41 protein-coding genes and 5 pseudogenes (1 of these 46 running past the window's edge) are annotated in these 56,659 nt (G+C 58.1%); 30 read left to right on the top strand and 16 right to left on the bottom strand.

Annotation, left to right across the window (positions count from 1 at the left end):
• Positions 1 to 26: 26 nt before the first annotated feature.
• A complete protein-coding gene (locus AO277_RS10405) occupies positions 27 to 359 on the bottom strand; it encodes a helix-turn-helix domain-containing protein (RefSeq protein WP_099258956.1) in 333 nt (110 codons plus the stop codon).
• Positions 360 to 440: 81 nt separating this feature from the next.
• On the opposite strand from AO277_RS10405, the gene AO277_RS10400 reads away from it, so the two are divergent.
• From AO277_RS10400 to AO277_RS10370, 7 genes and pseudogenes are all read left to right on the top strand, one after another.
• Positions 441 to 677, top strand: coding sequence for a DNA-binding protein (locus AO277_RS10400; protein WP_002553342.1), 237 nt, complete (start codon positions 441 to 443; stop codon positions 675 to 677).
• 702 nt (positions 678 to 1,379) lie between these two features.
• On the top strand, positions 1,380 to 2,462 hold the full coding sequence (locus AO277_RS10395) for a 3-deoxy-7-phosphoheptulonate synthase (RefSeq protein ID WP_002553341.1): 1,083 nt from the start codon (positions 1,380 to 1,382) through the stop codon (positions 2,460 to 2,462).
• An 81-nt stretch (positions 2,463 to 2,543) separates the two neighbouring features.
• A complete protein-coding gene (locus tag AO277_RS10390) occupies positions 2,544 to 2,825 on the top strand; it encodes a peptidylprolyl isomerase (protein ID WP_002553340.1) in 282 nt (93 codons plus the stop codon).
• A gap of 224 nt (positions 2,826 to 3,049) precedes the next feature.
• Positions 3,050 to 4,919, top strand: a pseudogene (locus AO277_RS10385) (extracellular solute-binding protein).
• A complete protein-coding gene (locus tag AO277_RS10380) occupies positions 4,920 to 5,984 on the top strand; it encodes a microcin C ABC transporter permease YejB (RefSeq protein ID WP_002553338.1) in 1,065 nt (354 codons plus the stop codon).
• Positions 5,984 to 7,006, top strand: a complete 1,023-nt coding sequence (locus AO277_RS10375; RefSeq protein ID WP_044317371.1) for an ABC transporter permease — start codon at positions 5,984 to 5,986, stop codon at positions 7,004 to 7,006. Before AO277_RS10380 ends, AO277_RS10375 begins: the two co-directional genes overlap by 1 nt.
• Position 7,007: 1 nt before the next feature.
• Complete coding sequence (locus tag AO277_RS10370; protein WP_044317372.1) at positions 7,008 to 8,582, top strand: ABC transporter ATP-binding protein; 1,575 nt, start codon at positions 7,008 to 7,010, stop codon at positions 8,580 to 8,582.
• 50 nt (positions 8,583 to 8,632) lie between these two features.
• Here the strand turns inward: AO277_RS10370 and AO277_RS10365 are convergent, their stop codons facing one another.
• Positions 8,633 to 9,802, bottom strand: a complete 1,170-nt coding sequence (locus AO277_RS10365; protein WP_044317373.1) for a PilT/PilU family type 4a pilus ATPase — start codon at positions 9,800 to 9,802, stop codon at positions 8,633 to 8,635.
• Between the two features lie 123 nt (positions 9,803 to 9,925).
• Here AO277_RS10365 and AO277_RS10360 point away from each other — a divergent pair, with 123 nt between their 5' ends.
• Complete coding sequence (locus AO277_RS10360; protein WP_002553334.1) at positions 9,926 to 10,201, top strand: peptidylprolyl isomerase; 276 nt, start codon at positions 9,926 to 9,928, stop codon at positions 10,199 to 10,201.
• Positions 10,202 to 10,275: 74 nt separating this feature from the next.
• Here AO277_RS10360 and pgm read toward each other — a convergent pair.
• From pgm to AO277_RS10335, 5 genes and pseudogenes are all read right to left on the bottom strand, one after another.
• A pseudogene (gene pgm / locus AO277_RS10355) lies at positions 10,276 to 11,921 on the bottom strand (phosphoglucomutase (alpha-D-glucose-1,6-bisphosphate-dependent)).
• Between the two features lie 115 nt (positions 11,922 to 12,036).
• Positions 12,037 to 14,364: an ATP-dependent DNA helicase gene (locus tag AO277_RS10350; protein ID WP_044317374.1), complete on the bottom strand. Its 2,328-nt coding sequence runs from the start codon at positions 14,362 to 14,364 to the stop codon at positions 12,037 to 12,039.
• A gap of 105 nt (positions 14,365 to 14,469) precedes the next feature.
• Positions 14,470 to 15,876, bottom strand: coding sequence for an aminotransferase-like domain-containing protein (locus AO277_RS10345; RefSeq protein WP_044317375.1), 1,407 nt, complete (start codon positions 15,874 to 15,876; stop codon positions 14,470 to 14,472).
• Positions 15,877 to 15,967: 91 nt separating this feature from the next.
• The gene (locus tag AO277_RS10340; RefSeq protein WP_010197391.1) at positions 15,968 to 17,470 is read right to left on the bottom strand and encodes a hypothetical protein; all 1,503 of its coding nucleotides are present in this window, start codon (positions 17,468 to 17,470) and stop codon (positions 15,968 to 15,970) included.
• Between the two features lie 600 nt (positions 17,471 to 18,070).
• Positions 18,071 to 19,093 carry a zinc-dependent alcohol dehydrogenase family protein gene (locus tag AO277_RS10335; RefSeq protein WP_044317376.1) on the bottom strand — a complete coding sequence of 341 codons (1,023 nt, stop codon included), beginning with the start codon at positions 19,091 to 19,093 and terminating at the stop codon, positions 18,071 to 18,073.
• 309 nt (positions 19,094 to 19,402) lie between these two features.
• Between AO277_RS10335 and AO277_RS10330 the strand changes: the two genes are divergently transcribed.
• On the top strand, positions 19,403 to 20,317 hold the full coding sequence (locus tag AO277_RS10330) for a LysR family transcriptional regulator (RefSeq protein WP_002553328.1): 915 nt from the start codon (positions 19,403 to 19,405) through the stop codon (positions 20,315 to 20,317).
• Between the two features lie 226 nt (positions 20,318 to 20,543).
• Here the strand turns inward: AO277_RS10330 and AO277_RS10325 are convergent, their stop codons facing one another.
• On the bottom strand, positions 20,544 to 22,163 hold the full coding sequence (locus AO277_RS10325; protein ID WP_044317377.1) for a methyl-accepting chemotaxis protein: 1,620 nt from the start codon (positions 22,161 to 22,163) through the stop codon (positions 20,544 to 20,546).
• 131 nt (positions 22,164 to 22,294) lie between these two features.
• Positions 22,295 to 23,872: a sensor domain-containing diguanylate cyclase gene (locus AO277_RS10320; protein WP_044317413.1), complete on the bottom strand. Its 1,578-nt coding sequence runs from the start codon at positions 23,870 to 23,872 to the stop codon at positions 22,295 to 22,297.
• A 238-nt stretch (positions 23,873 to 24,110) separates the two neighbouring features.
• Between AO277_RS10320 and AO277_RS10315 the strand changes: the two genes are divergently transcribed.
• Entirely contained in the window at positions 24,111 to 24,803 is a 693-nt protein-coding gene (locus tag AO277_RS10315; protein WP_044317378.1) for a hypothetical protein, read from the top strand.
• 106 nt (positions 24,804 to 24,909) lie between these two features.
• On the opposite strand, the gene AO277_RS10310 is transcribed toward AO277_RS10315, so the two are convergent.
• The gene (locus tag AO277_RS10310) at positions 24,910 to 26,097 is read right to left on the bottom strand and encodes an MFS transporter (protein WP_044317379.1); all 1,188 of its coding nucleotides are present in this window, start codon (positions 26,095 to 26,097) and stop codon (positions 24,910 to 24,912) included.
• 110 nt (positions 26,098 to 26,207) lie between these two features.
• Between AO277_RS10310 and AO277_RS10305 the strand changes: the two genes are divergently transcribed.
• The 3 genes from AO277_RS10305 to AO277_RS10295 all read left to right on the top strand — a co-directional run bounded on the left by AO277_RS10305 (position 26,208) and on the right by AO277_RS10295 (position 29,789).
• Complete coding sequence (locus AO277_RS10305) at positions 26,208 to 26,834, top strand: TetR/AcrR family transcriptional regulator (protein WP_044317380.1); 627 nt, start codon at positions 26,208 to 26,210, stop codon at positions 26,832 to 26,834.
• A gap of 101 nt (positions 26,835 to 26,935) precedes the next feature.
• On the top strand, positions 26,936 to 28,789 hold the full coding sequence (locus AO277_RS10300; RefSeq protein ID WP_044317381.1) for an ABC transporter ATP-binding protein: 1,854 nt from the start codon (positions 26,936 to 26,938) through the stop codon (positions 28,787 to 28,789).
• A gap of 124 nt (positions 28,790 to 28,913) precedes the next feature.
• On the top strand, positions 28,914 to 29,789 hold the full coding sequence (locus AO277_RS10295) for a LysR family transcriptional regulator (protein WP_044317382.1): 876 nt from the start codon (positions 28,914 to 28,916) through the stop codon (positions 29,787 to 29,789).
• A gap of 58 nt (positions 29,790 to 29,847) precedes the next feature.
• Here the strand turns inward: AO277_RS10295 and AO277_RS10290 are convergent, their stop codons facing one another.
• Positions 29,848 to 30,273, bottom strand: coding sequence for a VOC family protein (locus tag AO277_RS10290; RefSeq protein WP_002553320.1), 426 nt, complete (start codon positions 30,271 to 30,273; stop codon positions 29,848 to 29,850).
• Positions 30,274 to 30,774: 501 nt separating this feature from the next.
• Here AO277_RS10290 and AO277_RS10285 point away from each other — a divergent pair.
• Positions 30,775 to 31,848, top strand: a complete 1,074-nt coding sequence (locus tag AO277_RS10285; protein ID WP_005734249.1) for an acyltransferase family protein — start codon at positions 30,775 to 30,777, stop codon at positions 31,846 to 31,848.
• Positions 31,849 to 31,929: 81 nt separating this feature from the next.
• Positions 31,930 to 32,586, top strand: a complete 657-nt coding sequence (locus AO277_RS10280; RefSeq protein WP_044317383.1) for an NAD(P)H-binding protein — start codon at positions 31,930 to 31,932, stop codon at positions 32,584 to 32,586.
• Between the two features lie 16 nt (positions 32,587 to 32,602).
• Here the strand turns inward: AO277_RS10280 and AO277_RS10275 are convergent, their stop codons facing one another.
• Positions 32,603 to 33,700, bottom strand: a complete 1,098-nt coding sequence (locus tag AO277_RS10275) for an NADH:flavin oxidoreductase (RefSeq protein ID WP_002553317.1) — start codon at positions 33,698 to 33,700, stop codon at positions 32,603 to 32,605.
• Between the two features lie 139 nt (positions 33,701 to 33,839).
• Between AO277_RS10275 and AO277_RS10270 the strand changes: the two genes are divergently transcribed.
• From AO277_RS10270 to AO277_RS10230, 9 genes and pseudogenes are all read left to right on the top strand, one after another.
• Positions 33,840 to 34,742: a LysR family transcriptional regulator gene (locus tag AO277_RS10270; protein WP_044317384.1), complete on the top strand. Its 903-nt coding sequence runs from the start codon at positions 33,840 to 33,842 to the stop codon at positions 34,740 to 34,742.
• A gap of 447 nt (positions 34,743 to 35,189) precedes the next feature.
• Complete coding sequence (locus AO277_RS10265) at positions 35,190 to 36,821, top strand: ABC transporter substrate-binding protein (RefSeq protein ID WP_044317385.1); 1,632 nt, start codon at positions 35,190 to 35,192, stop codon at positions 36,819 to 36,821.
• Positions 36,818 to 37,768, top strand: a complete 951-nt coding sequence (locus AO277_RS10260) for an ABC transporter permease (RefSeq protein WP_044317386.1) — start codon at positions 36,818 to 36,820, stop codon at positions 37,766 to 37,768. The genes AO277_RS10265 and AO277_RS10260 overlap by 4 nt, the downstream gene beginning before the upstream one ends.
• A 4-nt stretch (positions 37,769 to 37,772) precedes the next feature.
• Complete coding sequence (locus AO277_RS10255; protein ID WP_080899129.1) at positions 37,773 to 38,705, top strand: ABC transporter permease; 933 nt, start codon at positions 37,773 to 37,775, stop codon at positions 38,703 to 38,705.
• Positions 38,702 to 40,346 (top strand): annotated as a pseudogene (locus tag AO277_RS10250) (dipeptide ABC transporter ATP-binding protein). The gene AO277_RS10255 and the pseudogene AO277_RS10250 overlap by 4 nt, the downstream one beginning before the upstream one ends.
• Before the next feature lie 243 nt (positions 40,347 to 40,589).
• The gene (gene ehuB / locus AO277_RS10245) at positions 40,590 to 41,462 is read left to right on the top strand and encodes an ectoine/hydroxyectoine ABC transporter substrate-binding protein EhuB (RefSeq protein ID WP_044317387.1); all 873 of its coding nucleotides are present in this window, start codon (positions 40,590 to 40,592) and stop codon (positions 41,460 to 41,462) included.
• A gap of 57 nt (positions 41,463 to 41,519) precedes the next feature.
• Complete coding sequence (ehuC, locus tag AO277_RS10240; RefSeq protein ID WP_044317388.1) at positions 41,520 to 42,197, top strand: ectoine/hydroxyectoine ABC transporter permease subunit EhuC; 678 nt, start codon at positions 41,520 to 41,522, stop codon at positions 42,195 to 42,197.
• 3 nt (positions 42,198 to 42,200) lie between these two features.
• Complete coding sequence (gene ehuD / locus AO277_RS10235; protein ID WP_004664960.1) at positions 42,201 to 42,851, top strand: ectoine/hydroxyectoine ABC transporter permease subunit EhuD; 651 nt, start codon at positions 42,201 to 42,203, stop codon at positions 42,849 to 42,851.
• On the top strand, positions 42,844 to 43,641 hold the full coding sequence (locus AO277_RS10230; RefSeq protein WP_044317389.1) for an amino acid ABC transporter ATP-binding protein: 798 nt from the start codon (positions 42,844 to 42,846) through the stop codon (positions 43,639 to 43,641). Before ehuD ends, AO277_RS10230 begins: the two co-directional genes overlap by 8 nt.
• Before the next feature lie 67 nt (positions 43,642 to 43,708).
• Here AO277_RS10230 and AO277_RS29670 read toward each other — a convergent pair.
• Both AO277_RS29670 and AO277_RS29665 read right to left on the bottom strand, forming a co-directional pair.
• A pseudogene (locus AO277_RS29670) lies at positions 43,709 to 44,305 on the bottom strand (methyl-accepting chemotaxis protein); the annotation flags it as partial.
• Between the two features lie 309 nt (positions 44,306 to 44,614).
• Positions 44,615 to 45,637, bottom strand: a pseudogene (locus AO277_RS29665) (methyl-accepting chemotaxis protein); the annotation flags it as partial.
• A gap of 315 nt (positions 45,638 to 45,952) precedes the next feature.
• Here AO277_RS29665 and mexE point away from each other — a divergent pair.
• The 5 genes from mexE (at position 45,953) to AO277_RS10195 (ending at position 53,881) form a co-directional block, all read left to right on the top strand.
• Positions 45,953 to 47,194, top strand: coding sequence for a multidrug efflux RND transporter periplasmic adaptor subunit MexE (gene mexE, locus AO277_RS10215; protein ID WP_044317391.1), 1,242 nt, complete (start codon positions 45,953 to 45,955; stop codon positions 47,192 to 47,194).
• A gap of 12 nt (positions 47,195 to 47,206) precedes the next feature.
• Entirely contained in the window at positions 47,207 to 50,398 is a 3,192-nt protein-coding gene (locus tag AO277_RS10210) for an efflux RND transporter permease subunit (protein ID WP_044317392.1), read from the top strand.
• Positions 50,398 to 51,795 carry an efflux transporter outer membrane subunit gene (locus tag AO277_RS10205; protein ID WP_044317393.1) on the top strand — a complete coding sequence of 466 codons (1,398 nt, stop codon included), beginning with the start codon at positions 50,398 to 50,400 and terminating at the stop codon, positions 51,793 to 51,795. Before AO277_RS10210 ends, AO277_RS10205 begins: the two co-directional genes overlap by 1 nt.
• A gap of 143 nt (positions 51,796 to 51,938) precedes the next feature.
• Positions 51,939 to 53,033, top strand: coding sequence for a tetratricopeptide repeat protein (locus AO277_RS10200; RefSeq protein WP_044317394.1), 1,095 nt, complete (start codon positions 51,939 to 51,941; stop codon positions 53,031 to 53,033).
• A 485-nt stretch (positions 53,034 to 53,518) separates the two neighbouring features.
• Positions 53,519 to 53,881 (top strand): histone-like nucleoid-structuring protein, MvaT/MvaU family, encoded by a 363-nt coding sequence (locus tag AO277_RS10195; RefSeq protein ID WP_002553302.1) that lies wholly within the window; start codon positions 53,519 to 53,521, stop codon positions 53,879 to 53,881.
• Positions 53,882 to 54,365: 484 nt separating this feature from the next.
• Here the strand turns inward: AO277_RS10195 and AO277_RS10190 are convergent, their stop codons facing one another.
• Complete coding sequence (locus AO277_RS10190; RefSeq protein ID WP_044317395.1) at positions 54,366 to 54,974, bottom strand: DUF4946 domain-containing protein; 609 nt, start codon at positions 54,972 to 54,974, stop codon at positions 54,366 to 54,368.
• A 101-nt stretch (positions 54,975 to 55,075) separates the two neighbouring features.
• On the opposite strand from AO277_RS10190, the gene gloA reads away from it, so the two are divergent.
• A complete protein-coding gene (gene gloA / locus AO277_RS10185; protein WP_005734227.1) occupies positions 55,076 to 55,597 on the top strand; it encodes a lactoylglutathione lyase in 522 nt (173 codons plus the stop codon).
• A 102-nt stretch (positions 55,598 to 55,699) separates the two neighbouring features.
• On the opposite strand, the gene ahpF is transcribed toward gloA, so the two are convergent.
• Positions 55,700 to 56,659, bottom strand: partial view of an alkyl hydroperoxide reductase subunit F gene (gene ahpF, locus AO277_RS10180; protein ID WP_002553299.1) — the 3' portion only. It continues 603 nt past the right edge of the window; the window shows 960 of its 1,563 coding nt (coding positions 604-1,563); its start codon lies beyond the right edge, outside the window; its stop codon occupies positions 55,700 to 55,702.

Raw genomic sequence — 56,659 nt, 5'->3', positions numbered from 1 at the left:
TTTGGTCGGCATACATGCACCTCTAGCTACATGTTATGCCCGAACACAAAATTTCTGACAGTCTCACGCCTGATCGCATCCTGATCATCTTTGCCCAACACCCGGTAATTACCCAGAATCTTTTCTTCGATCACACTGAGGTTGTCAATCGGCACCGGCGTGCGCGCTCCCGTCAGCACATAGAGCACATCCACACCTTTGGCCGCCACCGCAGCCAGGTAATCGGCCTTGGGCGCGCGATCACCATTTTCATACTTTCCCTGGGCGTTAGCCTCAACTCCCCCTATTTCACCTAAGGTACGCTGAGACATGCTCAGACGCTCTCGTTCTTTTCTCAGCCGACAACCGATTCCACTCATTTGAATCTATTATCCTGTTAAAGCCATTCTAACGAATGTTAGAATCCCGCAAAATTGAATAGATTTGAACGGTTTTGAACTATGCCCGGAATACGCACCGCCGCACAAGCCAAGGCCTGGCTCGAACAACAGGGAAAATCTGTTCAGGAATTCGCTCGGGAAAACAGCATTGATCCGGCGACAACTTACCAGGTGCTGGCGGGCCGCAAGAAAGGCAGGCGAGGTGAAGCGCATAAGGTAGCCGTATTGCTGGGCATGAAGATCGGGACCATCCCGAACATGCAAACCCCGCAGGAAGAAGTAATGGGTGAAGAGTAGCTGATCCTGCCGGAGACTGCAGGCGCAATATGTAGAAGCCTGGCCGCACCATAGCCTGCCGCCAGGTAACTGTCATCAGCCGTTGAGCGGTTTACCCCTCGCCCTCTGGACCACCACGTCAATGCTCGTAGCCATCGATAATCCTGGTGATTGAATTTTCCAATTGAATGCGCCGCCGCTCCTGAAGTAAGCTTCGGAGCAATCAACGGAGACCCACCATGCTGCAATCCACTTCATCACTGCTTCAAGCGGCTACCGGCATTTTCTGCCGTGCATGCGCTGTGGCTGTGCGGGTTGCCTCGGTGAATGCTCCTTTTCAGCTCAACTCTTATTATGGGTATTGGTTTAGCCACTGGCGCGCCTGATACCTATCCGGCGCCCACTTCAAGGGGACGCCAACCAGAGAATTCTCTACCCCCGGTCGGCTTCCCGACCGGGGGTTTTGTTTTTTCAGGGCCAGGTATTTTCAACCCTTCATAAATATCACGCTGCACATTGAGGACTAAGACATGAACTACGCCACTTATTACCGCAACGACATCGACTTCGCCTGGCGATTTAGCCATCTCCGTTCGGGACAGCCTGCCGCCTCCGTTCGGTCACTGCCAGGTGGCAACCACAAACGCCCGGCCAATACGGCCCTTTGTCGAACACCCCAGTAGGTCTGCGCGGTACTGCACCGCCAGCCCAGGAAGCCAGAATATGAATTCGTCCGTTGCCGTAAAACCGTCCGACCTGTCCAGCCATGCCGTTGCTCTGGCAGACAACAGCCCCGCCTCGAAACGCCTGCCCGGCACGCTTGAACTGAAAATGCGCCTGCCACTGAATGCAGCGCTGACCGAACAGGTTGCTGCCCATCGCCGCGCCGTACGCGCCATCCTTGAAGGTGAAGACTCGCGACTGCTCGTTATCGTGGGCCCCTGCTCGATCCATGACCCGCAATCTGCTCGTGAATATGCCGAGCGACTGGCCGGCCTTGCGGCGCAAGTCAGTGATCAGATGCTGCTGGTGATGCGCGCCTACGTCGAAAAACCGCGCACGACAGTGGGCTGGAAAGGCCTGGCGTACGATCCCCATCTGGACGGCAGTGACGATATGGCTGAAGGCCTGGCGCTGTCGCGACAATTGATGCGTGACATGCTGGAAATGGGCCTGCCGATTGCCACCGAGATACTGCAACCCATGGCCGCGGGCTATTTCGATGACCTGCTCAGTTGGGTCGCGATCGGCGCACGTACCACCGAGTCGCAAATCCATCGGGAAATGGCCAGCGGGCTGCCCATGGCAGTCGGCTTCAAGAATGGCACTGACGGTGGCGTCGCGGTGGCCAGCGATGCAATGCGTTCAGCGGCGCATCCGCATCGCCACTTCGGCATGGACGGTCACGGTCATCCGGCAATCATCCAGACGCAGGGCAATCCGGACACTCACATTGTGCTGCGCGGCGGCCACAGCGGCCCCAACTACGATGGCCAGAGTGTCGCTCGGGTGCAGGCCAGCCTGACCAAAAACAATATCCCATCGCGAATCATGGTCGATTGCAGCCACGCCAACAGTGGCAAGGACCCGTCACGCCAGCCCCACGTCTTTAACGATGTTCTTGAACAGCGCCTGGCCGGCAATACCTCACTGATCGGCATGATGATCGAGAGCCACTTGTTCGACGGCTGCCAGGCATTGGGCGGGACGCTGCAGTACGGCGTTTCGGTCACCGATGGCTGCCTTGGTTGGGAAGGCACCGAACAGCTATTGCGTCGCGCGGTTGACCGTCTGCGTTACAGATAAACAGAGCGAAGGAACTTTGTCGGGAAATACCGTACTGAATCCGGTAGGCTGTTTCTTTTTTTTCACAGGAGATTATTCCCCATGGCTAAAGCCACTGCCCGCCACATCCTTGTTTCGAGCGAAGAAAAATGCAACGAACTCAAGGCTCAGATCGAAGGCGGCGCTGATTTCGCTGAAATCGCCAAGGCCAATTCCAGCTGCCCATCCAGCCGTCAGGGCGGTGATCTGGGTTCGTTCGGTCCAGGCCAGATGGTCAAGGAATTCGACACCGTCGTGTTCAGTGCACCAGTGAACACCGTTCAGGGTCCGGTAAAGACCCAGTTCGGTTACCACCTGCTGGAAGTGACCAGCCGCCAGGACTGATCCTGCTGCGCTGAGTACCAGACGGCTCATCTTCGGATGGGCCGTTTTTGCAGGTGGCCGTTAATACCGTTGCCTGCTCGCAGCGGCTTGGCGAAGCGACCATTTGTCTGTAGAAGATACCGCGACGCAGATGCCTGAGCGCTGCCGGGATTTTCGTCATACCTTGACAGTCAGTTGCCTTTAACCCTGACATTCGCTTGCGAACGTCAGTCAGGATTCGAGTCATGCGTTTTGTTTTTTCATCGTTGCTCGCCTTCACGCTGACCTTCGTTGGCGTTGTTCAATCGCTGTCTGCAGCACCACAACACGCACTGACCGTTTACGGCGAGGCCCCGCGCTACCTTGCCGACTTCAAACATTTCGATTATGTGAACCCGGACGCCCCGAAAGGCGGCAGCATGCGCCGCTCGGCCATTGAAATAGGTCAGTTCGATCACTTGATGCCGTTTACCGACAAAGGTATGGGGGTTTCGCAGATCAATGGCCTGCTCTATGCCCCGCTGGCCATACGCTCTATGGATGAGCCTTATACGGTCTACGGACTTGTCGCCGAGAAAATGGAGCGTGGTGCAGGCGGCCTTTCCTTGCGCTTTTACCTCAACCCGAAGGCGCGTTTCGCGGATGGCACCCCGATTACCGCCGACGACGTCAAGTACACCTACGAACTGCTGATGACCCAAGGCAACATGCAATACCGGACCCAGTTTGAGGCGGTCAAAGGCCTGGAAGTCGAATCCCCCTTGCAGATCCGTTTCGACTTCAAGCACAGCGACAGCCGCACCCTGCCCCTGGACCTCGCTTCACTGCCGGTATTCCCCGAACACTGGTGGAAATCCCGCGACTTCGCCAGTGGCGCGGGGTTTGAAGTTCCTCCGGGCAGCGGGCCTTACACCATCAGCCATGTCGACCCGGGGCGCACCATCACGTTTCAACGCGACCCAGGCTGGTGGGGCAAAGACCTGCCGGTCAGCAAAGGCCTGTACAACTTCGACACCTTCAGCATCGAGTATTTCGGCGACATTGACGTGGCACGCACGGTTCTCAAGGGCGGGGCCTACGACTACAACCGCGAGTTTTCAGCGACCGGCTATTCAATTCGCTATGACGGCCCGGCACTCAGTGACGGTCGCTTGCAGAAGGCCCAACTGGCCAAGGGCGCGGTGCAAAGCTCACAGGGCTTCGTATTCGACCTGAGCCGACCGATGTTTCAGGACCGCCGCGTGCGCCAGGCGCTGTCGTTGCTCTGGGACTTCGAATGGACCAACCGGCAGATGATGCGCAACATGTACATTCGCCAGGACAGCTTCTTCTCCAACTCGGAGCTGGCTGCCAGCGAATTGCCTACTACCGCCGAACTGAAAATCCTTGAGCCGCTGCGTGGCAGGGTCCCTGACCAGGTGTTCGACAGCGTGTTCAAGGCACCAAAAACCGATGGCACAGGCTTCATTCGCGACAAGCAACTGCAAGCACTGGCGCTGATGAAAGAGGCTGGCTGGACGCCGCAGGGCGACCAACTGGTTAACGCACAGGGCGAACCCTTCAGCTTTACGTTTCTCAACGCACAGAATGGTTTCGAGCGGATGCTGCTGCCGTATAAACGCACGCTGGCGCAGATCGGCATTCATTTTGATATTCGTCGCATCGATTCCGCGCAATACCTCAACCGGGTAATGGCCCGCGATTACGACATGATTGTCACCGGCTACCCGGTATCTACCTCGCCCGGGGCCGAGCTGTACAACAGCTTTGGTTCGAAAGTAGCGATGGACCCAGGCTCCAGCAATTACATGGCGCTTCAGGACCCCGCCGTCGACACCTTGATTGCAGGCCTGCTCAAGGCCGACAACAAGCAGGCCATGACCGACTATGCACATTGCCTGGACCGGGTACTACAGTGGAACTACTACTGGATTCCCAACTATTTACCCGCCAGGCTCCTCCACCGTCTGGTGGAACCGTTTCGGCATTCCGAAAATCCAGGCCAGCAACAATGAAGCCATCGAAACATGGTGGGAAATCAGCCCGACGCCATTGACCAATGAGCAGTTCGCTGAAAAACGCGGTGCCTCAGCCATCGTTTCGGAGATGCACTGAATGCTCGGCTATATTTTGCGTCGCCTGCTGCTGATCATCCCTACTCTGCTGTGCATTTTGCTGGTCAACTTTTTCATCGTGCAGGCCGCGCCGGGCGGCCCTGTCGAACAGGCTATTGCGCGCTTGCAGGGAATTGGCGGTGCGACCGTGGGCGCCGGTGCGAGCGAATCGGCCGGTGCCGGACACTCCCGAGCGTCCCGAGGACTGGACCCGGTACTGATCAAACAGATCGAACATCAATACGGTTTCGACAAGCCCTTGCATGAGCGGCTCTGGCTGATGCTGAAGAGTTACGCCCGACTGGATTTCGGCAACAGCTTCTTTCGCGGTGCCACGGTCACCGACCTTATTCTGCAAAAAATGCCGGTCTCCATATCATTGGGCCTCTGGGCGACGTTGCTGACATACCTGGTATCCATCCCGCTGGGTATTCGCAAAGCGGTCAAACATGGCAGTCAGTTCGATATCTGGAGCAGCACCGCGATCATCATCGGTTACGCCACGCCAGCCTTCCTTTTCGCCATGCTGCTGGTGGTGGTGTTCTGCGGTGGCACGTCACTGAACTGGTTTCCGGTGCGCGGGCTGGTCTCGGACAACTTCGAGCAACTGACCACCGTCGGCAAGATCGCTGACTATTTCTGGCATTTGGTGCTGCCTGTTTCAGCGCTGGTGATCGGCGGTTTTGCCACACTGACCCTGCTGACCAAACATTCCTTTCTCAACGAAATAACCCGTCAGTATGTGACTACCGCCCGCGCCAAGGGTATGAGCGAGCGGCGCGTGCTCTATGGCCATGTGTTTCGCAATGCAATGCTGCTGGTTGTGTCGGGTATTCCGCAGGCGTTCATCAGCGTGTTCTTTGCCGGTTCGCTGCTGATCGAGGTGATCTTCTCGCTGGATGGCCTGGGCCGCATGAGCTATGAAGCGGCCGTTTCGCGGGATTATCCGGTGGTGTTCGGCTCGCTGTTCATCTTTACCGTCTTCGGCCTGCTGATAAAACTGATTGGCGATGTCTGCTACACGCTGGTTGACCCCCGAATCGACTTCAGCGCGAGGAATGCATGATGCGTAGCCTCTCGCCGCTGGCCCGTCGCCGTCTGGAGCGCTTTCGCAGCAATCGCCGGGGCTGGTGGTCGCTGTGGCTGTTCTGCGCACTGTTTGCACTGACTCTGGGCGGTGAGCTGATCGCCAATGACAAACCACTGATGGTCAGTTACCAGCACTCGCTCTACTTTCCGGTGTTCAAGCGCTACACCGAGCAACAATTTGGCGGCGAACTGCCCTTCCAGCCGGATTACCGCAGTGACTACGTGCGCCAGTTGATCACCAAGGGCGACGGCTGGATGCTGTTTCCGCCAGTCCCGTTCAGTGACGACACGCCCAACTATGAATTGACTACCCCGTCCCCCAGCCCGCCCTCAGCGAACAACTGGCTCGGCACCGATGATCAGGCGCGCGATGTACTGGCGCGGGTCATTTTCGGCGCTCGGGTGTCGATCCTGTTTGCGCTGGTCCTGACCTTCATCAGCGCGCTGATTGGCATCACCGCTGGCGCGCTGCAAGGCTATTACGGCGGCTGGGTAGACTTGCTCGGTCAACGTCTGCTGGAGGTCTGGTCCGGCTTGCCGGTGCTGTACCTGCTGATCATCCTGTCAGGCTTCGTCGAACCCGATTTCTGGTGGCTGCTGGGCATCATGGCGCTGTTTTCCTGGCTGACGCTGGTTGATGTCGTGCGCGCCGAGTTCCTCCGTGGGCGCAACCTGGAGTACGTCAAGGCAGCGCGTGCACTGGGCCTGGGGGACCGGAAGATAATCATGCGTCATATCCTGCCCAACGCGATGACTGCGACGCTGAGCTATCTGCCGTTCATCCTCACCGGTGCCATTTCGACCCTGACCGCTCTGGATTTCCTGGGCTTCGGCATGCCAGCGGGCAGCGCTTCACTGGGCGAACTGATCGCCCAGGGCAAGCAGAACCTGCAAGCGCCCTGGCTGGGCCTGACAGCGTTCTTTGCCCTCGCGTTGATCCTGACGCTGCTGGTATTCATAGGCGAGGCGCTGCGTGATGCCTTTGACCCGAGGTCCTGATATGCCGGAAAACCTGATCGAAATTCGCGACCTGAGCGTTGCGTTCAGCGGGCAAAAGGTCGTCAGCAACCTGAGCCTGGACGTACGCCGCGGTGAATGCCTGGCGCTGGTGGGTGAATCCGGCTCCGGCAAGTCCGTCACTGCGCACTCGATCCTGCAACTGCTGCCGCACAACGGTACGCTGACCACTGGCAGCATCACCTACCGGGGTCAACAACTGGTGGGTGCCGACCAGCGCACCCTGCGCGAGCTGCGTGGCAACCGCATTGCCATGATTTTCCAGGAACCGATGACCTCGCTGAACCCGCTGCACAGCGTGGCCCGACAGATAGGCGAGACGCTGCTGCATCGTGGCATCAGTGGCCGTGAAGCGCAGAAGCGCATTGTCGAACTGTTGGAAATGGTCGGCATTCAGCAGCCGGAAAAACGCCTGAAAGCCTACCCGCACGAACTGTCCGGAGGCCAACGCCAGCGGGTGATGATTGCCATGGCGCTGGCATGCGAGCCGGAACTGCTGGTTGCCGACGAACCGACCACTGCACTGGACGTCACCGTGCAACGCAAAATCCTCTTGCTGCTCAAGGAGCTGCAGCAGCGCCTGGACATGTCGCTGCTGTTGATCAGTCATGATCTCAATCTGGTTCATAGCGTGGCGCAGCGCGTCTGCGTCATGCGTGCCGGCGAGATTGTCGAGCAGTCCGATTGCAAGTCGTTGTTCAAATCGCCGCAGCATCCTTACAGCCGCCTGCTGCTGGATGCCGAACCTGCGGGCGAGCCGCTGCCACGCGACACGCGGGAAACGGTTCTGCAGGTCGATAACCTGAAAGTCTGGTTCTCCCTGACCGGCGGCATTCTGCGGCGGCACAAGGAGTACCTCAAGGCGGTGGATGACATCAGCCTGAGTATCGAGCGCGGCAAGACCCTCGGCATCGTCGGCGAATCGGGTTCCGGCAAGTCGACACTGGGCCAGGCGATCCTGCGCCTGCTGGAATCACGCGGCGGTATCCGCTTCCGCGGGCAGGCGCTGGACGGCTTGAGCCAGAAACAGATGCGCCCGTGGCGCAAAGAGATGCAAGTGGTCTTTCAAGACCCTTATGGCAGCCTCAGCCCGCGCATGTCAGTGGCGCAGATCATCAGTGAGGGCCTGGAGGTACACAGCCAGAACAACCCGACGAAATGCGATGCAGAGGTCATTCGGGCACTGGAAGAAGTCGGCATCGATCCGCAGAGCCGGCATCGCTACCCCCATGAGTTTTCCGGCGGTCAACGTCAGCGTATCGCCATTGCGCGGGCGCTGGTGCTGAAACCAGCGCTGATTCTGCTCGACGAGCCTACCTCGGCGCTGGACCGCACCGTGCAGAAACAAATCGTCGCACTGCTGCGCGAGCTTCAGGAAAAGCACGGCCTGACGTACCTGTTCATCAGTCATGACCTGGCGGTGGTCAAGGCGCTCGCCCATGATGTCATCGTGGTAAAGGACGGCAAGGTTGTCGAGCGCGGTGCCAGCCACGATGTGTTCGAATCACCGCAGCACCCCTATACACAGGAATTGCTGGCTGCTGCGCGCCCTGAATAATCTGGTCCACAACGAAGCTTCTGCCCGGAGGGCGCAGGAGCTTCACCGATTTACGCCTGCGGCCCCGGCGCGTCGTCATCGACCAGCCCCCACTCGGCGGTACTTGCCGTGCTGCTGCCGATCGGGGCCGGGGGCGGCGGCGTCAGGCTGGCGACTCCGCCTTCACTGTGCAGTTTGAGGCGCAGACGAACGTTGTTCTGCGAGTCGGCATTCTTCAGCGCTTCCTCCTCGCTGATCGCCCCCTCGACGGCCAGATTGAACAACGCCGTGTCGAAGGTCTGCATACCGAGGCTGCCGGATTTCTCCATGATGCCCTTGAGTTCGGTCAGTTCATTGCGCTGAATCAGGTCGCGAATGGTCGGCGTGCCCATCATCACCTCCACCGCTGCGCGACGTTTGCCGTCCGGGGTTCTAACCAGCCGCTGGGACACGAACGCCTTGAGGTTATTGCCCAGGTCATGCAGCAACTGCGCACGACGCTCTTCCGGGAAGAAGTTGATGATCCGGTCCAGCGCCTGATTGGCGTTGTTGGCATGCAGGGTCGAGATCGCCAGGTGGCCAGTGTCGGCAAACGCCAGCGCATGCTCCATGGTCTCGCGGTCACGAATTTCGCCGATCAGAATCACATCCGGAGCCTGACGCAACGTGTTCTTCAGCGCCGCGCGGAAACTGCGGGTATCGACCCCCACCTCGCGCTGGTTGACGATGGACTTCTTGTGCCGATGGATGAATTCGACCGGGTCTTCAATGGTGATGATATGGCCGCTGGCGTTGCGGTTGCGGTAATCGATCAGCGCTGCCAACGAGGTCGATTTGCCCGAGCCGGTGGCACCGACGAACAACACCAGGCCGTGCTTTTCCATGATCACATCGAGCAGTACGGGCGGCAGGAACAGGTCCTCGAAACGCGGAATATCCAGCTTGATATTCCGCGCGACGATGGACACCTCGTTACGCTGCATGAAGATATTGATCCGGAACCGGCCGATGCCCGCCAGCGAAACAGCAAGGTTCATCTCCAGTTCGCGCAGGAATTCGAGCTTCTGCTCCTCGTCCATCAGCCCCTGGGCAATCACCGCCACCTCGCCCGGTTTGAGGGTTTCACTGCCCAGCGGCTTGAGCACGCCGTTGAACTTGGCGCACGGAGGCGCTCCGGTGGAAAGATACAGGTCCGATCCGTCCTGACTGGCCAGAATCTTCAACAGCGCCGGAAAATCCATAATCAATACCGTACAAAATGAAGTAAAAAGACGACGACCATCATGACGGCACGCGTGACGCGCGGGCGTCGCTCAGCAAGAGCAGGCATAATGGCAGCCTTTTGCAGCAGGTGATATTGCGACATGAAAGCCCAAGCCCGCCATATTCTGGTGAAAACCGCCGAAGAGGCCGAACAGCTCAAGCTGCGCATTGCCAAGGGTGAGGCGTTTGACGTGCTGGCTAAAAAGCATTCTAGCTGCCCATCCGGCAAACGTGGCGGTGATCTGGGCGAAGTCCGGCCTGGGCAAATGGTCGGTGCCATCGATCAGGTGATCTTCAAGAAGCCGCTACGCGTGGTGCACGGCCCGATCAAAAGCAAATTCGGTTATCACCTGGTGCAGGTCTTCTATCGCGACTGAGCCACAGGTCAAAAGCTGAAAAACCCCGAACCGGTTGAGGTTCGAGGTTTTTCGGGCCTTGACGAAAGCAGTGATTATTTCGGCGAAATCGCCCCGTCCACCAGCACTTGAGCTTCTGCCACCAGGCGCTTGAGGTGATCTTCGCTGACAAAACTCTCGGCGTAGATCTTGTAGATGTCCTCGGTGCCTGAAGGGCGTGCGGCAAACTAGCCGTTTTCGGTCATGACTTTCACGCCACCGAACGCCTGATCATTTCCCGGTGCGTTGCTGAGTACCTTCTGAATCGGCTCACCCGCCAGCTCGGTGGAAGTCACCTGCTCTGGCGACAGCTTGCTCAGCAGCGCCTTCTGCTGCGGGTTGGCCTTGGCGTCGACGCGGGTCGAGAACGGCTCGCCCAGCTCGTCGGTCATGTTCTTGTACGTTTCGCTTGGGTCACGACCGGTACGGGCAGTGATTTCCGCAGCCAGCAAGGCCGGAATCAGACCGTCCTTGTCGGTGGTCCAGACAGTACCGTCGCGGCGCAGGAACGAGGCGCCGGCGCTTTCTTCACCGCCAAAGCCCAACGAACCCTCGAACAGGCCCTGCGCGAAATACTTGAAGCCGACCGGCACTTCGTACAGGCGTCGACCCAGGCGCGCAGCCACACGATCAATCATGCCGCTGCTGACCACAGTCTTGCCGACTGCCGCATCGGCGCGCCACTCAGGACGGTTCTGGAACAGGTAGTCGATGGATACCGCCAAGTAGCTGTTGGGCGTCATCAGGCCACCGCTCGGGGTCACGATGCCGTGGCGGTCGTGATCCGGGTACAGGCAAATGCCACTTGATAACGGTCCTTGAGACCGATCAGGCTCTGCATGGCATGGCTGGAAGACGGGTCCATACGAATCTGGCCGTCCCAGTCAACGGTCATGAAACGGAACGTAGGATCGACAAACTTATTGACCACATCCAGGTTCAGGCCGTAATGCTCGCCAATCGCCGACCAGTAGTTCACCCCGGCCCCACCCAGCGGGTCGACACCGAGACGCAGACCCGAATCGCGAATAGCGTCCAGATCAATGACGTTCTTCAGGTCGGCTACGTAAGTGTTGACGTAGTCATGGCGGTGAGTGGTGTCGGCACGCAGTGCTTTTTCATGGCTGATGCGTGAAACGCCAGTGACTTTCTCGGCCAGCAGTTCGTTGGCCTTGTTCTCGATCCACTTGGTGATATCACTGTCAGCCGGGCCGCCATTGGGCGGGTTGTACTTGAAGCCACCGCTTTGCGGCGGGTTGTGCGACGGCGTGATGACGATGCCATCAGCCAGCCCCGAAGTACGGCCACGGTTGTAACAGATAATGGCGTGAGACACCGCAGGGGTTGGCGTGTATTCATCGCCTTGCGAGATCATCACCTCAACGCCGTTGGCGGCCAGCACTTCAAGAGCGGTGGCAGCGGCTGGCGTGGACAACGCATGAGTATCAGCCCCAAGGAACAAAGGGCCGTCGATACCATTTGCCTTTCGGTACAGACAGATCGCCTGGCTGATAGCCAACACGTGCCATTCGTTGAAGCCCAGATCGAACGACGTGCCACGGTGTCCGGAAGTGCCGAACGCAACGCGTTGAGTAGGTACCGATGCATCAGGTTGACCGGTGTAGTAAGCCGTGACCAGTCTCGGAATATCGACCAGTAACTGCGCAGGTGCCAGCTTGCCGGCGAAAGGACTGAGACTCATACAACCTCCACTAAGAAATGAAATACAGAGAAAAAATAAAGACTTGCTGCAGGTAAAAACATAATCGATGCGGCAGTTTACTGGCAGTTCGACAGCGCTGCTTGAGTATCGATCCCTAAGCCGTTGACGTTTCAGGCCGCCACCACGCCGGAAACAGCTGCCTGACCTTGTGCTCGGCAAAACGATCGTCGATCAGCATCACCAAGCCACGATCACTCTGGCTGCGGATCACCCGTCCAGCGGCCTGCACCACCTTTTGCACGCCGGGGTAAAGATAGGTGTAGTCGTAGCCAGCACCGAACAATGCGGCCATGCGCTGCTTGAACTGCTCGTTGACCGGGTTGAGCTGCGGCAGCCCCAGCGTGGCGATGAACGCGCCGATCAACCGTGCGCCCGGCAAGTCGATGCCCTCACCAAAGGCACCGCCCAGTACGGCAAAACCGATGCCCTGACTGCTCAGGGTAAAGCGGTCGAGAAACGCGTGACGCTCACTCTCGCCCATGCCCCGCGCCTGCTGCCAGAGGGTGATGTGCGGATGAGTCTGCGCCATCAGTTCAGCCACTTGTTGCAGGTAATCAAAACTGCTGAAAAACGCCAGGTAGTTACCTGGCCGCGCTTCGAACTGCTCCGCCATCAGCTCGACAATCGGTGCCAGCGAGGCCTGACGATGAGTGAAACGGGTGGAAATGCGGCTGACAATCCGCACGTCGAGTTGGTCGTGATTAAACGGTGATTCCACATCGATCCACGCTGTGTTGACCGGCAGCCCGAGCAGGTCCGCATAGTAATGCCGCGGGTTGAGCGTTGCGGAAAACAGCACGGTGCTGCGCGCAGCGGTCAGGCGCGGACGGATGAAGCGTGCTGGAACCACGTTACGCAGGCTGAGGCGCGACAGGATGCGCTTGCCGCCCGCCTCGCGCCGGGTGATGTCGAATATGAAATGCTCGTCGAACAGCTCGGCGATGCGTGCAAAGCCGATGGCTTCCAGATAGAAACCCTGCAACGTGCCATCCACTGTCTGCGGGTGCTCGTTGAAATGATCACCGATGGTCGAGATGCACTGGTTCAGGCTGCCGATGAATTTTTCCGGTGCCGCCGAATACGCCTGATAGGCAGCGGGCTGCACTTTGTGCAGCGCATTCCATTGCCGGTCGAGACGCTGCAAGGCTTTTTTAACGGGTTCGGGCGACGTCTGGATCAGGGCTTTCAACTGGCTCTGATCAAGACTGGCGCTGTACATCTGCCGGGCCCGCTCGACCATGTTGTGCGCTTCGTCGACCAGCACCGCCACGCGCCACTGATTGAGCTGGCCGAGGCCGAACAGCAGCGCACTGAGGTCGAAGTAATAATTGTAATCAGCGATTACTACATCAGCCCAGCGTGCCAGTTCCTGGCTGAGGTAATACGGACAGACCTGATGCCGCAATGCGGCCTCGCGCACGCTGGCCTGATTCAGCCAGGGCGACTCAAGTGCAGCGGCGCGGGCCGCTGGCAGACGATCGTAAAAGCCATTGGCCAGTGGACAGGAATCTCCGTTACAAGCCTTGTCCAGATGCTCGCAGGCCTTGTCCCGCGCCACCAGTTCCAGCACCCGCAGCTTTAGCTCCGGCGCACTGTGATTGATGACCTCAAGCGCATCCAGCGCCAACCGACGCCCGGGAGTCTTGGCGGTGAGAAAGAAAATCTTGTCGAGCTGCTGACCGGGCGCCGCCTTGAGCAATGGAAACAGCGTGCCCACCGTCTTGCCGATGCCCGTGGGTGCCTGAGCCATCAGACAACAGCCGGTGCTCACCGCCTTGTACACCGACTCGGCCAGCACCCGTTGCCCGGTACGAAAGGACGCATGAGGGAACTTCAGGCTGCCCAGCATCTTGTGCAGCGCCTGCGTATGCGCCATTTGCTGCTGCGCCCAGCCGAGGAATATCGTGCACTGTTGCTCGAAGAACTGTTGCAGCGTCGTTGCACTGAATGACTCGCGAATCAGGGTTTCCTGCTCGCTGACAATGTTGAAATACACCAGTGCCAGCGTCACTTGCTCCAGTTGCAGACGCTGGCAAAGTAGCCAGCCGTAGACCTTCACCTGTGCCCAGTGCAATTGACGGTGGTTGGCAGGCATCGCATCCAGCTCGCCGCGATAGGTCTTCACTTCTTCCAATTGATTGCGACCGGCGTCGTACCCGTCCGCCCTGCCCCTTACCGTCAGCTCGCGATAGTCACCACTCAATGAGAGCTCGGCCTGGTAGTCAGCACCACGACGCGACGCGACCGTACGGTGTCCGGCAATCCCTTCCTGAGCCGTTGGCGATGGTGTGAAGCGCAGGTCAAGATCGCCGACCTTGGCGGTGAACTCGCACAGTGCGCGCACGGCCACGACATAACGCGCAGGCGATTCGCTGATGAGGGCTGGCTCGGAGTCGGGTTTTACAGGGGCGGTCGGGGTCACTGCGCTGGGAAGCCGTAGGTTGTGAATACTGGACAGGCGTCCAGTTAACAGCCTTGAATCACGTGTGGCAAACATAAATGGATCGACGGCCTGCGATGTAAGTGTCTAGGGCAGACGCGCCTGTGCTAACGCTTCTCCCAACGCGCCCAGGCGCGCGGCCGGATCCTGGCTCCAGTCGATGGCGTAGCTGACCCACAAATGCTGCCCGTAGCGGTTTTGCAGGCTGAACAGTTCGCCGGGAGTAATGACGATGCGCTGGGCCAGCAGCCTGTCGAAGACCTGGCGCATATCCACGGGGTGTACGCTCTCGGCCCAGACGCCACAGCCGCCCTCGGGTACCTGATAACGCAACGCTCCGCCCGTCTGTTCATCCAGTTGCTGTGTCATCGACTGCATGCGTCTGGCCAGGGTTTCTCGCAACGCCATCAGTTGCCCGTCCAGACGACCACTGCTGCACAGCCTGGCAATCGCCCGCTGACGAATCGGCGGCAGTTCGAATGCTCGCAGCCAAAAATACTGCTGCCAGCGCACCTCAAGGGTTTTGCACAGCAGATAGCCGTAAGGGGCTTCAGGCCCAAGGCTCTTGTCAAAGGCGCCGATAATCACCAGACGCTGCGGGTCAACCCAGTGGCGCAGAGGGGCCTGCTCGTGCGCAAATTGCACACCCGCATGGCTGTCATTTTCCAGCACCCAGACCTGGTGGCGGTTTAACGCTTGCGTAACGGCCTCGCTGTTACCCGGCGGGCGCATGCTGCCTCGCACCGGGTTCAGTAAAGAAGGCAACACGGCAAGCCCGATATCATTGTCGCGCAACAGGCTATCGAGTCGAGCAGGATCAAGGCTGCCGGTATCGTCCAGTGGCAGCTCGATAACGCGGATATCGAACGATTGCAGCAAGCGCAGCAACGCCCAGGCGCAAGGCGACTCCACCAGTACCACAGCGCCGCGCAACCCCAACGTTTCGATAACGGCCTTGAACGCCCCATGCAGGTCCGGGGCGACATAGACATTGTCAGCGTGCCAGCAGTGTTCCGCGTCGCGGGTATAGCGGGCTGCCAGTGCGGTGCGCAGCTCTGGCTCGCCGAACGGCTGAAAACCTGGTTCCCGCAGGCGCGGATAACGGCGAACCAGTTCTTGCTCCATTGCCGGCAGCGGACTTTCATGTGCATGCAGAAGGGTCGGTTCATCGCACCCCAGCAGCGACATGCCCGGGCGACGGGCGTTATCACACAGCACGTGCAACAGATCGCCATCGCTGTCAGGGCATGCTCGCCCTTCCCTGTTCCCGCTGCACGGTGCCGAGTAATAGCCGGACTTGGGAAGCGAATAAACGCGCCCTTCCTTCTCCAGCAGCGAATAGGCACTTTGCACCGTGGATATCGATACGCTCAGTCGCTGTGCCAGCTGTCGCAGTGACGGCATCTTCAGCGCCAGCTCGCCTTGCTGCTGGTCGACCAGCCGCACGAGGTAGCGGTAAACCGCCTGATAGGCGAAATCCGTGTTGTTTTTCATCCAGGTATCCGCAGCTCAGCCAGACCAGGCTTCAGAAAATCGCGACATGACTGACGCCGGTTGCCGACAGCAGCCATGATCCGAAACCGGTTCAGCGCCCGGAAAGCATCTCGACCACTGCCTGACCGGTCGCCGGGTCAACGGTCATGATTCGGCGTTTGTCAGGATCGGCAGCGCGAATTCTGGCGATGATCGAATGAGGGTCATCGAAGTTCACCCGTTGTTTGCCGTAAAGGTTTTGCAACGATTGGAGGCTCAGACCGCTGATATCCACCAGCCACTGCATCACTTGATCCGGGGCCGTTGAGCCCGAGAGCACCTTGTGCAGATCCGGCAGTGCCACCAGCATGCCGGGATGGCAGCGGCGCAGAAATGATTCAAGGCCATCGCCCTGATTGACGAATGGCGAGAACAGCATGCAGACCAGTTGAGTCTCGTTCAGGCCAAACCCCTCCTGAGCGAAGCCTGAGGCCAGCTCGCGACGCGTCTCGATTCGCGCCCGCCCGGCATAAGCGCTGAGCGCCTGATCAATCAATCGTGGCGGCATCTGCTTTCTGCGCATCAGCGATGTTGCCAGCTCAAGGTATTCGGCTATCCCGTCGGCATAATTTCGCTCTTGCAGGTACTGCGCAGTCAGGCCCCGCATATGAGCCATCAGCAAAGGGTTGGCGCAATCGGACTCACTGAAGCTGAACGACAGATCATCGAAGCGGAAATCAAGGAATTCAGTCAGCAGGTTCCAGTGCTCGTCTGCCTTGCAACTGACCAGATCGGCGATGGTGATAAAGGCTGGCGCGTTGGCTTTTTCAGGGACCGCTATGGATCGGTTTGCCCGCGGGCTGTCTTCGCCGTCCCCGTACAGTTCGTGGTAATACGCCTGGCCGATCGTGTCGATGACCTTGAGTACGCCAGTCAGCGTCTGGTTGCCCCAACTGCCCGTGTATTGCCCGGTGCGCTGGGCCAGACGCATGATCCACGTCGCGTACTGCCGCTGCTCCCTGCGTGAATCGCCACTGACCACAGCATCGACACCGTTACCCCAGCTCAACGCGCGCCCCAGAAATTCCGCCAGCCCCAGATAGCAGGTATTGCAAAACGTGGTGCGCGCGTCACCTGCGGAGAGGTGTCCGCCAAGCAGCATGTCTAGGCGATTCTGCTCGCGCCCTGCGCTGGAAAAAGGCAGATCCGGCTCGAAGGCCTGGGTGTACTGGTTGTCGATCACCAGCGTTTCGACGCGCGGGTCGTCATACAGAAACAATGCTGAATAGGTGCGGTTGATGTTATCCATCACCGCGGGTGTCATTCCCGCGTGGCGTCGATTGGCGACCCGCAAATTGAACGTACCGGGCGATCGACAGGCAATGCTCAACTGGGCGGCGCGCAAAAAGGCCAGCGTGTAGGCACTGTCCTTGCCACCGCCGAACGCCACCAGCACCTTGAAACCGGAAATTCGCTCGATCCCGCCAGCCGCGACAATCAATCGCTGAATCAACAACTGCAACGCCGTGCGTTCCGCACGGGTGAAATACCCCAGCAAACGTTGCAATACTTGCTGATAGACGTAATTCATTGCCTGTTCGTGGATAGAGCTCATTGTGTGTCACCTGCCTGTCGCTCAAAACGCGACACGGTGCAGGCAGAACATTGAACATCAAGCTGACAACCAAGTTTATAGTCGAGCATGACTCATTCCCTGAGTGGTAATTACCGACGCATTATCAATATCGCGAACACAATTACAAGACACAGTTTGTGCTTAAAAACAGTACAGCCTTCCGAACGTTCTCCCTGCCACTAAACTTACTGTTTAATACCTCGATTACTTGCATGCTGCGCGACTGACTCACCACGGCGCAATGCCGCCAGCCATAAGGCTGGCCGCTCAAGGCGCTCCAGTGACCGGCAGGCTTTGCGCTCAATCATGTTTTCATCAAAGCTCGTAGGAAATACCATTTATGGATCACGCTAACTGACAGAACCAATAAACCTTAATAAACAATTGAGCCTGACGTAAACTTATCTGTTGTGGTTATCTTTTTTTAATTCTCACTCACCGTTAGCGCACCCACACAGGCTCGACGATGCGTTATTCAAATGACGTTTAATTAATGGCAGGGATTTCACAATAGAATGCAAAAAGCCTTCCGTTCGGAAGGCTTTTTCGATAACACGCTTAAACTTGAAATCTGCCGAGTCAGACCGACTCGACTTCCAGCACCGCACGCCCGCCAATCGGGCAGACATCCATGTAACGGTGCGCCTGCACCACCTGCTCGAACGGGAAGCTGCGCGTCTGCAACGGCGCAAGTACCTTGTCGGCGGTCATTTGATTGATCTGCTGCAAGGCGCGTTGCAGTGCAGCCTCATCCTGAGTAATACCCAGCTCAGGCTTGCCGGTGAAATTGCCCAGGCAGTGCACGTAGAACTGAATGTTTTTCTGGAACGCAGCGCAGGCCGGGAACGGCGTCTGATTACCGCCTTGCAGGCCATACAACACAAGGCTGCCGCGTGGCGCGAGCACATCACCCATGATCGACATCTGCGGGCCACCGAGGCCATCGAAAACAGCATCGACACCACGGTTTTCGGTGTACTTGTTGATTGCCATCAACAAGTCCTGCTCTTCGGTGACCACCACCTTGTCGGCACCCAGAGACTGTAAATACTCACGGGCATCTTCGGTCTTGGTCGCGGCGATCACCCGGGCACCCAACGCCTTGCCCAACTGCACGAAAGCAGGACCGGAACAGTGGCTGGCGTCGGTGACCAGCACGGTTTGCCCGGACTTGATACGCGCCAGGTCAACATAGGCAAAGTACGCCACCAGATAAGGTGTGTAATGCACGCTGGCCTCGACCGGCGAAAGCACATCCGGGTAGCGAGTCAATGCCCGACGCGGCAATACGATGGTTTCGCCATAGACCGGGTGCTGGTTGGCATCGGCTGCCGGAAAGCTGGCGACCTTGTCGCCGACTTGCAAATCGTCGACCCCATCGCCCAGCGCAGTCACCACGCCAGCCATCTCATAACCCAGGCCAGCAGGCAGCCGGGCCTGGGTAGACGCGAGATTTTGTCGCCAGAGAACGTCGTACCAGCTGACACCGATGGCCTGGACGCGCACCTGCACCTCGCCGGTAACAGGCGACGCGACAGGATGCTCTTCGAGCTTGAGCACCTCGGCCGGGCCAAACTGGTGAATACGGATCGTGCGGGACATTTAGAACCTCGCCTGGTAAACCTTGATGCCACAAACTTTATCCGGGCATTGCCGGGAACACTATCGGTGGCTATTGATAGTCGACATGCCTGTCATCGATTGTGTCCTGTGAGCTGCATGTCGCAGCCAGAAAGCGTCTGGAAGCCACGATGCGCAATGGCCGCCATTGTTCGCATGTCGACGAGACATTGCAAGCCATGTGGACATTCCGTGGCCTTGCCATTAATTTTCCCTGCGCCAGACCCGCATTTGCTCGTACTATCGCACCCTGCTCACGTCCCAACCGACAAATGGCCCGAGATATTCCGCATGAATCGTAACGACCTGCGTCGCGTCGACCTCAATCTGCTCATCGTTTTCGAAACCCTGATGCATGAGCGCAGCGTTACACGTGCGGCGGAAAAGCTGTTTCTGGGCCAGCCAGCCATCAGCGCAGCACTTTCTCGCCTGCGCGGCCTGTTCGACGACCCACTGTTCGTGCGTACCGGGCGCAGCATGGAGCCCACCGCCCGCGCCACAGAAATATTCGGCCTGCTTTCGCCGGCACTCGACTCCATCTCGACAGCGGTTAGCCGTGCGTCAGAGTTCGACCCGGCCACCAGCACTTCAGTGTTCCGCATCGGTTTGTCGGACGACGTCGAGTTTGCCTTGCTGCCCACCCTGCTCAAACGCCTGCGCTCCGAAGCTCCGGGGATTGTGCTGGTGGTCAGACGCGTCAATTACATCCTCATGCCGCCATTGCTGGCCTCGGGTGAAATCTCGGTCGGCGTCAGCTACACCCAGGACCTGCCTGCCAACGCCAAGCGCAAGGTATTGCGCAGGAGCAAGCCGCAATTGTTGCGGGCCGACTCGATACCAGGCCCCTTGAGCCTCGACGACTTCTGCGCCCGCCCACACGCGCTGGTCTCCTTCGCCGGCGACCTGAGCGGGTTCATTGACGAGCACCTGGAAAAAATCGACCGCAAACGCCACGTCGTCCTCGCCGTACCACAGTTCAATGGCCTGGCGACACTGCTGACCGGCACCGACATCATCGCCACCGTGCCTGACTATGCAGCGCAGGTACTAACAGCCGCTGGGGGCGTTCGGTCTGAAGACCTGCCGATTGAAACCCGCACGTTCGAACTGCACATGGCCTGGAGGGGCGCGCAGGATAATGATCCGGGGGAGCGCTGGTTGAGGTCGCGGATTCAGATGTTTTTTGGGGATCCGGATAGTCTTTAAGAGTCCGCAGGCAGGCCGTTCAGCTGATCATTTCTGCCTTTCCACAAACCATGAAGCTAAATTCACTTCCAGTGGATTTCTACACTGGGGGGCACATCTGAGGGCATGCTTTACCTCACTGCACCCACGGGCGGCTGTAACTTGATCAAGCAATCAAGCCCTGCGGTGGAAGACCCACGCCTCAAGGCGTTCATGCCGGAACTGGATACAGCCCCCAAAACCGTTCTCACACAACAAACCGATTAACCAACTGATTCAGATTAACCGCCAGCTTTGACATTTCGCCGCACGCACTCGCGGTTTGCGCGGCTCCGGCAGCACTCTGTGTCGTAAGCTCACGAATGCTGACCAGATTTCGGTCCACCTCTCGAGCGACGTGAGACTGTTCTTCAGAAGCAGTCGCGATCATGAGGTTGCGTTCATTGATTTGAATGATGGCCGTTGATATTTGATCCAGCGAGGTACTAGCCTCTTGGGCAACGCCAAGTGATTCGGTCGCAAGGTCTCTGCTCGTATTCATCGCCTTCACGGCCAGGTCAGAATCGCTCTGGATGGCAGCAATCATCTGCTCGATTTCTTGAGTAGACACCTGGGTGCGATGGGCTAAAGCCCTTACTTCGTCAGCCACCACCGCAAATCCACGGCCTTGCTCGCCCGCCCGTGCGGCTTCGATGGCGGCGTTCAACGCCAACAGGTTGGTTTGCTCTGCAATGGCCCTGATTACCTCGACAACCTTGGTGATGCTCTGAGCACGGTCTGACAACCCTTGAATCTGCTCGCTCGTGTTTTCAACGTTACCGTTCAGCTTTTGAATTGACTTTAACGTCTGAGCCACCCGCGCCAAACCTACCTCGGTATAGCCTTGGGTACGTTTGGACTCTTCGGAAGCTGACTCGGCATTACGAGCGACCTCATCAACGGCAGCGCTCATTTCTGTGACCGCTGTCGCTGCCTGATTGACTTCATCGTTCTGGGAAACAAGGCCGCGACTCGACTCCTCGGTAACCGCCGTCATCTCTTCAGATGCAGACGCCAGCTGAGTAGAGGAATCGGATATCTGCATGATAGTGTTTCGCAGGTTTGCCTGCATCTGCGCGAGCGCTTTCAACAGTCTCCCGGCTTCATCCGTCCCGCTTACCAAGACCTCTTTGGAGAGGTCACTGGCCGCGATGCGCTCAGCGACAGACAGCGCGTCGTTAATCGGGGAGGTAATACTTTTCGTCAGCAGTAATGCCAAACCGACCGTCAAGATAACGACACCCGCTATGAGGCCTACAACAAGCCACAGGCCGTTTTCATAGAGATCCGTCGCAGTTTGCCCGGCCCGTGCAGCGCCTTCGTTGTTAAAGTTGGTGAGGTCTTTGATCTGCACCTCCATCGTGTTCGTCAGAGGGCGGATGCTGGTACTCACCAGGCTGACCGCAGCCGCGATATCACCCTGTCTCATCAAAGGCTCAAGAATATCCAGTTGTTTGGCATAGGCATCAGCACTATTTTTTACCGGAATATAAAACGAGCGCTCCTTTTCATCGGCGATGAGGGGCTCATAGTTCGCCACCGCTTCGGTGAATGCCTTACGGTAGCCAGCGAAGCTTTCAATAGTCTTTTGAATGGATTGAGGATCAGCAAGGCCTCGCTGCGTTTCGAGCCTCAGGCGAAGGATCGTGGTGTTCATCAACGCCGTTTGGCGGATGCTGGCCATCCAATTGAGTTCGACGTCTTTCTCGGCGTCTCTGAGCTTGCCCATTTGCAGGACTGCAAATACCCCCAGCACGAATACCAATACGATGATTGACGTGAAAAACAAGGCAGCTCGGGGAGCTAAATTGAGGTTTCGGAGGCGCATTCGAGATTCCTGCCTTTAAATTATTATTGACATATTGAAGAGGCTATCGACCCAAATCTGGAAACTTTAAGCTCGTCGTCGAAAGACCTTTTGGATGGTAAAAAGCGGTCATGACTTTACAAGACCTCAACTCAGCAGCGGCCTGAATCCAGAACGGGCTGGCCTATGAACTGCTTTCGTGTGGAATGGGCCATCGACCGCCCCTCGACGCAGTTGCGACCTCTGGTTTTGGCGCAGTAAAGAAGTCGATCTGCTTCCCTCAGGGCCGCTGTGTAACCCTCCGTCTCGAGTGCGTTGATCGCCACCACGCCCGAGCTGATTGTTACGTTGCCCAGCGGGCTGGCGGAGTGCTCTATTAATGCGTTTTCAATGGATAACCTGACCTCTTCGGCAACGCTTAAAGCACCTGTTAAATCTGTGCCAGGCAACAGAATCACAAACTCTTCTCCGCCATATCGTGCGGCCAGGTCGCCAGGCCGCTTGATACCGCTTCCGATAAGCCCCGCTACCTGGCTTAGGCAGTCGTCGCCCCGCAGATGGCCGTAGCAGTCGTTGTATTGTTTGAACCAGTCAATATCCAACAAAATAAGGGCGATGGATGAGTTATCTCTGGAAGCTCGTTCCCACTCCAGTTGAAAGGTAGCATCGAAACAACGCCGATTGGCCAGATGCGTCAAACTGTCGGTCCTGGCGATAATCTCGAGGTCGGCTCTGGCGACACTCAACTCATTTTCCGCAGTGATCAGGTGTCGGATTTGCCTGTATAACAAGATGCCGAGTAAAACCAGGGTCAAACTGATCATGCCGACCAGCGCCATGGATCGATATGCATAAGCCCACCAAGGGGCGAATACATACTCGCAGGACACACCAGCGGCGGCGACGATGGGCAATCCGGACACCCGCCGATAGGCATAAATTCTTTCCACGCCATCCACTACAGACTTGAACACAGCGGTGCCGCTGTCGCTGTATGGCAGATAGCGAGTCAAAAGATCACCTTTGGCGATATTGGTGGTCATCAATGCTGCCAGCGTCGGTCGTCGAGCCAGCAGGTCGCCATTGTTCAGCGCGAGGAAAATAACGCCCTTGTCGTCCACATCCATACGTTTGAAGAATGATTGAAAATAGGCCACGGGCACAGTCGCCAGAGCCACACCTGCAAATGTGCCATCCGCAGTATTGATACGTCGGCTGATCGGGATGACCCTGTCTCCCGTGCTGCGGCTCTCAATGATGGAACCGATGTGGATGGACTCGTCGGCGTTGTCGCGGTGATAGACGAAGTACGCGCGGTCGCTGTTGTTTTTTAACTGTATACCTCGAGAAAAAGAGTTGGCGACCCAGTTGCCTTGAGCATCGTAGATAAAAAGCCCCTGAATGCCGTTGACGTTCAACACGTCCTGAGCCATTCGCTTCGCCAGCCGAGCTTGCTGAGGCCCTTCTACACCATCGTGCTCCACGCGTTCCACGAGATCACGCAGCGTATTATCAGCCTGTCGTACCGTATCCTGAGCTTGCTGCTCGGCAGCAAGAACGATGTTTGAAACCGTAATTGTGGCGGTAGCGACACGCTCACGCCTGGACTGGTTCATCTGCCAGGCTGTAGCCAAAACCAGCGATACACACACCAGGGCAATAAAGCCAATCAGTGCTTTGGTGAGCATGGAAGGCGCGAGCCTGACCGAGGGACGATAAACATGCTTCATGGGTGCGTCATCAAATTGACTTTTGAACGCTCCATGCATCTTTCGTACCCTCATAGCGGGTCTGGCCAGTGCCTTCACTTCTTGCTTGTCTTCGGTCAAAGCCGAGGTGCTGACTGGACCTCCTGGCTAATGGTCCGTGACATCCTCGCGTTGCTCCACTAAATTACGCCCCCCGAAACGCCCTGAGCCTTTCGCGCCTCAAACCTGAAATGCCTCAAACCTGAAATAGTGAAATTCAATGCCTGATTCCCAGACCAACGAAGCCCTGACCTCCTCCAAGCTGGAATACGAAAGCGCAATTGGTCTTTCCCAGCACGTGCCGCAGGCCAAGACCATCAGCGAGATGGTGCTTGATGCGTTCCAGACCGCCAAGGAAAGCGAAGAAATCCGTGAGCTGCGTGCCGCCATTCGTCTGGCGCAGGATGAGCACGATGACGACAAAGCCTACGAACTGATGGGCCAACTGAAACGCCTCAAGGATGCAGAAGCGGCAGACAGCGCAGCACTGGCCGATCTTGGCACGCAGTTCCCGATCAGCCGTATTCTGTCCAGCTACAAGAATGACCCGGCATTTCAGGAACTGGTCTACGGCCTGGCGCTCAAGGTGCTGAACCAGACGCATCAGGCGATCAGCAACCCCACTACCGCCAAGAGCAAGACGACGCGTGCCCGCAAGGAAGCCGAGGTCTACACCATCAGCAAGGATGGCCAGAGTGTCAGCCTGCCGTTACGCACCCCGCGTTCCAACCTTAATGTCGACCGCGAAGCCCTCGAGTTCCTTGGTTTCACCTTTGTCGGCGAAGGCGACACCGCCGAACTGCAGGAAACAACCTTCGTCGACAATGAAGGCAGCGAACTGCCGGTGACCCGTAAAAACATCGTCACCGCCCTGCAACAGGGCAAGGCATTCAACGCTTACAGCATTGCGTAATGACGATCGGCCGGCGATGCGATAACGCCATGGCGCTCGCCTCGCCGACGACCATGTGTTGAGCGAAGAGCAAGTCCAGTGGTTGTCTCCAGCCACTGGCACCGGTTTACTCCATCAGCCGATCGCCTCTCGCAAAACCATGAGCCCGCGCACGCAGCGCAATAACCAGGCTCAGCACTAATAATGCAAACAAGACCCACGTAAACGAGCTCACGCCCCACTGCCCAAGCAACACGCCGCCCAGTAGCCCACCGCCTGCAATAGCGCTGTTCCAGACAACGACATTCATCGAAAGCGCCACATCAGCGCCCTCACCTGCCGAGTCGGCGAGCGCGGTTTGCAGAAGCGTGGCGGCCCCCCCAAAGGTCAGGCCCCAGATAAATACGCCTACATAGATGGCCAGGGCCGAGCCAGAAAACAGGCCCAGGAACACCGAAACCGCCGCAAAGCTCGCGAGGCTGGCCAGCACGGTCTTGCGTAAATGACGATCAACCAGCCGTCCCGTTACCCAGATGCCTGCCAGCGCGGCGACACCAAATGTCAGCAATACCAAATCAACGTCACTCGCCAACCCGGCCTCGGAAACAAACGGCGCGACGTAGGTGTAAAGAATGTTGTGAGCCAGCATCCAGGTGAAGACCACTCCCAGTACCGAGCGTACGCCAGGGGTGAAAAAGACCTGACGCAATGCCATGCGCTGTGAAGCGGACTGGCCAGGGTAATCCGGCACTTTGATCAGCACCCAGATGATCAACAGCAGGGTCATTCCGGACATCAACCCGAATGCCATGCGCCAGCCCATCAACCCGCCCAGCCAGGTTCCCAAAGGCACGCCCAATGACAACGCGATGGGCGTTCCTACCATCGCGACCGCCAGCGCGCGGCCCTGCAATTGCGGGACGACCATACGTCGTGCGTAACCCGCGATAAGGCTCCAGGCCAGCCCCGCAGAGACGCCAGCGAAAAACCTCGCGATCAGGGTCAGCCAGTAGCTGGAAGACAGCGCAGTGACGGAATTGAATATCAGGAAGCCGACAATCGTCAGCAACAAGACTGTTCGGCGGCGCCAGCTCTGCGTAGCGATGGTCAGCGGAATGGCTGCCAGCAGTGAGCCCAACGCATAAACAGTCACCATTTGCCCTGCAAACGATGCCGAGACTCCCAGGCCACTGCCGATTTCGGGCAGCAAACCCGCAGGCAACGTCTCGGTCACGATGCAAATGAACCCTGTCATCGCCAAAGCCAGCAATGCCCCGAGCGGAAGTTTTTCGCTCTGTTTCTCGTCTGCCGTCATTCGAATCTCTCCACTAATATACTGATCGATACAAATATAGGCAGGACATCCAAGGTAGTCAATGACTTACGTATCGACTAGTATTTAAATGATTCTGAAGGAGACCTGGCATGGCAAAGATGGGACGTCCGCGCACGTTTGACCGTGACGTGGCAATCAATCAGGCGCTGCATTTGTTCTGGGAGCATGGATACGATGCGACATCCTTGAGCCAATTGAAGGCGAACATAGGCGGAGGCATTACCGCGCCAAGCTTTTACGCCGCTTTTGGCTCGAAACAGGCGCTGTTCAATGAGGTGATGGAGCGCTACCTCGCCACCCACGGTCGGGTTACCGACAGCCTGTTTGACAACACTCTGCCGCCAAGGGAGGCGATTGAACTTACCCTTCGCCGGTCCGCAAAAATGCAGTGCGAGCCCGATCATCCCAAGGGATGCCTGGTGGCGTTAGGCCTGATGAGCGCTTGCACGGAAGAGAGCAAGGCTATTTCCGAACCGCTCGCAAAAGCCCGGAACCTGAATCGTGCGGGTATCGTTGCCTGCATCCACCGCGCCGTTGCCGCAGGGGAGCTGCCCGCGACGGTGATACCGGAGACCCTCGCTGCTGCGTTCGACAGTTTTCTTCTGGGCTTGTCTACACTGGCTCGCGACGGTGTTCCATATGCCACACTGGATGCTGCAGTCACTCAAATGATGGGACTGTGGGATAGCCTGCGTAGTGTTGCCGACGACCAATGACCCGTAAGCTCAGAAACCTCTGCATTCCCTGGTAATGCCTCGACGCATTGTGCATAGGCGTCCAATGCCAGAATCTTCACTAAATCCTTTCGGAGACCACCATGCTTCGCGCGTTTGAAAAATGGCTCGACCCCTTCCCGCCCGACGAAGTGCCGCCGCCTCCTGACGGTCTGGTGCGGTTTCTCTGGGCCTGCACACGGGGGGCTCGTGGCTATATCCTGGCGCTTGCGCTATTGAGTGCCGGCGTATCGATTTACGAAGCGTGGCTGTTTTCTTTCCTCGGACAGGTCGTGGACCTGCTGTCGGCGTGGAAGGCCGGCGACGCGACGGCCATGCAGGAAAGTAGCGTGCTGTGGGGCATCGGTCTGGTATTGCTGACCAGCATCGGGCTGGTGGCGTTGCGTACGATGGTGCAGCACCAGGTATTGGCGATCAACCTGCCATTGCGGCTGCGCTGGGATTTCCATCGGTTGATGTTGCGCCAAAGCCTTTCTTTTTTCTCCGATGAATTCTCTGGCCGTGTCACCACCAAGGTGATGCAGACGGCCCTGTCGGTGCGTGAGGTGCTGTTCACCCTCATCGAAATCGCACCCGGAATCGGGGTGTACTTCATCGCGATCATTGCATTGGCCGGCGGCTTCGACCTGAAGCTGATGCTGCCTTTCATTGCCTGGATCGCCCTGTTCGGTCTGGCCATGCTGTATTTCGTGCCTCGCCTGGGCAAAGTCGGACAGGAGCAGGCTAACGCGCGCTCATCGATGACCGGGCGTATCTCGGATGCCTACACCAACATCACCACGGTGAAGCTGTTCTCCCACTCCAAACGTGAGGCGCACTTCGCACGCGCTGCGATGGAGGACTTCAAGCTCACCGGCTTTCGCCAGATGCGTCTGGTCAGCCAGTTCGAGATCGTCAATCAGGTATTGGTGGTCGCGTTGATCATGGGTGCAGGTGGTTATGCACTGTGGCTGTGGCACCAGGGTCAGGTTGGCACCGGTGCCGTAGCGGCGATTACCGCCATGGCGTTGCGCGTCAATGGCATGTCGCACTGGATCATGTGGCAAATGACCTCGCTGTTCGAGAACATTGGCACTGTACAGGACGGTATGGAAACCTTGACCCGCGGCCCCAAGGTTCAGGATGCGCCGGATGCAGCCGCCCTGGTCACCACGGGTGGTGCGGTAACCTTTGATAATGTGAGTTTCAATTACAACGGTGAACGTCAGGTGCTCGATGCCCTGAACCTGAGCATTCGGCCGGGTGAAAAAATCGGCCTGGTGGGTCGCTCCGGCGCCGGTAAGTCCACACTCATCAACCTGCTGTTGCGCTTCTATGACGTGGACGAAGGAGCGATCAGCATCGACGGGCAAAATATTGCGCATGTCACCCAGGACAGCCTGCGTAGCGCCATCGGCATGGTCACTCAGGACACGTCCCTGCTGCACCGTTCCATTCGCGACAACATCGCCTATGGCCGTCCCGACGCGACTGATGCGCAAATCCACAGCGCGGCGGCCAGTGCCCAGGCCGATGGGTTCATCAGCCAACTGAGCGACAAGCAGGGCAATAGCGGCTACGACACCCTGGTGGGTGAGCGTGGCATCAAGCTGTCGGGCGGTCAGCGTCAACGTGTCGCGATTGCCCGGGTGATGCTCAAGAACGCGCCGATCCTGCTGCTGGACGAGGCCACCAGCGCGCTGGACTCGGAAGTCGAAGTGGCTATTCAGGAAAGCCTCGATGAAATGATGAAAGGCAAGACCGTGATCGCCATCGCCCATCGCCTGTCTACCATCGCAGCCATGGACCGGCTCATTGTCATGGACGACGGTCGCATCATCGAGCAAGGCACCCATGCCGAACTGCTCGGCAAGAACGGCACCTATGCGCGGCTGTGGCATCACCAGAGCGGCGGATTTCTCGGCGAAGATCATGGTTTGACCGAGGCCATGGAGTAGGTATAAGTGTGAGCGGTCCGCAATGGCTGTCGCCATTCGTGATCGCTCACATACGGGCGGGACAACCCGCCAATAACAAATTTAATAAATGCATTTTCAGTAAAAATACAATTATTATTTGATCATGATCAAAGAACTGAAAACATTTATTGCCGTGGCCAGAGAAGGGACTTTTGCGGCTGCCGGTAGCAAGATAGGACTCACCCAGGCCGCCGTCAGTGCGCAGATGCAACGTCTGGAGGCGGAACTCGGTGTCGAGCTGTTTGACCGAAAAGGACGCTCAGCCCAACTCAACCGAATGGGCCAACAGGTGCTGTTACAGGGGCAGGACCTGGTGCGCCAATTCAACGCCCTGGGCACTCCAACGGTGGGGTTGCCCGCTAACGTATTGGTGACTATCGGCGCGATTGCCTCTGTACAGCGCTCATTTCTGCCGCAGGCGCTTGCCGAGTTTCACCAACGATTCGCCGCGTGCAGGACGCGTGTCATCCCGGGGCTGTCCATGGATCTGGTCAATCAGGTGGACGCTGGCGAGATCGACATGGCCGCAATCATTCGCCCACCCTTCTCGCTGCACAGTGACTTGCGATGGACCACATTGGTGAGCGAACCCTATCGCCTTATCGTCCCTGCCGATACGCTTGGGGATGACTGGTCGGAGCTGGTTTCAGCTCACCCATTCATCCGCTATGACCGATCGTCGTTTGGCGGCCGTCAGGTTGACCGGTTCCTGCGACAAACCCATGTCTCCCTGCGTGAAGTATGCGAGCTCGATGAACTGGATGCGATCATCAAACTGGTGGCCAATGGCGTGGGTGTCGCACTGGTCCCAGAAACCGCGAGCAGTCAGGACTGGCCTGCTGGTGTGCGTTCCATCGATTTGCAACAACACACGTTTCATCGTGATATCGGGCTGGTACATCGCGCTCGTCGCAGCCTGAGCGAGCCTGTGCAAGCGCTGGTCGAACTGATTAACCAGCAGGCCCTGAACAAGCACTGACTCAGGACTTGCTGATCACTCAAGAGGCCTGGCGCAATGTTGCGCGCCAGGCCTTTTATCATTTTGCGAAGAGCTGGCTCATGTCCTTGAAGGCCTTGAACTCAAGGGCATTACCACAGGGATCGAACAGGAACATGGTCGCCTGTTCACCCACCTGCCCTTTGAATCGAATGTAGGGTTCGATGACGAACTCGGTGCCGAAAGATTTCAAGCGTTCCGCCAGGGCCTCCCACTGGCCCCATTCCAGAATGATGCCGAAGTGCGGAACAGGTACGTCGTGACCATCCACCGGGTTGCTGTGAACACTTTCTTGAGAAGCGGTTTTCGGGTGCTCGTGGATCACCAACTGGTGGCCGTAGAAGTCGAAATCGACCCACTGTGCGCTGGAGCGTCCTTCGGAAAGACCGAACACTTCGCCGTAAAAGGCACGTGTCGCGGCCAGGTCGTAAACAGGGATTGCAAGATGGAAAGGAGAAAGACTCATCAGGACTCCGATTACAGCTCTTATTGGCTTATGAGGTCGGACGATACGATCCCTGCCCGACGGCTTTTTCAAGGTAGCTTCATACTAAAGCCACGCTAACCTAAAATAAATCAATATAAATTTTTCATAAGCACAAATTATTTTTGTCAATAACCTGCGCGGTAACCACCAGATCGCTCGTGACGAAGCCGTCGGCCTCGTAGAGGCATTCAGCACGGCCGGTGCCCCCGATTGCGCAGGATATGGATTACTGAGTGTCTCGCGACCACTGATCAAAAAAACGCGGTAACTGTCATTTCTGACAGTAGACGGATCGATGAGCGAGGTGGCTTGATGCAACTCGCCTGCAATGGTCAAAGAGAGATCTATTACTGGAATATGGACAGGGTTTTCCAGCCATGGGGTGATCGGTATTTCCAATACCTTGATCCACTCGCAGCTATTTCCTGTTTTCAAATCCGCCTTCGATGTTCCTCCCGATCAATGATGGGAATACAGTCAATGAGAATAGTTTCGTTACAGTATTTGCGTGGATTCGCCGCGCTACTTGTCGTTCTGTCCCATAACGTTTTTTTGTTGGGGGAGGGTTGGATAAAACATATACCTGGACTACTGGGCGTGGATATTTTCTTTATCATCAGTGGGTTTATTATGACTTTTATTACTTACCAGACCACTGAAAGACCGATATCATTTATCGTCAAACGCCTCTTTCGTATATGGCCGGTTTTCTTTATCGTCTGGCTGCTTTCCTATCTATTTGTTTATCCAGAAAAAGCACTTCACCAGATGGCATGCACCCTCTATTTTTGCCTGTTGGACTACAGTCTTCCGGCTCCCTCTTTTGGTTTCAGCGTATTGGGGCCACCCTGGACGCTGTCATACGAGATCATGTTCTACCTCATATTCACTATTTCCATGAGCATCAGCTATCGTTACCGCAGCTATATCTGCGCCCTTGTTTTTGTCATGTCTTCGGTAGGCTTTCAACTTTATTATAATGATCAGTTTGACTTCTCATCACAGTCAACGCCAGCGATTGTGGTCATACACTGGTGGCAGGCCTGGATTAAACTGATTAGCAACACCATTGCTTTTGAATTCATCTTCGGCATGATGCTGGCCGAATTAACTCTCGCGAACACACTGCCCCTGCTAACACCTTTCGGACGAAAATTCATGCGACTGGTGCTCTTGCTTGCAACAATAAGTGCCGGCTTTATCGGCCCGCAGGCCTATGGCATCAGCGGCGGATTCTGGCTAGCCGCGACTATTATGACGGCGGTGATCATGCTCAGTTATCGCTCTGAAGCAGGTAGCAATCGTACGTTGATTTTCCTCGGTGATATTTCCTACTCACTCTATCTTGTACATTTCTCTCTGATGGTTTTTTTGACTCAACTCATGTCCAAAAATGCATCACCCACTGAGAAATCAGGTGTGTTCATCCTGTCGATCACTGCCAGTATCGTTATGGCATCAGTCATGTTTAAGTGGATTGAAAAGCCATCAATCAAGGTCGGTAAAAAAGTCGCCAGTGCTTTATCTGCTCGGCTAAAACCGTATACCAACTGACGCTCTGCAATGGGTATACTTATTCAGGATGTCTCAGAGCACGAAATTTCAAGCCCGCCAAGCGTGCGCGAGGAAGATCTCATGTCAAAAGTTTTCGTCATCGGTGCCGCCGGAAAGATCGGCCGACGCCTTGTAAAAAACCTTGCCGACAACGGTCACGAAGTGCTCGCACTGCACCGCAAGGAAGAGCAGTCAGCGGCCATAAAAGAGACCGGCGCCCTGCCCTTGCTCGGCAACCTCAGCGAGCTGGATGCGTCTCGACTGGCGAGTTTGATGGCAGGCAGCGACGTGGTAGTTTTCACCGCCGGGGCCGGCGGCACGGGCATCGAGCTGACCAATGCCATTGATGGCAAGGGCCTTGAGACCGCCGTGGCAGCCGCGGTGCTTGCCAAGGCAAATCGCTTCCTGCTGGTGTCGGCATTTCCTGAAGCTGCGCGCGGCACAGACACTTCAGCCGGTTTCGAGAATTACATGCGGGTTAAAAAACAGGCCGATGTGTATCTGGCATCTTCAGAACTGGACTGGGTGATTCTCAGACCGGGCACCCTGGTCGACAGCCAGGGCAGCGGTAAGGTCAGCGCAGGCCTGGCCATTGCTTATGGCGAAATACCACGCGACGACGTAGCCGCCGTCCTGGCTGCTCTGGTCGAACGACCCGGTATATCCCGGCAGATCATCGAACTGACCCAGGGCGCAACGCCTATCGACTTGGCATTAAGCACGCTGAGCAAGCGCTGATACTCATCAGAAGCAATCAGACCAGTTCGCTGTCCTTGATGTTGGCGATCGGCCCGAGGAGGGCAGGATCAAAGTCGCGGGCTGCTCGGCCTTCGAGCAGCAGCCGCGGCAGGTCCGGGTTTGCCAGGGCGCCCTTGCCCACGGCGATGATGTCAGCGCCCTCGCGCAGCACCTGCTCGGCTTTTTCCGGGTCGTGCAAGCCGCCATTGGCGATCAGCGCAACATCGGGCGCGTAGCGACGGGCCAGTTTGATCAGGCTGGCGTCACCCTGGGCAAAAGCAGGTTGCCATGCCTCGTGTTCCGTCACATGAATGTAATCGACTCCGGCATCTGCCAGCGCACCGAAAATGATCTCGGCATCGCGCTCGCCTCCCGCCCATTTATGTTGAAAATCGTTGACCTTGCCTTGTGAAAGGCGCACACCGACCGGGGCTTGCCCGGCCACTTTTTTCACCTCGGCAATCACATCGAGCGTCAGGCGCAGGCGCTGCTCAACATCACCTCCCCATTGATCGGTACGCTGATTGCTGTAATCGGTCAGAAACTGGTCCAGTAAATAACCGTTTGCGCCGTGAATCTCGACACCGTCAAAGCCCGCAGTGCCTAAGGCCAGCTGCGTGGCACGGGCGAACCCGTCGATGGCCTCGGCGATATCCTTGTCGCTCATGGCTCGCGGAATCCGGTAGCTCCCCGCGCCGTAATAGAACGCCATCTGTTCGCCCTTGGGACGAATGGCCGAAGGGCCCGCCGACTCGCTGACGAAGCGATTGGCCTGGCTGAGTGCGCCTGCGTGCATGAGCTGCGCAATCATGACACTGCCATGCCGGTGCACAGCATTGGTCGTGGCACGCCATGCCTGAGCCTGCTCGTCATCGGTGAGCCCGGGCTGGAAGCGGTAGCCTTGGGAAGAACTGCGATCTGTATAGTTGCCCTCGGTGATGATCAGGCCAAAACCACCCTTGGCGAACCGCTCGTAATAGCGCGTCATGTTCTGCGTTGCACTGCCCTGCTCGTCCGCGCTCACGCGTGTCATGGGTGCCACCGCAAACCTGTTCTTAAGTTTGAGATGACCCATGTCGAACGGGGCTGTAACGTGTTTGTTTATCTCGCTCATACTTCAAACCCTCACTGTGCAGATCGCCTGCGAATTGCCCGCAGTCATGGACAGAACCTGCGGCAACGGTAAGGGCTGGCGAAGACCATTGGAACCCGGCCGTTCAGATAAGGCGCTTTAACGAAAATGGATAGAATCCGTGCAAATATCTGATATAGAGGTGTTCGCAGCCATTGCTTCCAGCAGAAGCCTGTCGGAAGCGGCGCGTCGACTCGGGTTGTCACCGATGGCAATCTCCAGACGTCTGGCTGCGCTGGAAAACGACCTGGGGGTCAGGCTGTTTCACCGTACAACCCGCTCGGTATCACTGACGCCAGAGGGCGAAGTGTTTCTGCCACACGCAAAAACCATGCTGCACGCCAGCGAAACTGCCCGCGCCACGCTGAAAGGCGATACCGGTACAGCCAGTGGCGTGTTGCGGCTCACCGCGCCCAGCGTGTTTGGTCAGACCGTGATCATGCCGCTACTGCCGGTATTGATGCAGGAGAATCCCGCCCTGAGTATCGACCTGACGTTGTCGGACAGCATCGTGGACATTGTCGGGATGGGCATTGATGTCGCCATTCGGATCGCCACGATACGTGACTCCGCTCTGGTGGCCAGATCGCTGGCACCCAACCCACGGGTGGTGTGTGCAAGCCCAGACTACCTGGCGAGGCACGGCAAACCAGCGCTACTGGAGGAACTCAGACACCACCCGTGCATTGCCTTGCACGCAATGCCCTGGTGGTCGTTCACAAAAAACGGCGAGCCCATCACCATTCGCGCTCAGGGCCCCTTCTCTGCCAACAGCGTCGAGGCCGTGCGCACGGCATGTAAACAAGGTATGGGACTGGCCATGCTGACCTATTGGGATGTCCGACAGGAAATCAACGAAGGCAGCCTTCAGCAGGTGGACTTCGAAGATGCCATGCCCGAACAGCTGTCTGTCACGGCAGTGCTGCCAACACGCCAGCGCGTTCCTCACAGGGTGCGCCTGTTCATTGACCGCCTTGAAGCAGCGCTCAAGAGCAAGGCAGGCGCGGCGGGAGCCACCTTGTAAACGAACGAACCGGCATCAAGCCGGTTCGCAAACCATCCACTGCAATCAGACCTGCATGGGCTGCGTGATCAGGATACTCAGCGACAATTCCGCTGCTGGATTCGCCTGCGCGCCCTGATGCTGCGGGCTGACTCACCCGCAAAATCAGCAATGTGTGGCGATCAGGAAAGAACAGGTTCCACCACGCTTCTCTCTGGAATCGCTGCGAACCTACACCGCAGACATAAACCAAGCGCCATAAAATACCTATAAAGCATAATAAACTATCAAATAAATCATAAAAACCTATATTAGCTTATAAGAAAAAATACTTTTACAGCCTCCTTACATAAGAATACGGTCTTAAAACCAGCCGGATCGCTGCGCTCGACTTGAAGAGGACTTTTCCATGCACCGCACTCAACCTTCGACTTTCGCCTACAGATTCGTATATCGGAGGACAGCGCGATGACCGTGCGCCCTCTTCTTGCACGCCTGTTATTCGCCGTCATTACTGCCCTCACCCTGCTCGGCTGCTCGCCCTCTGGGCAAGAAGGCCAGGCAAGCAAGACGCTTAAAGTAGCTTTCTTCAGAGACAACACCACGCTGGTCAGCCTTGATCCGTTCCAGGTGTATTGGCTGGAGCACCGCGTGGTGCTGCGTAATGTCGCCGAGTCGCTGACCGATCAGAACCCACAGACCGGCACTATCATTCCCTGGATTGCAGAACGCTGGGACGTCAGTGAAAACGCGCTTGAGTACACCTTCCACTTGCGCAAGGATGTGACGTTCAGCAATGGCACGCGCTTCGACGCACAGGCCGTGAAGACCGCCTACGACAGCAATAAAGCGTTTGCCGCGCAATTGCCTGCAACCTTTGGCGCGACCTACCTGAAGGGTTACGACCACGCCGAAGTCGTCGACGATTTCACTGTCAAACTGGTGCTGGCCACGCCAAATGCGGGCTTTCTGCAAGCCACCTCAACCACCAACCTCGCCATTCTTGCCCCGGAGTCCTACACACTCAGCGTCAAGGAACGCTCGCTGGGTGCAATCATCGGCACCGGGCCATTCGTGCTGGAGCGCTACACCCCTGAAAGCGGTTTGCGCCTGATCAAACGCAAGGGCTATGCATGGCCATCGGCCAATGCGCAGAACAGGGGCGAGGCGCATCTGGATGCGGTCGAGGTCAGTTACGTTCCGGAAGAGAGCGTGCGCAACGGCCAGTTCGTTCAGGGCCAGGTGGACATCCTCTGGCCACGCAACCCGTTTTCCGAAGTGGACCTGAACCTGTTCAAATCCAGGGGCGCGACTATCCAGAGCCGCTCGCTGCCAGGGCCGGCCCTGAATATGTACCCCAACACGCGCGGCAATCGCATCCTCGCTGACCGCAATGTGCGTCTGGCGCTACAAAAAGCCATCGACCGCAAGACCTACGCCGCCACTGTCTACAACCCGCAATTTCCGGCGGTGTCGGGTATCTACGACGTCACCACGCCGTTTTACAAGAATCAGGCCGACAGACTGGCCTATGACCCTCAGGGTGCAGAGCGTTTACTCGACGAAGCCGGCTGGCAGAAGAACGCCGACGGCTATCGGTACAAGGACGGCAAACGACTGAAGCTGGCCTACAACCTGTCCCCCGCTGAAACCGCTGGTGATGTGCTGATTCAGGATCAGCTGCGCAAAGTGGGTATCGAGCTCAAGCTCAACGTGGTGACCACCGCCGAATGGGCAGCTGCCAATGCGGCAGGCAATTATGACCTGACGTCCACCTACATGACCCGCGCCGACCCGATCATCCTGCAGACCATCATCGACCCGCGTAGCGCCAACAGTTCGACATTGGCGACCAACCTTTACGCACCGCAAACGCTGCCCAAAGCCCTGGAACTGTTTGACGCCGGGCTGACCGCCACGCGCAGCGAACAACGCGCAAAAGCCTATGGCGACCTGCAGGACCTGCTGATCGATGAAGGTTCGGCATTCCCGGTCTACGAGCGGGTCTGGCAAGCCGCCACGGCGAAAAACGTGCGTAACTTCCACTGGACGGCGGAAGGCTTTGCGCTGTTCAACGATATCGAGATCGCAGCGCCATGAGCCGTTATATCCTCAGCCGGATCGCCCAGGCGCTGCTGGTACTCTGGGGTGCCTACAGCATCACCTACTTCATTCTGTATCTGCTGCCCGGCGATACCTTGTCGATCATGCTCAGCGCCTCAGGTGTCGAAATCGACTCCCTGTCCGCGCAGGACCTGGCTCAAGCCAAGCTCTATTACGGGCTGGACCGAGGCGTCTTCGAGCAATATGTCGACCTGCTGTGGGGCGCTGTTCAGGGGGACTTCGGCAATTCGCTGACACTCAATCGTCCGGTTTCGGAACTGCTGGTCGAACGTTTGCCGCAAACCCTGAGCCTGGCGGGGCTGGCCATTGTTCTGTCGCTGATCGGTGGCGTCGGGCTGGCTTACCTCACCGCCTACGTGCGCTGGCAGCCGTTGAAGGTCGCCTTGTCCCGGCTGCCGTCGCTGGGCTTCTCAGTACCGGTATTCTGGATGGGCCTGTTGTTTATTCAGCTGTTCGCATTCAGCCTTGGCTGGTTTCCAGCGACCGGCAATCAGGGCTTTTCCAGCTTGATATTGCCCGCTGTCACACTGGCGATCCCCAGTGCTGCAGTGTACGCGCAGGTTTTACAACGCGGCTTTCAGGGCGTCTGGAAAGAGCCATACATCATTACCGCCTACGCCAAGGGCCTCACTCGCGCCCAGGTTCAGGCCCGCCATGCGTTCAAGAACGCTGCCTTGCCGCTGTTGACGCTGATCGGTCTGCAAGTGGGCAACACCGTGTCCGGTGCCGTGCTGGTGGAAACCATTTTCGCCCGCTCCGGGGTCGGTCGTCTTGCCCAGGAGGCCGTGCTGCGCCAGGACATTCCGGTGGTGCTGGCCATCGTTGCGGTCTCGGCAGCTGCTTTCGTCGTGGTCAACCTGATCGTTGACCTGCTGTACCCCGCGCTGGATCCGCGCATCGCCCACACGCCAAAGGTCTCCTGACGCCATGACTATCTTCGACAACCGCCTTGCGCGCCTGACCCGCCTTGTTGATTCCAGTCAAAGCCTTTCCGGCAAAACCGCCCCCGCCGCGCAATGGCGGCGGCGTAGCAACCTGAGTCGCGCCGTAGAGGCCGCCAAGCCCCTGCTGCGTCGTCCGGGGTTTCTGCTCGCGGTGGCAATGGTCGCCTTTGCATTACTGGCCGCGCTGGCACCCAACCTGCTGAGCAGCTACGCGCCTTACGCCACCTCGCCCAGCGAAAAGCTCACCGCGCCAAATGCCGCGCACTGGTTCGGCACCGATGAACCGGGCCGTGATCTCTACACCCGCGTGGTACACGGATCGAGCCTGTCGGTACAAGCCGCATTGCTGGCGGTGGGCATCGCCATGGCCGGTGGCCTGAGCCTGGGGGTGATTTCCGGTTTTGCAGGCGGGCGCATCGATGCAGTGATCATGCGCCTGATCGATGTATTGCTGGCCCTGCCCGGCCTGTTACTGGCGCTGGCGATTGTCACCGCCATCGGTTTCGGCACCCTTCCGGTGGCCATTGCGGTCGGTGTGGGGATCATCCCCGGATTCGCGCGCACCACCCGCGCCGAAGTATTGCGCGTCAAGACCCTGCCTTACGTCGAGGCCGCGCGGCTGGGCGGTGCAAGCTGGACGCGAACCCTGCTGCGCCACATCCTGCCCAACGCCTGGGGCCCGGTGGCGGTGCTTGCCACACTGGATTTCGGTGCAGCGATTCTGGCGACTGCCGGGCTGAGTTTCCTCGGCTTTGGTGCCGAACCACCGGCTGCCGAATGGGGCACGCTGATCGCCAATGGTCGTCACTTCCTGATGACCGCGCCCTGGGTGTCGCTGCTGCCGGGCCTGTTCGTGGTTGGCGTAGTGTTCAGCTTCAACCACATCGCCCGCACTCTGGAAGAGACTCAACGATGACCGATACCGCCCAACTGATCGACATTCGTCATCTGAGTGTCGCCTACCGTTTCGACGGCCAGACCAACCAGGCCGTGCGCGGCGTCTCGTTTCAGGTGGCCAGGGGTGAAACCGTGGCAATTGTCGGTGAATCCGGGTCCGGCAAGTCGACCCTGGCCAACGCCATACTCGGCCTGTTGCCAGACAACGCGACCATCACAGGCGGCGAGCTGCACGTCGATGGTCACGACCTGAGCCAAGCTTCCGAGCGAGAAAAACGTCGGGTTCGCGGCAGCGTGATCGGTCTGGTGCCGCAAGACCCGATGGTCGGCCTCAACCCTACCCTGCGCATCGGCCGGCAAATTGCCGAAGCATTGATTCAGGCCCACGGCCGGCGTTCCCCGGCGGTGGATGCCGATGTGCTGGAGTTGCTGCAACAGGTCGGTCTGGACAAGCCGGTATTACGCGCCCGCCAGTATCCGCACGAACTGTCCGGTGGCATGCGTCAGCGCGTGCTGATCGCCATCGCGTTGGCGGGCAATCCTCGCCTGATCATCGCCGGATGAGCCCACTAGTGCTCTGGACGTGACAGTGCAGCGCAAGATCCTTGATCACCTGCAACGCCTGGTGGCCGAGCGCGGCATTTCCCTGCTGATCATTACCCACGATCTCGGCGTGGCTGCCGATCGTGCTGACCGTGTGCTGGTAATGAACAAGGGCGAGTTGGTCGAACAAGGCCCGCCGCAACAGATACTCATCACACCGCGCCATACCTATACCCGCGCACTGATCGCGGCAGCACCGGCTTTCGGCCAGCGCAAGAGCCCGGCAACAGTGCGCCCGGTATCGAGCAGCGACACGCCTCTGCTGACCCTGAGCAACATCGGCAAGACCTATCGCCTGCCCTACGTGAAAGGTGAAGACACAGGCTTCCAGGCATTGCAGGACGTCAACTTCAAGGTTTATCCCGGCCAGACCCTGGCCATCGCCGGCGAGTCCGGCTCTGGCAAAAGTACTGCACTGCGCATTGCGCTGGGCCTGGAAAAACCCACGCACGGGCGAGTTTTGCTGGACGGCCAGGATGTCACCGACCTGGGCTGGCGCGAGTTCAGACCGCTACGGCGACGCATCCAACTGGTACAGCAAAACCCGTTCGCGGCCCTTGATCCACGCTTCACGCTATTTGAGAGCATCGTCGAACCACTGGTCTCATTCGGCCTGCTCAAAGGCCGTGAACTGGAGCAGGCCGCGCGCCGGTTGATCGAGCGAGTACACTTGCCCGTGGCGTATCTGGACCGACTGCCCCGCGAGCTTTCCGGTGGCCAGCGTCAGCGGGTTGCCATTGCCAGAGCGCTGGCCCTGCAACCGGATCTGCTGCTGCTCGATGAGCCGGTTTCGGCCCTGGACGTGTCGGTGCAGGCGCAGATTCTCGACTTGCTGGTCGAACTGCAATCCGAATCCGGCATCGCCTACGTGCTGGTTTCCCACGACTTGGCAGTGGTCGCCAGCGTTGCCCACCAGGTACTGGTGCTCAAGCATGGCAAGACCGCCGAGCAGGGTCTGGCCGAGGATGTTTTTGCCAGGCCTGAAGCGGCTTACACCCAGGAGTTGATTGCTGCGATACCTGGCCGGCGTCTGGAGTTACAAACAGGGACGCACTGACAGATATCTGGTCTTGCATCAATTGGTCGCACGACGTTTGAAACCCATGGCGTCGGCGACTGCGTATATGCATATTCCTTATCGATATTTAAATTATCTTTTTAATAGCTATAGAGTTTCATCTTATGCACCAAACGTTGCCGAAGCAGGATGCAGGCAAGACCAGGCCAAGTTGCGAACCTGACTCGCATGTTCAGGCCGCATCAGCAACAAGCCCCCATCCCCCTACTTCGAGCACCCGCAATGAAAGGCATCAACCCCCTGTCGTTCCCAGCCCTGATGGGTTCAGCGCTGTTGCTGAATGCCGTTATTTCGTTTTCCGCCCTGGCCGGACTGCTGGAAAAAGGCCGCACTGACGGCTTGACCGCTGGCATCGCCAACGAACAGCCCTATGCCTACATCGGCACCGATGGCAAAGCGACCGGGGCCAACGTAGAGATACTGCGTGCGATTCTCGAACCGCTGGGTATCAAGCAGATCGAGACGCCCATCACTGACTTCGGTTCGCTGGTGCCGGGTCTGGCAGCAGGTCGTTTCGACTTGATCGGTGCAGGCCTGTTCATCAATCCGAATCGCTGCAAGGTCATCGCGTTCTCCAACCCGGTGACGCGATCCGGCGGTGCGTTCATTGTCAAAACCGGCAACCCGCTGAACCTGCACAGCCTCAAGGACGTCGCCAGCAACGCCAAGGTGCGCCTGGCCACGCAACCTGGCAGCAATCAGGTTCAGGAAGCCAAAGACAGCGGTATCGCCAACGGCAACGTGGTGTTGTTCGACAAGGACACCGAGGCATTGGCCGCCTTGCAGGCGGGTCGCGTGGACGTGGTGTATTTCCCGGATGCCGAAGTCATCAGTCTGATCAAGAAAGCCAACAGTCCGGACATCGAGCGCGCCTTGCCTTTCGAGCAGATTCCGGACGCCAGTGGCAAACCGGGCTGGAATTACCACACCTACGGCCTGCCAAAAAACGATCCGGCCTTCGAACAGGCTTTCAACGAACAACTGGCCAAACTCCGGGCGTCGGGCGAGCTGCTGAAAATCCTGCAGAAGTACGGCTACACCGAAAACGAACTGGCTGACCCGGCCATCACCGCAGCCCAACGCTGCAACCCATGATCTGCCCCGTCCCGCAAGGGCGCGCAGTAAACGGCCCTGACCCACACGAGTATGGCCATGCCTGTTGATGCTGCAACACTGGAAACCGCAGGTTTCATTGCCAGACAACTGGCCCACGGCGCCTGGATCACCCTGCAGATCACTGTGCTTGCTGAACTGCTGGTGCTGGTGCTCTCGTTTGTAATCGCCCTGATGCGCCTGTCGCCATTCAGGGCGTTACGCTGGTTCGCCACGGTATATGTCGAAGTGCTGCGTGGCATCTCGGCATTGGTGTTGCTGTTTTATCTGTTCTTCATCCTGCCGCTGTTCGGCATTCGCCTGTCACCCATGACCACGGGTGTGCTGGGGCTGGGGCTGACGTTTTCGGCGTATGGCGCGGAAATCATTCGCTCGGCACTGATCAACGTCAGCCAGGGTCAACGTGACGCTGTGCGTGCGCTGGATTTCGGGCCGATAAGCGCGTTTCGGCGAATCATTCTGCCGCAGGCCCTGCCGTTCATGATCCCGCCGATGGGCAACCAATTGGTCGAGCTGCTGAAAACCACCTCACTGGTTTCCCTCATTACCCTCACCGACCTGACCTTTACCGGCAGTCAATTGATAACCACGCTGGGCCAGCAAACGCTGATCTGGAGCATCGTGCTGGTCTGCTACTTCGTGATGACCTGGCCATTGAGCTGGCTGGTCAAGCGTTATGAGCAGCACGCCACCGCGTGGCGCACGGCAAGGGGATGAACGATGGAGTTTGATATCGCATTCGCCTGGTCGATTCTGCCGGAGCTGTTTCAGGGCTTGCTGGTGACCGTACAGGTCGTGGTGCTGGGGTTCCTGCTCGCGGTTTTACTCGGTCTGATCCTGGCCCTGACACTGCGCTCGCAGATAACCATCGTGCATCGCCTGAGCAAAGGCTACCTGAGCTTTTTCCGTAATACGCCGTTGATGGTCCAGTTGTATGTGCTGTTCTTCGCGCTGCCGCTGGCGGGCATCACCTTCCCGGCCATCACCACCGGTGTGATAGGTCTTGGCTGCTATTACGCGGCCTACATTGCCGAAGCGTATCGCGGTGCCATCGACGACATCCCTGCCGGGCAATGGGAAGCCGCACGCGCGCTGGACTTCAGCCGTGGCGACACCTGGCGGCGCATTATCCTGCCGCAGGCGTTGAAACCCATGCTGCCGGTGCTCGGCAATTACCTGATCGGCATGTTCAAGGAAACGCCGCTTCTGGCGGTGATTACTATCCCTGAACTGTTTCAGGCTGCCAAGCAGATCGCCGGCATGACCTATCGTTACAACGAACCGTACACAGTGATGGCGCTGATGTTTCTGGCGATCAGTGTGCCGACCTCGTTGCTGTTCAAATACCTGGAAAGGCGCAGCCATGTCTGATCTCGCACACACCGCAATCCCACCCGTCACCACTGCGCAGATACAGCTGAAACAAGTGGTCAAGGACTTCGGCCGCAACCGGATCATCGACCATCTGGACCTGAGCATTCCTCAAGGTCAGAAAGTCGCCTTGATCGGCCCCAGTGGCTCGGGTAAATCAACGGTATTGCGCCTCATCAAGGGGCTGGAAAACTATCAGCAAGGCAGCATAGAAGTCGCAGGCGAAACAGTGCCCGCGCGCAAATCCGAATGGCACTGGCCCGGCGCGCGCAAGGCTCCGGTGGAACATCGGGTTGGCATGGTCTTCCAGCAGTTCAACCTGTTCCCGCACCTCACCGTGCAGGAAAATTTAACCGAAGCGCCGTTACGGGTACTCAGACTGCCTCGCGAAGAGGCCCTTGAGCGCGCGCATCAATACCTTGGGCTGGTCGGGCTCGCTCACAAGGCCGATGCCTACCTGAGCCAGCTTTCCGGTGGTCAGCAACAACGTGTAGCGATTGCCAGAGCGCTGGCCATGCGCCCGCAGGTCATGTTGTTCGATGAAGTCACGTCAGCGCTCGACCCGGAGCTGGTCGGCGAGGTGCTGTCAGTGATTCGCTCGATTGCCCACGAATTTCAGATGACCATGTTACTGGTGACCCACGAGATGAAATTCGCTCAGGACATCGCTGACCGAGTGCTGTTCATGGAGGGAGGCCGCATCGTGGCAGACGGCACCCCGGGCGAAATTCTGCTGAATCCGCAAAACGAGCGAACCCGAAGGTTTTTGCAGTTGGTGGAGCAGCGCTGATTGCCAGCGCTGCTCTTTTTGCAGGGTGAGACTTTTGGGCCTCGCGACTTTTTGAAAGTGGCGGCAATCAGATCCGGAAGCGCGCAACCATGTCCTGCAGGTTGCTGCCCAGGCGCGCCAGTTCCACGGTAGACGCCGCGCTCTGCTCAGTGGCCGTGGCCGACTGATCGGCGATGTCCCGTACGCTGATGACACTGCGATTGATTTCGTCGGTGACGGCGCTCTGCTCTTCAGCGGCAGCAGAAATCTGTTGGCTCATCTGTTCGATGGTCCCAATCGAATGAGTGATTTCAAGCAGCGATTCTTCGGCCTGCCGTGCCAGCGCCACGGTGCCTTCGGTACGTTGACGGCTGGCATTCATCAGCTCCGATGCCGCGCCGGTGCCATCCTGCAAGGACTTTATCAGCGCCTCGATTTCAGTCGTGGATGACTGTGTACGCTGAGCCAGCGAGCGCACCTCATCGGCCACCACGGCAAAGCCGCGCCCCTGCTCACCCGCACGTGCGGCTTCGATCGCCGCGTTGAGGGCCAGCAGGTTGGTTTGTTCTGCGACCGCCTTGATCACATCGATTACACCGCCAATCTTGTCACTGTCCTGTATCAGGCGCTGCATGGCCTCGCCCAGTTGCCCCACTTCACCGGCAAGCTGGCTGATTTCACGCGTGGCGTGTTGCACCACGCTGCTGCCATGAGCAGCACGATCACTGGCCTGTCTGGCGGCCTGCGATGCATCTTCAGTGTTCTGCGCCACTTCCTGAACGGTAGACGCCATCTGGTTCATGGCGGTCGCCACTTGATCGACTTCCAGTTTCTGCTGAGTGACGCCCGCGCTGGTCTGTTCGCTGACGGCTGAAAGCTCCTCGGCCGCCGTGGCGATCTGTGTCACACCATTACTGATACCGCCAATCAGGGTGCGCAACGATACGGTCATCTGGTGCATGGTGTTTTGCAGCAGGCCCAGCTCATCCTGGCGAGTGGTGCTGAGGTCATTGGTCAGATCGCCGTCGGCAATTCGACGCGCAGCGATCACCGTGGAATCGAGCGGGCGAGTAATCTGACGGGTAATCAGGATCGCCGCGAAGATGCCCAGCAGCAATACGATCACCGCCACCATGAGCAACTGGGTGACCGCGCTGTCTTTTTCTTTATTGGCACTGACCACCTGGCCCGCCATCAGCTTTTCGGTACTGGTGACGATGTCCATTGACTGCTGGCGAAGGCTGTCGCGAATCTGATCGCTCTGTTGCATCAGTTGCGAGATGGAGACCATCAACGATTTGTACTGTTGCAGTGCCCTGAGCGCCTCATCCACTGCCGGGCCGGCCTTGTTCGGCAATTGGTTGCGCGCACTGCTCACCTGAGCGATCAGTGAGTCGGCAGCATCGAAGGTGATCTGCCTGTTTTCAGCGGTCGGGATACTGATATAACGGCGAAACACCAGGCGAAAACTGGTCATGCCATTGCGCAGGTCGCCGGCAATCTTTACTTGGTCGATACCGCTTTGATCCAGCGAGCGGGAAACGTCGTCGAAGGTCTTTTGCAGGAGTGTCTCGAAGCTTCCGCTCACCTGCTCGGAAATGGTGATCAACGGCTGCATGGCCTGATCAATTTGCCGATTATTATCGACCAACTGACTGAACGTTTGTCTCAAGCCACCCACCTGATCGCGAATACCTCTGAGAATATCGGCATTGGCCGGAACAGTCAGAAGCTTCAGGCCGTCCTCGATGGTCTTGCCCAGGTTGTCCAGAGCGACCGTGTAGCCCTGCGAATTGCTCGCGTCAGGCTTGGCAGTATAGGCCTGCGCAGCGATCCTGAGGCTTAGCGCATCGGCCTTTACTTCAGAAACTTTGGCTGCCTTGCCCAGCCGCTCGATCAGCAGGTTGGTGCTGAGGTAGCCGATCGCGGTGACCGTCAGCACGCCCAGTAGTATCAGACCGAAGCCTATACTCAGCTTTTTGCTGACCTTCAAATTGTCCAGCCATGTCGACTTCATCAAACTTTTCCTCGGGATTTATCGTAATACTCAAGGATCGACAGTTCGCTGGACAACTTGATAGCGGCGGCGATTGCAAAGATTGATCGAAGAGATAGCAATATGACATGAGCTTTTTGGCTCGCCATAAGCGGAGCATTCTCAGCCCCGAATGCCTGGCCACCATCCACCTTGCGGGTCACCCGGAGGCAGGTTTTCGAAGACCTATGGGTACTCATCATTGCCAGTGATAGTAACCTTCGGTTTATTCGATTCGTTAATAACACCCTGTGCGCAACAGAATCCGCCCATTCCTTACTATCGGCGGAACTTCCCATGCACCAGACACTCAGCCATCTGCGCTACCCCCTCACCGCCCTCGCCCTTATCGTTATCAGTGCTTGCGGCCGCGCGCCGGAAGCCACCAGTGCGCCTGGCGCAGCCAAGGTCAGCGTGGCCAAGGTGCTGGAGCAGCCGATCAACGAATGGGATGAATTCACGGGTCGTCTTGAAGCACCGGAAACCGTCGAGGTACGCCCAAGGGTGTCTGGTCAGATCGATCAGGTAGCGTTCACCGACGGTTCGCTGGTCAAAAAAGGCGATCTGCTGTTCCAGATTGACCCGCGTCCGTTCCAGTCCGAAGTTCGTCGTCTTGAGGCACAGCTGCAACAGGCCCGTGCCGTTGCACTGCGCAGCGACAATGAAGCCCAGCGCGGCGAGCGTCTGCGTACCAACAACGCGATTTCCGCCGAGCTGGCCGACTCGCGCACCACCTCGGCGCAGGAAGCCAAGGCCAGTGTCGCGGCCATTCAGGCGCAGTTGGATCTGGCTCGACTGAACCTCAGTTTTACCCGTGTTACTGCACCGATTACAGGTCGTGTCAGCCGCGCAGAGATCACCGCCGGCAACATTGTGACAGCAGATGTCACCGCGCTGACCAGCGTGGTCTCCACCGACAAGGTCTACGCCTACTTCGACGCTGACGAACGCGTGTTCCTCAAGTACACCGAACTGGCCCGCAAAGGCCAACGCGGCCAGACCACTCCGGTGTACCTGGGCCTGTCCAACGAAACCGGCAACCCGCACCTGGGCCAGATGAACTTTGTCGACAACCAGGTCAACCCCAGGACCGGCACCATTCGCGGTCGTGCGGTGTTCGATAACGCCGACGGTGATTTCACCCCCGGCCTGTATGCCCGTCTGAAACTGGTGGGCAGTGGCACTTACTCGGCGGTGCTGATCAATGACGAAGCAGTGGGCACCGACCTGGGCAAGAAGTTTGTGCTGGTGATGGACAAGGACAACAAACCTGCCTATCGGGCTGTCGAACTGGGCCCGAAAATCGAAGGTCTGCGCATTGTGCGTAACGGTCTGGGCAAGGACGACACCATCGTCGTCAAAGGCTTGCAACGCGTGCGTCCCGGCCAGCCTGTGGACCCTGAGGTGACACCGATGGCCAGCGCCGACACCCTCGCAGCATTGCTCAAACAACGCCAGGCCCTCGAAGCCAGCAACCTGCCACAAGTGGCGCCCAAAGCGGCCGTCAAAATCGCCAGCGCCACTGCGCCGCGCGGCTAAGGGACTTGTCCGATGAACTTCTCCAAATTCTTTATTTCCCGGCCGATCTTTGCCGCAGTGCTGTCGCTGCTGATCCTGATCGCCGGTGCTATCTCACTGTTCCAGCTGCCGATCAGTGAATACCCGGAAGTAGTGCCGCCCACAGTAGTCGTGCGCGCCAACTTTCCCGGCGCCAACCCCAAGGTGATCGGCGAAACCGTAGCCTCGCCACTGGAACAGGCCATCACCGGTGTGGAAGGCATGCTCTATATGTCGTCCCAGGCCACTGCCGACGGCAAGCTGACCCTGACCATCACCTTTGCGCTGGGCACTGAACTGGACAACGCGCAGGTGCAGGTGCAGAACCGTGTGACGCGTACCGAGCCCAAGCTGCCGGAAGAAGTGACGCGCATCGGCATCACCGTGGACAAGGCCTCCCCCGGCCTGACCATGGTTGTGCACTTGACCTCGCCGGATCAGCGCTACGACATGCTGTACCTGTCCAACTACGCCGTGCTCAACATCAAGGATGAGCTCGCGCGACTGGGTGGTGTCGGTGACGTGCAACTGTTTGGTATGGGCGACTATTCGCTGCGGGTCTGGCTGGACCCGAACAAGACGGCCTCACGCAACCTGACCGCCACCGATGTGGTCAATGCGATTCGCGAGCAGAACCGTCAGGTTGCAGCAGGTCAGCTGGGCTCCCCGCCCTCGCCGAATGCCACCAGTTTTCAGATGTCGATCAACACCCAGGGCCGTCTGGTCACCGAGGAGGAGTTCGAAAACGTTGTGGTTCGTGCAGGCGCTGATGGCGAAATCACTCGTCTGAAGGACGTTGCACGCATCGAGCTGGGCTCCAGCCAGTATGCGCTGCGCTCGCTGCTGAACAACCAGCCCGCCGTGGCCATCCCTATTTTCCAGCGGCCCGGCTCCAACGCCATCGACATCTCCAACGATGTACGGGCCAGAATGGCCGAGCTGAAAAAGAGCTTCCCGGAAGGCATGGACTACAGCATTGTCTATGACCCGACGATCTTCGTGCGCGGCTCCATCGAGGCGGTGATTCACACCCTGTTTGAAGCACTGATCCTGGTCGTGCTGGTGGTGATCCTGTTCCTGCAGACCTGGCGCGCTTCGATTATCCCGCTGGTGGCCGTACCGGTCTCGCTGATCGGCACCTTTGCTGTCATGCACATGTTCGGCTTCTCTCTGAACGCACTGTCATTGTTCGGGCTGGTGCTGGCAATCGGCATCGTGGTGGACGACGCCATCGTGGTGGTGGAGAACGTCGAACGAAACATCGAGCTGGGGCTTGAACCGGTCCAGGCCACGCACAAGGCCATGGCCGAAGTGACCGGGCCGATCATCGCCACTGCACTGGTGCTATGTGCGGTGTTCGTACCGGCAGCGTTCATTTCCGGCCTGACCGGGCAGTTCTACAAGCAGTTCGCACTGACCATCGCCATCTCGACAGTGATTTCGGCCTTCAACTCGCTGACCCTGTCGCCTGCGCTGGCCGCGGTACTGCTCAAAGGCCACGATGCGCCCAAGGATCGTTTCTCGCGTTTCCTCGACAGAATCCTTGGCGGCTGGCTGTTCCGCCCGTTCAACCGTTTCTTCGAAAAAGCCAGCCATGGCTACGTCGGCACCGTCGCCCGGGTTATTCGCAGCAGTGGTATCGCACTGTTGGTGTATGCAGGACTGATGGTCCTGACCTGGCTGGGTTTCGCCAGCACGCCGACCGGTTTTGTACCCAGCCAGGACAAGCAATACCTGGTGGCCTTTGCCCAGCTGCCGGACGCTGCCAGCCTCGACCGTACCGAAGACGTCATCAAGCGCATGTCCGAGTTGGCACTTAAACAGCCGGGCGTGGAAAACGCGATTGCCTTCCCCGGCCTGTCGATCAACGGCTTTACCAACAGCCCGAACAACGGTGTGGTATTCGTCGCCCTCAAACCGTTTGAGGAGCGCAAGGACCCCAGTCTGTCAGCCAACGCCATTGCCGGCGCCCTGAACGGCCAGTTCGCGTCGATCCAGGAAGCGTACATGGCGATCTTCCCGCCACCTCCGGTACAGGGGCTGGGCACCATCGGCGGTTTCCGCCTGCAGATAGAGGACCGTGGCAACCTGGGTTACGACGAGTTGTACAAGGAAACCCAGAACATCATTGCCAAGAGCCGCAGCGTGCCGGAACTGGCCGGGTTGTTCACAAGCTATACCGTGAACGTGCCGCAGGTGGATGCCGCCATCGACCGCGAGAAGGCCAAGACGCATGGCGTTGCGGTCTGCGACATCTTTGACACCCTGCAGGTTTATCTGGGCTCGCTGTATGCCAACGACTTCAACCGTTTTGGCCGCACGTATCAGGTCAATGTCCAGGCAGAGCAGCAGTTCCGTCAGGATGCCGACCAGATCGGTCAGCTCAAGGTGCGCAACAATCTGGGAGAAATGATCCCACTGGCAACCTTCGTCAAAGTCAGTGACACCGCAGGTCCCGACCGCGTAATGCACTACAACGGCTTCATCACGGCAGAAATCAACGGTGCCGCCGGTCCTGGCTTCAGCTCTGGTCAGGCTCAAGCGGCGGTCGAGAAACTGCTGCGTGAAGAGCTGCCCAACGGCATGGTTTACGAGTGGACTGACCTTACGTACCAACAGATTCTTTCAGGCAACCCGGCGCTGTTCGTCTTCCCGCTGTGTGTTCTGCTGGCATTTTTGGTACTGGCGGCTCAGTACGAAAGCTGGAGCCTGCCGCTGGCGGTAATCCTGATCGTACCAATGACCCTGCTCTCGGCGATTGCCGGGGTGATGATTGCCGGTAGCGATAACAACATCTTCACCCAGATCGGGCTGATCGTACTGGTGGGCCTGGCGTGCAAGAACGCGATTCTGATCGTCGAGTTCGCCAAGGACAAACAGGCCGAGGGAATGAGCCCGCTGGATGCAGTGCTGGAGGCATGCCGACTGCGCCTGCGTCCGATTCTGATGACGTCCTTCGCGTTCATCATGGGCGTCGTACCACTGGTGCTTTCCAGCGGTGCAGGTGCGGAAATGCGCCATGCCATGGGGGTCGCCGTGTTCTCCGGGATGCTGGGGGTCACGTTCTTCGGCCTGCTGCTGACGCCGGTGTTCTACGTGCTTATCCGTAATTACGTCGAACGCCAGGAGGCCCGCAAGGCCGCCAGGGCACAAAGACTGCAAAACCTGCCTGCGGAGATGCATTGATGAGCGCGTTCAAACTTTTCCTCCCGAGCCTGCTGGTCATGGCGCTGGCGGCCTGCGCCGTCGGCCCGGACTACAAGGCACCGGTTACGGCGCCAGCACAACTGGCGTCCGCAGCTCAGGGCAACTATGACCGCAGCAAAGTGAACACCGTCTGGTGGCAGCAGTTTGAGGACCCTACCCTCAATAAACTGGTAGCCAGGTCGCTGGACGGCAACCGCGATCTGCGTGTTGCCTTTGCCCGCCTGAAAGCCGCACGGGCGATTCGCGATGACGTTGCCAACGACGCCATGCCGGTGATCACCAGCCGGGCCAGCAGTGACCTGGGCAAGGGTCAGCAACCTGGTGTTACTGAGCGGCGCGTCAATAGCGAGCGGTATGACCTTGGCCTGGACATGGCCTGGGAGGTCGACCTGTTCGGACGTATTCAGCGCCAACTGGAAGCCAGCAATGCCGATCAGGAAGCCGCCGAAGCCAACCTGTATCAGCTTCAGGTGACTCTGATTGCCGAGGTGGTCGACGCCTACGGGCAGCTACGCGGCGCACAGCTGCGTGAAGCCATTGCCCGCGACAACCTGAAAAACCAGCAGAGCTCTCAGGACGTGACCACCCAGTTGCGTGATGCCGGCGTGGGCAATGAACTGGACGTGGTGCGTGCCGAGGCACGACTGGCAGCCGTTGAAGCGACCGTGCCGCAGTTGCAGGCCGAACAGGTTCGCGAACGCAATCGTATCGCCACGTTGCTGGGCGAGCGCCCGGAAAACCTCAGCGTCGACCTGAGCCCGAGCAAACTGCCTGCTATCGCCAAGGCTCTGCCGATTGGCGATCCGACACAGGTGCTGCGCAATCGGCCCGACATCCGCGCCGCTGAACGCCAACTGGCCGCCTCGACCGCACGCATCGGCGTGGCGACCGCCGATCTGTTTCCGCGGGTCAGTCTGAGCGGCTTCCTGGGCTTTACCGCTGGCCGCGGGTCGCAGATCGGTTCGTCAGCGGCCAAAGCCTGGTCACTCGGCCCCAGCATCACCTGGGAGGCTTTCGATCTGGGCAGCGTCCGGGCGCAGATTCGCAGCGCCGATGCAGATGCCGAGGGCGCGCTGGCCAACTATGAGCAGCAGGTATTGCTCGCTCTGGAGGAGTCGGAGAACGCCTTCAGCGATTACGACAAACGCCAGCAACGGCTGGTTTCGCTGATGCGCCAAAGCGATGCGAGTCGTTCCGCAGCCAGGCTGGCGTCAGTGCAGTACCGCGAAGGCACAGCGGACTTCCTGGTCCTGCTGGATGCCGAGCGCGAGCGTCTGGCGGCCGAAGACTCTCAGGCACAGGCAGAAATCGAGCTGTACCGCGGCATCGTGGCCATTTACAAGGCACTGGGTGGCGGCTGGCAACCTCAGGCCTGATACGCCAACAGGCCGTAAACCCGCCCCGCGCCCCTTCAGGACGCGGGGCTTTTTTTGTCCGAACGCCGACGGCATCATGATTGTCGTTTGACAGCTGCCACCCACTCCCCGAAGCTGCAACCCGTCAAGCATTGGAAATCGATATGCCCAGACTTTCTACCAAGGGGTTATCGCCTCAACCCACTACTCGACATCGCTGGCTGATCGGCGCAGCGGCTGCGGCAATGCTGGCGCTATCACTGGCTTTCTGGTGGTGGCGCTTGCCTGTTCAGACAGCTCCCGCCAGGTTGAGCCACACCTACGCTCAGGCACTGGAACAGGCACACGACGGCAAGCCCGGCGCTGCACGCGTGCTGTACCAACAACTGGCACGAACCGACCTGTCTGACGAACAGCGCATCAACCTGCTCGCCGAATTGAGCGACTACCCCAGCCCTCAGGCCCTCAAATTGCTCGATGCCGCGCTGGGTGACAGATCCGCCAAGGTGCGCGAAGAGGCTATCGATGTCAGCGTCAGACTGGTCTCCAACAGCCAGCGCAGCCTGCTGCTGGGCCCATTACTGGACGACGACGAACAATCCGTCAGATTCCGCGCCACCAGTGCCCTGCTCGGCCTGTCACCTGATGAGCTGGGCCTGTACTTTGCCGTGCTGCAGCAAAGTGCCGAGGCGTTTCAGGAGTCGCTAAAGAGCCAGCCGCAAAACGCACAAAATCAGTTGCAACTGGCCAGACTGTACCTGCAGACCGGCGACCTGGAGCCGGCAGTCGCCGCGCTGCAGAGGGCCACAGCACTGGACCCGGGCAATATCGAAGCGGCGCTGGCGCACATCGAGCTGCTGGACCGCAAGGGCCAGGCCGAGCAGGCACGCAGCCTTTTTGCACAGTTGCTGGAACATAATCCTGGTTCATCCATGCTTCAGCACGCGCTGGGCATGTGGCTGCTTAACCACGGGCAGGCAGAGTTTGCTGTGCTCAGCCTGGCAAAGGCTACAGAGCTGGCGCCTGATAACACCGACTATCGCTATGACCTGGCGGTTGCCCTGCATTCGTTGCACGAGCTTGAGGCGGCGCAGAGGCAGTTGACGCAGATTGTTCAGAGCCAGCCTGCGAACCGAAAGGCCAGAGTGCTGCTGATTCAATACTGGAAAGAAAATGGTCAGTTGCAAAACGTGCAGATTCTGCTGGCAGAGCTCGAGCAGCAGAACCCCGACGACCCGGTGCTGCAACAGGGACTGTAGGGTCAGAAAGGCAAAAAAAGGCAGGCCAAGGGCCATCTTTTATGCCGCTACACGCCCTTTCATCCGCTGCCTTCAGACACTTCTGCTCTTTCCGCATCCGCCAGCCTTCATGTCTGTCAGATGTTTCTCGTTTTAAGCCGTCCAGTGTCGCATGGCTCGTTTTCCATCTGCGACTAATGTCGGAAATAACTTACACAACAGCTCGCCTGATAACGCCGGTTTCATCGCCTATATCCAACACCCTCCACCACGACTATTTAACGAATTTGAAAAAGGCTATTTTCTAACTGAAAAAAAAGGTGCATCATTTGCGGGCTACTGAGTTATAACTATCCTCTGTCTGCGCAATGACAAGCCGCAAAGGCCATGTTTCAGCATAGAAACCGCAGGTACAGGGCAGCATCGAGTGAGCGAATCGGCCAATCAGTTTTGTCTCATCGCTTTATAGGGCTGACAACAGCCATTACATTGTTGGAGTGTATTACTTGTCCAGACTTGCCGAGTTTCGAGCAGCAGAGAAAGCCCTTCAAGAACAGCTTGCACAGCTGGAATCCTTGAAGAATGACGCCGGGTTGAAGAAGGAAATCGAGTTCGAGCAAAAGCTCCAGGACCTGATGGGCACCTACGGCAAAAGCCTGCGTGACATCATCGCAATCCTTGATCCTTCAAGCGCCACGTCGCTGGTCGCACCCGCCGGACCAAAGCGTCGTCGTGCACGCGTGGTCAAGGTTTACCAGAACCCCCACACCGGTGAGCTGATTGAAACCAAGGGTGGTAACCACCGCGGTCTCAAAGCGTGGAAAGAGCAGTACGGTGTAGACACTGTTGATTCGTGGCTTCGCGCCTGATTAAAACTTTGTCAATTGAAGCCCTGCACTTGCAGGGCTTTTTTATCTACCCGTACGTCAACTGAGCGCCTGCACACTGCATCTGCCTGATCAAACGCCCATACACAGTTGACTGTCTGCCCGCCGCTGACATTCATATACATGATTAAGTGAACTGCTCGGTACATGTACTTCCAGCGCGTCAGGTATTAATACCGTTGAAATAATGACGCCAATAAAAATTCATCGATTATTCGATTCAGCGCACAGTTACAAACCTGAACAGTTGCTGAAATGTGTAGAGTAATTGTTCAGTTTATTCGGTCTAATGAGCGATAAGAGAATTTGTTACTGCGTGCTTCGCCGGATCGAAAATCGGCGGATGGCCGACACCGCGCAGCTTCACACTTTTTTCACATGGATTCTCGGATGATGAAGACCGCTAAAGGAATAGCGCCCCATGCCCGCCTCGGCGGGCTTCTTTTTGTCTGCGAAAAAGCAGGTATCACTGCGCATCGTCCAGACGCAAACTCTCGCGGATACGCAACGCCTCTTCCTTGTTGGCCGTGTACCCATCTGCCGATCCCGCGTAGCAAAGCGACCAGGCCATCTCTTTACTGGCAGCCGCTACCAGTGTCTGGGTCAATACATGTACGCCGTTCTGGGTGATCGTGCAGGTGGTTTCCAGTGCAGGCACGACGCTGAGCCGGCTCTCACGCACATGCGTGCAGACGCTCTGCAGGCCGCTGCGGGCAAAATTGACCTGAACCGACTTGCGCATCTCCAGCAGTACACCCGGGACATTAACCTCATGCCCGGGCGTCAGGCGTGTCTGAGTCAGCTCCATGACCATCAGCGGGTTTCCACTTTGATCGTTTTTCACCGCGCGCTGTCTGACTTGCACGGACGGTTGCACGGGCTTGCCCGACTCGGTCGGCAGCGACTCTACCTCCCAGCCTGCGGGCCAGATGATCATTGCGTCGGCGGCGTGAGTCTGTGCGGCGCCCAGCAGCAGGAACAGGCACAGACCTGGCAAGGAGCATCGGTATTGCGAAAGGATCATGGTCAGGCCGCCAGAACAGTTGACCGGAAATTCTGAGCCTGTTGCCGGCATCGAGCAAGACCGAAGCGACGTTATCCGAACGAAGGTTTGGCACTGCCCGCCCTGCCCCGTATCATTTGGCATTATTTGTACATTCTGTTGGAGATACATTGATGAGCTTGCACGAACTCAACACACTACCGGGCGTTACGGCCGACCCTGAAGCGGCTACTCGGCAGTTTGTGTTCAACCACACCATGCTGCGCGTCAAGGACATCACCAAATCGCTGGATTTCTACACCCGCGTGCTCGGCTTCAGCCTGGTTGAAAAGCGTGATTTCCCGGAAGCCGAATTCAGCCTCTACTTCCTCGCACTGGTGGATAAGGCGCAGATCCCGAAAGACGACAAAGCCCGCAACGAGTGGATGAAATCGATCCCCGGCATTCTCGAGCTGACCCACAATCACGGTACCGAGAGCGATGCGACAGCTTCGTACCACAACGGCAACAGCGACCCGCGTGGCTTTGGTCACATTTGTGTCTCGGTACCAGACGTGAAGGTTGCCTGCGAGCGATTCGAGACGTTGGGCGTCGACTTTCAAAAGCGTCTGTCCGATGGCCGCATGAACAGCCTGGCATTCATCAAGGACCCGGATGGCTACTGGGTAGAGATTATCCAGCCAACCCCGCTCTGAGGCCTTGGTTGCCCTGAGTGATTGCTCCCGCTCGGGAACGATCACCCAGACAACAAAAAGCCCCGTGATCGTTCACGGGGCTTTTTGTTTAGCGCTGCCCGATCAGGCCGGTGCGGAGGTACGGATCAGGTGGTCAAAGGCACTCAGGGAGGCTTTGGCACCCTCGCCCAGGGCGATGATGATCTGCTTGTACGGAGTTACCGTCACGTCACCGGCAGCGAAGATGCCCGGCACCGAGGTTTCACCACGTGCATCGACCACGATCTCACCACGCGGCGACAGCTCGATGGAGCCTTTGAGCCATTCGCTGTTAGGCAGCAGGCCGATCTGCACGAAGATACCTTCCAGCGGCACGGTGATTTCTTCGCCGGTGGTGCGGTTCTTGTAACGCAGGCCGTTGACCTTCTGCTCATCGCCGGTCACCTCAGTGGTTTGCGCACTGGTGATCACGGTAACGTTGGGCAGGCTGTGCAGTTTGCGCTGCAAGACGGCATCGGCACGCAGTTGCACATCGAATTCCAGCAGCGTCACGTGTGACACGATACCCGCCAGATCGATTGCCGCCTCGACACCCGAGTTACCGCCACCAATCACGGCAACGCGCTTGCCCTTGAACAATGGACCGTCGCAGTGCGGGCAATAAGCCACGCCCTTGTTACGGTACTGCTGTTCGCCCGGTACGTTCATCTCCCTCCAGCGTGCACCGGTGGCAAGAATGACGGTCTTGGCCTTGAGGCTGGCACCGCTGGCGAATTTAACTTCGTGCAGCTCACCGGCCGCGCCCGGAATCAGCTTGTCGGCGCGTTGCAGGTTCATGATGTCGACTTCGTACTGCTTGACGTGCTCTTCCAGCGCAACGGCCAGTTTTGGGCCCTCGGTGTGCTGTACCGAAATGAAGTTTTCGATGGCCATGGTGTCGAGCACCTGACCCCCGAAACGTTCGGCTGCAACGCCGGTACGAATGCCTTTGCGGGCTGCGTAGACCGCAGCCGCCGAACCAGCAGGGCCGCCGCCGACTACCAGCACATCAAAAGCCTGTTTGGCGTTGAGTTTTTCTGCCTG

The organism is Pseudomonas amygdali, assembly GCF_002699855.1.
Taxonomy (GTDB): Bacteria; Pseudomonadota; Gammaproteobacteria; order Pseudomonadales; family Pseudomonadaceae; genus Aquipseudomonas; species Aquipseudomonas amygdali.
The sequence above is the reverse complement of the archived record's forward strand: the minus strand, read 5'-3'. Positions and strand labels throughout refer to the sequence as shown.

Coding starts and splice junctions, on each gene's coding strand:
- AO277_RS10405 (WP_099258956.1), bottom strand. CDS start 359: ATGAGTGGAATCGGTTGTCGGCTGAGAAAAGAACGAGAGCGTCTGAGC.
- AO277_RS10400 (WP_002553342.1), top strand. CDS start 441: ATGCCCGGAATACGCACCGCCGCACAAGCCAAGGCCTGGCTCGAACAA.
- AO277_RS10395 (WP_002553341.1), top strand. CDS start 1,380: ATGAATTCGTCCGTTGCCGTAAAACCGTCCGACCTGTCCAGCCATGCC.
- AO277_RS10390 (WP_002553340.1), top strand. CDS start 2,544: ATGGCTAAAGCCACTGCCCGCCACATCCTTGTTTCGAGCGAAGAAAAA.
- AO277_RS10380 (WP_002553338.1), top strand. CDS start 4,920: ATGCTCGGCTATATTTTGCGTCGCCTGCTGCTGATCATCCCTACTCTG.
- AO277_RS10375 (WP_044317371.1), top strand. CDS start 5,984: ATGCGTAGCCTCTCGCCGCTGGCCCGTCGCCGTCTGGAGCGCTTTCGC.
- AO277_RS10370 (WP_044317372.1), top strand. CDS start 7,008: ATGCCGGAAAACCTGATCGAAATTCGCGACCTGAGCGTTGCGTTCAGC.
- AO277_RS10365 (WP_044317373.1), bottom strand. CDS start 9,802: ATGGATTTTCCGGCGCTGTTGAAGATTCTGGCCAGTCAGGACGGATCG.
- AO277_RS10360 (WP_002553334.1), top strand. CDS start 9,926: ATGAAAGCCCAAGCCCGCCATATTCTGGTGAAAACCGCCGAAGAGGCC.
- AO277_RS10345 (WP_044317375.1), bottom strand. CDS start 15,876: ATGAAAAACAACACGGATTTCGCCTATCAGGCGGTTTACCGCTACCTC.
- AO277_RS10340 (WP_010197391.1), bottom strand. CDS start 17,470: ATGAGCTCTATCCACGAACAGGCAATGAATTACGTCTATCAGCAAGTA.
- AO277_RS10335 (WP_044317376.1), bottom strand. CDS start 19,093: ATGTCCCGCACGATCCGTATTCACCAGTTTGGCCCGGCCGAGGTGCTC.
- AO277_RS10330 (WP_002553328.1), top strand. CDS start 19,403: ATGAATCGTAACGACCTGCGTCGCGTCGACCTCAATCTGCTCATCGTT.
- AO277_RS10325 (WP_044317377.1), bottom strand. CDS start 22,163: ATGCGCCTCCGAAACCTCAATTTAGCTCCCCGAGCTGCCTTGTTTTTC.
- AO277_RS10320 (WP_044317413.1), bottom strand. CDS start 23,872: ATGAAGCATGTTTATCGTCCCTCGGTCAGGCTCGCGCCTTCCATGCTC.
- AO277_RS10315 (WP_044317378.1), top strand. CDS start 24,111: ATGCCTGATTCCCAGACCAACGAAGCCCTGACCTCCTCCAAGCTGGAA.
- AO277_RS10310 (WP_044317379.1), bottom strand. CDS start 26,097: ATGACGGCAGACGAGAAACAGAGCGAAAAACTTCCGCTCGGGGCATTG.
- AO277_RS10305 (WP_044317380.1), top strand. CDS start 26,208: ATGGCAAAGATGGGACGTCCGCGCACGTTTGACCGTGACGTGGCAATC.
- AO277_RS10300 (WP_044317381.1), top strand. CDS start 26,936: ATGCTTCGCGCGTTTGAAAAATGGCTCGACCCCTTCCCGCCCGACGAA.
- AO277_RS10295 (WP_044317382.1), top strand. CDS start 28,914: ATGATCAAAGAACTGAAAACATTTATTGCCGTGGCCAGAGAAGGGACT.
- AO277_RS10290 (WP_002553320.1), bottom strand. CDS start 30,273: ATGAGTCTTTCTCCTTTCCATCTTGCAATCCCTGTTTACGACCTGGCC.
- AO277_RS10285 (WP_005734249.1), top strand. CDS start 30,775: ATGAGAATAGTTTCGTTACAGTATTTGCGTGGATTCGCCGCGCTACTT.
- AO277_RS10280 (WP_044317383.1), top strand. CDS start 31,930: ATGTCAAAAGTTTTCGTCATCGGTGCCGCCGGAAAGATCGGCCGACGC.
- AO277_RS10275 (WP_002553317.1), bottom strand. CDS start 33,700: ATGAGCGAGATAAACAAACACGTTACAGCCCCGTTCGACATGGGTCAT.
- AO277_RS10265 (WP_044317385.1), top strand. CDS start 35,190: ATGACCGTGCGCCCTCTTCTTGCACGCCTGTTATTCGCCGTCATTACT.
- AO277_RS10260 (WP_044317386.1), top strand. CDS start 36,818: ATGAGCCGTTATATCCTCAGCCGGATCGCCCAGGCGCTGCTGGTACTC.
- AO277_RS10255 (WP_080899129.1), top strand. CDS start 37,773: ATGACTATCTTCGACAACCGCCTTGCGCGCCTGACCCGCCTTGTTGAT.
- ehuB (WP_044317387.1), top strand. CDS start 40,590: ATGAAAGGCATCAACCCCCTGTCGTTCCCAGCCCTGATGGGTTCAGCG.
- ehuC (WP_044317388.1), top strand. CDS start 41,520: ATGCCTGTTGATGCTGCAACACTGGAAACCGCAGGTTTCATTGCCAGA.
- ehuD (WP_004664960.1), top strand. CDS start 42,201: ATGGAGTTTGATATCGCATTCGCCTGGTCGATTCTGCCGGAGCTGTTT.
- AO277_RS10230 (WP_044317389.1), top strand. CDS start 42,844: ATGTCTGATCTCGCACACACCGCAATCCCACCCGTCACCACTGCGCAG.
- mexE (WP_044317391.1), top strand. CDS start 45,953: ATGCACCAGACACTCAGCCATCTGCGCTACCCCCTCACCGCCCTCGCC.
- AO277_RS10210 (WP_044317392.1), top strand. CDS start 47,207: ATGAACTTCTCCAAATTCTTTATTTCCCGGCCGATCTTTGCCGCAGTG.
- AO277_RS10205 (WP_044317393.1), top strand. CDS start 50,398: ATGAGCGCGTTCAAACTTTTCCTCCCGAGCCTGCTGGTCATGGCGCTG.
- AO277_RS10200 (WP_044317394.1), top strand. CDS start 51,939: ATGCCCAGACTTTCTACCAAGGGGTTATCGCCTCAACCCACTACTCGA.
- AO277_RS10190 (WP_044317395.1), bottom strand. CDS start 54,974: ATGCCGGCAACAGGCTCAGAATTTCCGGTCAACTGTTCTGGCGGCCTG.
- gloA (WP_005734227.1), top strand. CDS start 55,076: ATGAGCTTGCACGAACTCAACACACTACCGGGCGTTACGGCCGACCCT.